52 protein-coding genes and 1 riboswitch (2 of these 53 running past the window's edge) are annotated in these 57,253 nt (G+C 68.3%); of the genes, 36 read left to right on the top strand and 16 right to left on the bottom strand.

Annotated elements, in window-relative coordinates; translation table 11 throughout:
- Positions 1-1,340: the 3' portion of a glyceraldehyde-3-phosphate dehydrogenase gene (locus tag E3T25_RS11205; RefSeq protein ID WP_134374264.1), read on the top strand. The gene continues 130 nt to the left of window position 1, outside the view; the window shows 1,340 of its 1,470 coding nt (coding positions 131-1,470); the start codon falls outside the window, past its left edge; the stop codon is at positions 1,338-1,340.
- 30 nt (positions 1,341-1,370) lie between these two features.
- Here E3T25_RS11205 and E3T25_RS11200 read toward each other — a convergent pair whose 3' ends face one another.
- Entirely contained in the window at positions 1,371-1,817 is a 447-nt protein-coding gene (locus E3T25_RS11200; RefSeq protein ID WP_104103135.1) for a nitroreductase family deazaflavin-dependent oxidoreductase, read from the bottom strand.
- A gap of 60 nt (positions 1,818-1,877) precedes the next feature.
- Entirely contained in the window at positions 1,878-2,690 is an 813-nt protein-coding gene (locus E3T25_RS11195; protein WP_104103138.1) for a metal-dependent hydrolase, read from the bottom strand.
- Positions 2,691-2,785: 95 nt separating this feature from the next.
- On the opposite strand from E3T25_RS11195, the gene E3T25_RS11190 reads away from it, so the two are divergent.
- The 5 genes from E3T25_RS11190 (at position 2,786) to dprA (ending at position 8,110) form a co-directional block, all read left to right on the top strand.
- A complete protein-coding gene (locus E3T25_RS11190; RefSeq protein WP_338145478.1) occupies positions 2,786-3,952 on the top strand; it encodes a dipeptidase in 1,167 nt (388 codons plus the stop codon).
- Positions 3,953-4,010: 58 nt separating this feature from the next.
- Positions 4,011-4,721, top strand: a complete 711-nt coding sequence (locus tag E3T25_RS11185) for an SGNH/GDSL hydrolase family protein (RefSeq protein ID WP_104103143.1) — start codon at positions 4,011-4,013, stop codon at positions 4,719-4,721.
- A gap of 241 nt (positions 4,722-4,962) precedes the next feature.
- Complete coding sequence (locus tag E3T25_RS17505) at positions 4,963-5,319, top strand: YraN family protein (RefSeq protein ID WP_104103537.1); 357 nt, start codon at positions 4,963-4,965, stop codon at positions 5,317-5,319.
- On the top strand, positions 5,319-6,854 hold the full coding sequence (locus tag E3T25_RS11175; protein ID WP_134343034.1) for a YifB family Mg chelatase-like AAA ATPase: 1,536 nt from the start codon (positions 5,319-5,321) through the stop codon (positions 6,852-6,854). The genes E3T25_RS17505 and E3T25_RS11175 overlap by 1 nt, the downstream gene beginning before the upstream one ends.
- Positions 6,851-8,110: a DNA-processing protein DprA gene (gene dprA / locus E3T25_RS11170; RefSeq protein ID WP_104103149.1), complete on the top strand. Its 1,260-nt coding sequence runs from the start codon at positions 6,851-6,853 to the stop codon at positions 8,108-8,110. The genes E3T25_RS11175 and dprA overlap by 4 nt, the downstream gene beginning before the upstream one ends.
- 110 nt (positions 8,111-8,220) lie before the next feature.
- Here the strand turns inward: dprA and E3T25_RS16805 are convergent, their stop codons facing one another.
- Both E3T25_RS16805 and E3T25_RS11160 read right to left on the bottom strand, forming a co-directional pair.
- Entirely contained in the window at positions 8,221-10,230 is a 2,010-nt protein-coding gene (locus E3T25_RS16805; protein WP_166785994.1) for a hypothetical protein, read from the bottom strand.
- Between the two features lie 126 nt (positions 10,231-10,356).
- On the bottom strand, positions 10,357-10,863 hold the full coding sequence (locus E3T25_RS11160) for a hypothetical protein (protein WP_134374262.1): 507 nt from the start codon (positions 10,861-10,863) through the stop codon (positions 10,357-10,359).
- 235 nt (positions 10,864-11,098) lie between these two features.
- Between E3T25_RS11160 and E3T25_RS11155 the strand changes: the two genes are divergently transcribed.
- Together E3T25_RS11155 and E3T25_RS11150 are read left to right on the top strand one after the other, a co-directional pair.
- Complete coding sequence (locus tag E3T25_RS11155) at positions 11,099-11,998, top strand: phosphodiesterase (protein WP_104103158.1); 900 nt, start codon at positions 11,099-11,101, stop codon at positions 11,996-11,998.
- An 11-nt stretch (positions 11,999-12,009) separates the two neighbouring features.
- Entirely contained in the window at positions 12,010-13,056 is a 1,047-nt protein-coding gene (locus tag E3T25_RS11150) for a tyrosine-type recombinase/integrase (protein WP_134343037.1), read from the top strand.
- 56 nt (positions 13,057-13,112) lie between these two features.
- Here E3T25_RS11150 and E3T25_RS11145 read toward each other — a convergent pair whose 3' ends face one another.
- Complete coding sequence (locus E3T25_RS11145; RefSeq protein ID WP_134374260.1) at positions 13,113-13,676, bottom strand: M23 family metallopeptidase; 564 nt, start codon at positions 13,674-13,676, stop codon at positions 13,113-13,115.
- Between the two features lie 323 nt (positions 13,677-13,999).
- Between E3T25_RS11145 and rpsB the strand changes: the two genes are divergently transcribed.
- From rpsB to E3T25_RS11100, 9 genes are all read left to right on the top strand, one after another.
- Complete coding sequence (gene rpsB / locus E3T25_RS11140) at positions 14,000-14,920, top strand: 30S ribosomal protein S2 (RefSeq protein ID WP_104103167.1); 921 nt, start codon at positions 14,000-14,002, stop codon at positions 14,918-14,920.
- Between the two features lie 9 nt (positions 14,921-14,929).
- Positions 14,930-15,757, top strand: a complete 828-nt coding sequence (gene tsf, locus E3T25_RS11135) for a translation elongation factor Ts (RefSeq protein ID WP_134343040.1) — start codon at positions 14,930-14,932, stop codon at positions 15,755-15,757.
- A 230-nt stretch (positions 15,758-15,987) separates the two neighbouring features.
- Positions 15,988-16,704: a UMP kinase gene (gene pyrH, locus E3T25_RS11130; RefSeq protein WP_104103173.1), complete on the top strand. Its 717-nt coding sequence runs from the start codon at positions 15,988-15,990 to the stop codon at positions 16,702-16,704.
- Positions 16,705-16,735: 31 nt separating this feature from the next.
- Entirely contained in the window at positions 16,736-17,290 is a 555-nt protein-coding gene (frr, locus tag E3T25_RS11125; protein WP_104103176.1) for a ribosome recycling factor, read from the top strand.
- A 15-nt stretch (positions 17,291-17,305) separates the two neighbouring features.
- Positions 17,306-18,301, top strand: coding sequence for a phosphatidate cytidylyltransferase (locus E3T25_RS11120; RefSeq protein WP_233194174.1), 996 nt, complete (start codon positions 17,306-17,308; stop codon positions 18,299-18,301).
- A 46-nt stretch (positions 18,302-18,347) separates the two neighbouring features.
- Positions 18,348-18,896, top strand: coding sequence for a DivIVA domain-containing protein (locus tag E3T25_RS11115; RefSeq protein ID WP_134374258.1), 549 nt, complete (start codon positions 18,348-18,350; stop codon positions 18,894-18,896).
- A gap of 140 nt (positions 18,897-19,036) precedes the next feature.
- Positions 19,037-19,639, top strand: a complete 603-nt coding sequence (locus E3T25_RS11110; RefSeq protein WP_134374256.1) for an aggregation-promoting factor C-terminal-like domain-containing protein — start codon at positions 19,037-19,039, stop codon at positions 19,637-19,639.
- A 39-nt stretch (positions 19,640-19,678) separates the two neighbouring features.
- Complete coding sequence (locus E3T25_RS11105; protein WP_134374254.1) at positions 19,679-19,975, top strand: hypothetical protein; 297 nt, start codon at positions 19,679-19,681, stop codon at positions 19,973-19,975.
- Positions 19,976-20,003: 28 nt separating this feature from the next.
- Positions 20,004-20,732 (top strand): alpha/beta hydrolase, encoded by a 729-nt coding sequence (locus E3T25_RS11100; protein WP_104103189.1) that lies wholly within the window; start codon positions 20,004-20,006, stop codon positions 20,730-20,732.
- 12 nt (positions 20,733-20,744) lie between these two features.
- Here E3T25_RS11100 and E3T25_RS11095 read toward each other — a convergent pair whose 3' ends face one another.
- Both E3T25_RS11095 and E3T25_RS11090 read right to left on the bottom strand, forming a co-directional pair.
- Complete coding sequence (locus E3T25_RS11095) at positions 20,745-21,794, bottom strand: AI-2E family transporter (protein ID WP_104103192.1); 1,050 nt, start codon at positions 21,792-21,794, stop codon at positions 20,745-20,747.
- 20 nt (positions 21,795-21,814) lie between these two features.
- Entirely contained in the window at positions 21,815-23,437 is a 1,623-nt protein-coding gene (locus E3T25_RS11090; RefSeq protein ID WP_134374252.1) for a coiled-coil domain-containing protein, read from the bottom strand.
- A gap of 251 nt (positions 23,438-23,688) precedes the next feature.
- On the opposite strand from E3T25_RS11090, the gene E3T25_RS11085 reads away from it, so the two are divergent.
- Together E3T25_RS11085 and E3T25_RS11080 are read left to right on the top strand one after the other, a co-directional pair.
- A complete protein-coding gene (locus E3T25_RS11085) occupies positions 23,689-25,491 on the top strand; it encodes a DUF8094 domain-containing protein (RefSeq protein ID WP_241980812.1) in 1,803 nt (600 codons plus the stop codon).
- Entirely contained in the window at positions 25,488-26,489 is a 1,002-nt protein-coding gene (locus tag E3T25_RS11080; protein ID WP_134374248.1) for a tetratricopeptide repeat protein, read from the top strand. Before E3T25_RS11085 ends, E3T25_RS11080 begins: the two co-directional genes overlap by 4 nt.
- Before the next feature lie 203 nt (positions 26,490-26,692).
- On the opposite strand, the gene glgB is transcribed toward E3T25_RS11080, so the two are convergent.
- Together glgB and E3T25_RS11070 are read right to left on the bottom strand one after the other, a co-directional pair.
- Complete coding sequence (glgB, locus tag E3T25_RS11075) at positions 26,693-29,038, bottom strand: 1,4-alpha-glucan branching protein GlgB (RefSeq protein WP_134374246.1); 2,346 nt, start codon at positions 29,036-29,038, stop codon at positions 26,693-26,695.
- Positions 29,035-31,110 carry a maltotransferase domain-containing protein gene (locus tag E3T25_RS11070; protein ID WP_174843938.1) on the bottom strand — a complete coding sequence of 692 codons (2,076 nt, stop codon included), beginning with the start codon at positions 31,108-31,110 and terminating at the stop codon, positions 29,035-29,037. Before E3T25_RS11070 ends, glgB begins: the two co-directional genes overlap by 4 nt.
- 80 nt (positions 31,111-31,190) lie before the next feature.
- On the opposite strand from E3T25_RS11070, the gene glgP reads away from it, so the two are divergent.
- Positions 31,191-33,764, top strand: a complete 2,574-nt coding sequence (glgP, locus tag E3T25_RS11065) for an alpha-glucan family phosphorylase (protein WP_134374244.1) — start codon at positions 31,191-31,193, stop codon at positions 33,762-33,764.
- A gap of 58 nt (positions 33,765-33,822) precedes the next feature.
- On the opposite strand, the gene ybaK is transcribed toward glgP, so the two are convergent.
- Positions 33,823-34,317, bottom strand: a complete 495-nt coding sequence (gene ybaK, locus E3T25_RS11060; RefSeq protein ID WP_198411422.1) for a Cys-tRNA(Pro) deacylase — start codon at positions 34,315-34,317, stop codon at positions 33,823-33,825.
- Between the two features lie 46 nt (positions 34,318-34,363).
- A complete protein-coding gene (gene glgX / locus E3T25_RS11055) occupies positions 34,364-36,406 on the bottom strand; it encodes a glycogen debranching protein GlgX (RefSeq protein ID WP_134374242.1) in 2,043 nt (680 codons plus the stop codon).
- A 95-nt stretch (positions 36,407-36,501) separates the two neighbouring features.
- On the opposite strand from glgX, the gene E3T25_RS11050 reads away from it, so the two are divergent.
- The 5 genes from E3T25_RS11050 (at position 36,502) to ligA (ending at position 42,018) form a co-directional block, all read left to right on the top strand.
- Positions 36,502-37,686: a cysteine desulfurase family protein gene (locus E3T25_RS11050; protein ID WP_134374240.1), complete on the top strand. Its 1,185-nt coding sequence runs from the start codon at positions 36,502-36,504 to the stop codon at positions 37,684-37,686.
- Positions 37,687-37,813: 127 nt separating this feature from the next.
- Positions 37,814-38,146, top strand: a complete 333-nt coding sequence (locus E3T25_RS11045; protein ID WP_241980811.1) for an ArsR/SmtB family transcription factor — start codon at positions 37,814-37,816, stop codon at positions 38,144-38,146.
- Positions 38,146-38,385 (top strand): hypothetical protein, encoded by a 240-nt coding sequence (locus E3T25_RS11040; protein WP_104103220.1) that lies wholly within the window; start codon positions 38,146-38,148, stop codon positions 38,383-38,385. The genes E3T25_RS11045 and E3T25_RS11040 overlap by 1 nt, the downstream gene beginning before the upstream one ends.
- 191 nt (positions 38,386-38,576) lie before the next feature.
- The gene (mnmA, locus tag E3T25_RS11035) at positions 38,577-39,746 is read left to right on the top strand and encodes a tRNA 2-thiouridine(34) synthase MnmA (RefSeq protein WP_134374238.1); all 1,170 of its coding nucleotides are present in this window, start codon (positions 38,577-38,579) and stop codon (positions 39,744-39,746) included.
- Positions 39,739-42,018 carry an NAD-dependent DNA ligase LigA gene (gene ligA / locus E3T25_RS11030; protein ID WP_134374236.1) on the top strand — a complete coding sequence of 760 codons (2,280 nt, stop codon included), beginning with the start codon at positions 39,739-39,741 and terminating at the stop codon, positions 42,016-42,018. The genes mnmA and ligA overlap by 8 nt, the downstream gene beginning before the upstream one ends.
- A 1-nt stretch (position 42,019) precedes the next feature.
- Here ligA and E3T25_RS11025 read toward each other — a convergent pair whose 3' ends face one another.
- A complete protein-coding gene (locus tag E3T25_RS11025) occupies positions 42,020-42,814 on the bottom strand; it encodes an alpha/beta fold hydrolase (RefSeq protein ID WP_134374234.1) in 795 nt (264 codons plus the stop codon).
- Positions 42,811-43,356, bottom strand: a complete 546-nt coding sequence (locus E3T25_RS11020) for a PadR family transcriptional regulator (RefSeq protein ID WP_134343098.1) — start codon at positions 43,354-43,356, stop codon at positions 42,811-42,813. The genes E3T25_RS11025 and E3T25_RS11020 overlap by 4 nt, the downstream gene beginning before the upstream one ends.
- Positions 43,357-43,654: 298 nt before the next feature.
- Here E3T25_RS11020 and E3T25_RS11015 point away from each other — a divergent pair, with 298 nt between their 5' ends.
- From E3T25_RS11015 to E3T25_RS10995, 6 genes are all read left to right on the top strand, one after another.
- Entirely contained in the window at positions 43,655-44,983 is a 1,329-nt protein-coding gene (locus E3T25_RS11015) for an alpha/beta hydrolase (RefSeq protein WP_134374232.1), read from the top strand.
- A 38-nt stretch (positions 44,984-45,021) separates the two neighbouring features.
- Positions 45,022-45,318, top strand: a complete 297-nt coding sequence (gatC, locus tag E3T25_RS11010; protein ID WP_166785093.1) for an Asp-tRNA(Asn)/Glu-tRNA(Gln) amidotransferase subunit GatC — start codon at positions 45,022-45,024, stop codon at positions 45,316-45,318.
- 3 nt (positions 45,319-45,321) lie between these two features.
- On the top strand, positions 45,322-46,896 hold the full coding sequence (gene gatA, locus E3T25_RS11005) for an Asp-tRNA(Asn)/Glu-tRNA(Gln) amidotransferase subunit GatA (protein WP_104103234.1): 1,575 nt from the start codon (positions 45,322-45,324) through the stop codon (positions 46,894-46,896).
- Positions 46,896-48,401, top strand: coding sequence for an Asp-tRNA(Asn)/Glu-tRNA(Gln) amidotransferase subunit GatB (gene gatB / locus E3T25_RS11000; RefSeq protein ID WP_104103236.1), 1,506 nt, complete (start codon positions 46,896-46,898; stop codon positions 48,399-48,401). Before gatA ends, gatB begins: the two co-directional genes overlap by 1 nt.
- The gene (locus tag E3T25_RS16800) at positions 48,401-48,715 is read left to right on the top strand and encodes a hypothetical protein (protein ID WP_134400921.1); all 315 of its coding nucleotides are present in this window, start codon (positions 48,401-48,403) and stop codon (positions 48,713-48,715) included. Before gatB ends, E3T25_RS16800 begins: the two co-directional genes overlap by 1 nt.
- 86 nt (positions 48,716-48,801) lie before the next feature.
- Complete coding sequence (locus E3T25_RS10995; protein ID WP_420898243.1) at positions 48,802-49,818, top strand: VIT1/CCC1 transporter family protein; 1,017 nt, start codon at positions 48,802-48,804, stop codon at positions 49,816-49,818.
- A 476-nt stretch (positions 49,819-50,294) separates the two neighbouring features.
- Here E3T25_RS10995 and E3T25_RS16795 read toward each other — a convergent pair whose 3' ends face one another.
- Positions 50,295-50,432: a hypothetical protein gene (locus tag E3T25_RS16795; RefSeq protein ID WP_166785092.1), complete on the bottom strand. Its 138-nt coding sequence runs from the start codon at positions 50,430-50,432 to the stop codon at positions 50,295-50,297.
- Between the two features lie 422 nt (positions 50,433-50,854).
- Between E3T25_RS16795 and E3T25_RS10985 the strand changes: the two genes are divergently transcribed.
- Positions 50,855-51,040: a hypothetical protein gene (locus E3T25_RS10985; RefSeq protein WP_241973149.1), complete on the top strand. Its 186-nt coding sequence runs from the start codon at positions 50,855-50,857 to the stop codon at positions 51,038-51,040.
- A gap of 29 nt (positions 51,041-51,069) precedes the next feature.
- On the opposite strand, the gene E3T25_RS10980 is transcribed toward E3T25_RS10985, so the two are convergent.
- Positions 51,070-51,633: a TIGR03086 family metal-binding protein gene (locus E3T25_RS10980; RefSeq protein ID WP_134374228.1), complete on the bottom strand. Its 564-nt coding sequence runs from the start codon at positions 51,631-51,633 to the stop codon at positions 51,070-51,072.
- A 197-nt stretch (positions 51,634-51,830) separates the two neighbouring features.
- On the opposite strand from E3T25_RS10980, the gene E3T25_RS10975 reads away from it, so the two are divergent.
- The gene (locus tag E3T25_RS10975) at positions 51,831-53,051 is read left to right on the top strand and encodes a DNA polymerase IV (RefSeq protein WP_134343104.1); all 1,221 of its coding nucleotides are present in this window, start codon (positions 51,831-51,833) and stop codon (positions 53,049-53,051) included.
- Positions 53,052-53,105: 54 nt separating this feature from the next.
- Positions 53,106-53,438 carry a hypothetical protein gene (locus E3T25_RS10970; protein ID WP_134374226.1) on the top strand — a complete coding sequence of 111 codons (333 nt, stop codon included), beginning with the start codon at positions 53,106-53,108 and terminating at the stop codon, positions 53,436-53,438.
- A 440-nt stretch (positions 53,439-53,878) separates the two neighbouring features.
- Here the strand turns inward: E3T25_RS10970 and nhaA are convergent, their stop codons facing one another.
- Positions 53,879-55,252 (bottom strand): Na+/H+ antiporter NhaA, encoded by a 1,374-nt coding sequence (nhaA, locus tag E3T25_RS10965; RefSeq protein WP_104103249.1) that lies wholly within the window; start codon positions 55,250-55,252, stop codon positions 53,879-53,881.
- A 360-nt stretch (positions 55,253-55,612) separates the two neighbouring features.
- Positions 55,613-55,722, top strand: a riboswitch (TPP riboswitch).
- A 37-nt stretch (positions 55,723-55,759) separates the two neighbouring features.
- Here nhaA and E3T25_RS10960 point away from each other — a divergent pair.
- A complete protein-coding gene (locus tag E3T25_RS10960) occupies positions 55,760-56,392 on the top strand; it encodes an ECF transporter S component (RefSeq protein WP_104103251.1) in 633 nt (210 codons plus the stop codon).
- A 10-nt stretch (positions 56,393-56,402) separates the two neighbouring features.
- Positions 56,403-57,253 carry the 5' portion of an ABC transporter ATP-binding protein gene (locus E3T25_RS10955; protein WP_134374224.1) on the top strand. 673 nt of this gene lie beyond the right edge of the window, so only the first 851 of its 1,524 coding nucleotides appear in the window; it begins with the start codon at positions 56,403-56,405; its stop codon lies beyond the right edge, outside the window.

Here is a 57,253-nt window from a genome sequence, read left to right as displayed (position 1 = left end):
TGGTCAACCAGTCGGTGATCGGACTGCTCAAGGCGCACCGCTTCGCGCGCCACATCGACGATGTGGAACTGCCCCTGGAGGAGACCCTGCCGCTGCTGCAGACCCTCAGCACCCTCCGGCTCGGGACCGCGTCGATCGACCTCGGCCGGCTGGCCATGACCTACAAACTCGAGGGTGCCGGGCGCGGCCGGGAGGAATTCCTCCGGGCCGAGCTGGCGGATGTCGTCGACCGGCAGGGTGACTTCGTCACCGCGGGCACGGATGTCGTGCTGTACGGCTTCGGCCGGATCGGACGTCTCCTCGCGCGCATCCTGATCGACCACGCCGGCGGGGGACAGGGTTTGCGCCTGCGGGCCATCGTGGTGCGCCGCGGGTCGGACAACGACATCGTCAAGCGGGCGAGCCTGCTGCGCCGCGACTCGGTGCACGGACCATTCGAGGGCACCATCACCGTCGACCCGGTGGGCAACACGATCCTCGCCAACGGCACGCTGATTCAGGTCATCTACTCGAGCGACCCGGCCACCGTCGACTACACCCGATACGGCATCCAGAACGCTGTCGTGGTCGACAACACGGGACGCTGGCGCGACGCCGACGGACTCCGCCAGCACCTGGCCTGCCCGGGTGTCGCCCGGGTGCTGCTCACGGCTCCGGGCAAGGGCGCGCTGAAGAACATCGTGCACGGCATCAACCACGACGCCATCACCGCGGACGACACCATCATCACGGCGGCATCCTGCACCACCAACGCGATCACGCCCGTGCTCAAGGCCGTGAACGACCGCTTCGGTATCCGGGAAGGCCATGTGGAGACGGTGCACTCGTTCACCAACGACCAGAACCTGATCGACAACTTCCATTCGGGCGACCGCCGCGGGCGCAGCGCCGCCCTGAACATGGTGATCACCGAGACAGGGGCCGCGAAGGCCGTCGCCAAGGCGCTGCCCGAGCTGGCCGGCAAGCTCACCGGCAACGCCATCCGGGTGCCCACGCCCGACGTGTCGATGGCGATCCTCAACCTCACCCTCACGCAGGGCACCACCAAGGACGAGCTCAACACCTACCTGCGCACCATGTCGCTGCACTCCGAGTTGCACAAGCAGATCGACTACATCGACTCGCCCGAGGTGGTCTCCAGCGACTTCCTCGGCTCCCGCCGGGCCGGCATCGTCGACGGCCTGGCCACCATCTGCACCGACACGAAGGCCGTGCTGTACGTCTGGTACGACAACGAATACGGGTACAGCTGCCAGGTCATCCGGGTGCTCGAGGAGATGGCGGGCGTGCATCCGCCGGTGTTCCCGAAGGTGTTGATCGAGCCGGTCGCCCTGGTCTGAGTCACCGAGCGGCGTTGGCCCGGGTTCGGGTCAGCGCGGCCGGGGCTCGCAGATCACGACCGGGATATCACGGCCGGTTTTCTGCTGGTAGCCGTCGTAGCCCCGATAGGCCGCCACGATCTGCGGCCACAGCTCGGCTTTTTCCGCGGGGGACGCGGTTCGCGCCCGCAGCTTCAGGGTGGTGCCGCGCACGGTCAGCTCGACGTCGGGGTTCGCGACCAGGTTGAGATACCACTGCGGGTGGCGGTCGTCGCCGCCCTTCGAGGCGATCAGCACGAAGCGTTGGTGCCCGTGCACGGGGGCGGTGAGCATGGTCGTGCGACGCTTGCCGCTGGAGCGGCCGATGGTGTGCAGCTCGACCGCCGGCATCGACCCGAACGAGGCGAGCAGGCGCCCGCCGGAGGCCGTCAGCACCGCGCGGTGCAGCACGCTCATCGTCTTCATCTGCAGATCCGTCAGCCGATTACGCAGTCCCATGCCTCCAGCCTACGAGGTGAACAGGGGCGACCGACGGATGTCCCGGCGTCTTCTGCCCCGCTACAGGGGCAGCGCCCCGGCAATGTCCACCAGCGCGGCCTCCAGGTTGACGCCCCAGGTCTCCAGCAGCGCGAACAGCACGCCGTAGCCCGCATAAGCGGTGACCGGGATCAGCAGCAGCCACTCCCGCAGGGAGCCGGCGTTGCCCAGCACCGGCACGGACAGGTAGCCGCCCGATGACCACAGATTCTCGAGCACCGGCACCCGGCACCACCATCTGGGCGGTTTCGGGATCCACGGCCAGAACAGGGGCAGCCCGCCGGTGGTGAGCAGGTCGCCCAGAAGGTGCACGCCGTAGCCCAGTGTGAAGCAGATCACGAACCACGAGTGCTGCTCTGGGGCGAAAACGGCGATGAAAGCCGCCACGGCGAAGCCGATTGCCCAGGCCAGCCCCCACGACTGCTTCGAGAGGCCGAGCACCTTGGCCGCAAACGCGATCGCCGCGGCGCTCATCAGGGCCGGGCCGACGCGCACCGGTTCCGTGGCCCAGACGGGCTCCCAGAGCACCAGACCGATCACGGTGGCGAGCAGCCACGCCGAGAACAGGCCGAGCAGGCTGTGCAGGCCGTGCCGGTGGCCGCCGGAGGCCCGGGAGATCCCCGTGGTGACGAGCCGGCCGAGCACGGGGACGGATTGCGAGATGGTGGCCGAGTTGTGGTCGGCGTCGGCGAGGAGGGCCGCCCCGGCGCAGAGCAGCGAGCCGGCGATCGTGCCGACGGGCGTCACAGGAAAGAGCCCGAGGCCGTGCCCGGCGGTCGCCGTGACGGCGATCCAGGCGGCGGCGCCGGTCATGGCATGGTGTGCACCCATCATGAGAGGGGGTCCTAACTGGTCCAAGTCTGATTCAGGCCGTCGGGGGCATGCCGAGCCTCGACTGGGCCGGTTCACCAGTTCCCGTTCAACTGTAGGTGGCTTCCGCTCCCCGCCCGTGCCGGCCGGCACTAGCGTGGGGGCATGAGCACACCGGTTCCGTCCGCGCCCGCCGCGGCATCCGTCGTCGTGGAGCAGGCGCTGGCCCTGGCCCCGCTGATCGACGGCCACAACGACTGGGCGTGGGAGTGCCGGCAGAGCCGCGACTACTCCGTGGAGGGTCTCGGGGGCGGTCTGTCCACCGACACCGACATCGCCAGGCTGCGGGCAGGGCAGGGCAGGTCGGAGCGCAGTTCTGGTCGGTCTACGTCAGCGACGACCTTACAGGCGCCGACGCCGTGCAGGGCACGCTTGAGCAGATCGACTGGGTCTACCGCCTCGCCGCGCGCTACCCCGACGACTTCGGCATCGCGCGCAGTGCCGCCGACGTGGAGGCCGCCCGAGCGATCGGGCGCATCGCCTCCCTGCTCGGCGCCGAGGGCGGACACAGCCTCAACGACTCCCCAGCCGCGCTGCGCATGTTCGCCCGGCTGGGCGTGCGCTACCTCACCCTCACCCACGTGCACAACACGACCTGGGCCGACTCGGGCACCGATGAACCCGAGCACGGTGGCCTCACACCCCGCGGCGTCGACTACGTGCACGAACTCAACCGGCTGGGCATGCTGGTCGACCTCTCGCACGTCTCCCCGGCCACGGCGCACGCGGCGTTGGACGCGTCCGACTCGCCCGTCATCTTCAGTCACAGCTCCTGCCGGGCCCTCAGTGACCACCCCCGCAATGTGCCCGACGACGTGCTGTGCCGACTGGCCGCCAACGGCGGGGTGCTCATGCTCACCTTCGTGCCCCAATTCCTGTCCGAGGACTACTCGGTCTGGTTCGAGGGCGACCGGGCCGGGCCGGCGCCGGTCGTGACGCTGACGGATGTCGCCGACCACGTCGAACACGCCCGCCGCGTCGCCGGAATGGCCCACATCGGCCTCGGAGGCGACTTCGACGGCACCGACGAGTTCCCTGCCGGCCTCGAAGGCGTCGACGGTTACCCGGCGCTGCTGTCCGAGTTGGCCCGGCGCGACTGGTCGGCCGCCGACCTCGCGGCTCTTGCCGGCGCCAACGTGCTGCGGGTGTTGCGCGAGACGGATGCCGCGTTCGCGGCCGCCGGACACGCGGCATCCGGCGCCTCGGTGCCCCGGTTGGTGCGCTGAGCATGCCGGGCCGGCGTGTTCCGCCAACCCTGCCGGTGCCCGGCTCCGAATCAGTGTCATGACCCCTCGACGACGCCCTGCCTTCTGGATCACCGTGTGGATCGCCGCCGCCGTGCTGCTCGCGGGGGCGGTGGCCCTGGCAATGCTCGCCCAGAGCGGCGTCCTGGGCCGCGGCCTGGGCGAGGCCGACCCGGGTCCCGCGGCCCGCGGCCCCGGCGAGACCGTGGTCGCCTTCTACGGCGACTCCTACACGCGCGGCACCGGCGGCTCGGCTGCGGACAAACGTTGGTCGACCATCGTCTCGGCAGAGCGCGACTGGACCGAGGTCAACCCGAGCCGCAACGGCCTCGGCTTCGTGAACCAGCGGCGGGGGGATGATCTGATCGACCAGGTCATCGCTGCCAGGCCGGACATCGTGATCAGCACCATGGGGCTCAACGACAACTTCTCGATGCCGTCCCGCGCCGACGAGATCGAGGCGGCGATCACCCGCGACTTCGAGACGATCCGGGCGGCCCTGCCAGAGGCGCGCCTCATCGTCGTGGAGCCGTTCTGGTACACCGAGGAGCGCCCGGACTCCGTGGAGCAGATCATCGGCTGGGTTCAGGCGGCCGCGCTCGGCGCCGACGCAGACTACATCTCCGGCGCCTCCTACTGGCTCGACGGGCACCCCGAGTGGATGGCCGACGACGGCCTGCACCCCAATGACGCCGGCTACGCAGCCCTCGCCGAGCGGATGGACGCGGCGCTCGCCGCGCTGGGGCTGTAGCTGGGGGAGTCCTGATCGATTGGTTGTGTCGCTCCCGGAACGGCAGAGCTGGTTGCACCGCGTGGACGCTGGTCAGCACAGACGGACCGCCGTGCCGGCGTCGAATTCGTTCGGGACGGTGGTGCTGAAGGCCGGGCCGGGGGTGGTCCTCCCCAGACGCGGCCGCGCCGCCGACCGCACAGCTTCTCGACCCCGCGAGTGCCGGGAGCGCCTACCCGGCACGCTGGGGGCGGAGGTGCTCGTGGCACGCAAAGACGAACTGGGCAGGCAGGGCGAGGAGTGCGCCGCCCTCTTCCTCGCCGCCGCCGGCTACCGGGTCGTGGAGCGCAACTGGCGCTGCGGGCAGGGTGAGATCGACCTGGTCGCCGAGCTCGGGGGAGAGGTCGTCTTCGTCGAGGTGAAGACGCGTTCGGGAACCCGCTTCGGGCATCCGTTCGAGGCCATCACTGTCGCCAAGCTCGCCCGGCTGCGTCGCCTCGCGGCGGCGTGGTGCGAACAGGCGGATGCCCGGCCCGCCCGCATCCGTGTCGACGCCATCGCCGTGATCATCCGTCCCGGCACCGAGCCCGTGATCGAGCACCTGACGGGCGTGTTCTGATGGGGCTCGCCCGCACGCATGCGGTGGCCCTGGCCGGGATGACCGGGGCACTGGTCGAGGTGGAGGCCGACATCTCCGGGCAGCTGCCGGGTATCATCCTGATCGGGCTGCCCGATGCGGCCCTGTCGGAGGCCACCGAGCGGGTGCGGGCTGCGGCGAAGAACTCGGGCTGTCCGCTCACCCGCAACAAGCTCACCATCAACCTCTCCCCGGCGTCGTTGCCGAAGCACGGGTCGGGCTTCGACCTGGCCATCGCGCTGGCCTGCCTCGGGGCCGACCAGGTGGTCTCGGCCGCGTCGGTGGGCCGGGTGGTGCACATCGGCGAGCTGGCCCTCGACGGACGGCTGCGGCCGACGCCGGGCATGCTCCCGGCGGTGATCGCGGCCTCCCGGCTTGGCCACGGCACGGTGATGGTGCCCGCCGGCAACGTCGATGAGGCGTCCCTCGTGCCGGGCGTGCGGGTGATCGGTGTCGCCTCCCTGCGGGACGCCGCCATCTGGCATGGCGCCGAACTCGAACCGATCCCGGTTGACCCCATCCTCGTTCCCGGCGACGCCGCGGCGGAGACGGCCGAACCCGACCTGGTCGACATCATCGGCAATGACGATGCGATCCTGGCGTTGCAGATCGCGGCGGCCGGCGGTCACCACGTCTTCATGGTGGGGCCGCCCGGCGCCGGCAAGACCATGCTGGCGGCCCGGCTGCCCGGACTGCTGCCCGACCTCGACGCTGAGGCCTCCCTCGAGGTCAGCTCCATGCGGTCGCTCAGCGGCCGCGCCGTCGGGCGCGCCCTGATCACCCGCCCGCCGCTTGAGGCCCCGCACCACACGGCGACGGCGGCGGCCATGGTCGGCGGAGGCAGCGGGCAGGTCCGGCCTGGCGCGGCGGCGCGCGCCTCGCACGGGGTGCTCTTCCTCGATGAGGCTCCCGAATTCGCCTCGGCGGTGCTCGACGCGCTCCGGCAGCCGCTGGAATCCGGGGTGATCAGCATTCACCGCGCCAACGCGGTCGCCCACTTCCCGGCCCGCTTCCAGCTGGTGATGGCGGCCAACCCGTGCCCCTGCGGGCAGTACGGCGCCCCTGACCTGGACTGCACCTGCCCGCCGAGCTCCCGGCGACGGTACTTGGCGCGCATTTCGGGACCGCTGCTGGACCGTATCGACATTCAGCTGCGGGTGCAGCGCATCACTGCCGCCCAGCTGAGGCTGGCCACCGAGACGCCCCGACTGGCGAGCGCCGTCGCCCGCGGACGGGTGATCGAGGCCCGAGCCGCCGCGGCCCAGCGCCTCGCCGGCACGCCGTGGACGCTGAACTCCGATGTGCCCGGCCCCTGGCTGCGCGGCCCCCAGGCCCGGCTGGGCAGAGCGGCCACGGCTATCCTTGACCGGGCGCTTGAACGCGGAGGCATCACCATGCGCGGATATGACCGAGTACTGCGGGTGGCCTGGTCCATCGCCGACCTCGAGGGCGTGTCCCGGCCCGGCATTGAACAGGTAGGGCAGGCCTTGTACCTGCGGAAGGGAATGACGTCATGATGCTGTTTGGGCTGGAGGAATCCACGGTGGTTGCGCTGACCGGGGGCGTGCGGGCATCCGCCGGGTCTGGCCCGACAGATGCCGCGGCCGCCGCCGATGTGTTCGCGCGCGCCGCGTGGACCGGCATCTCGGAGCCGGGCGACGGCGCCGCCGGACTGCTCGTGCAGGGGCTGGGGGCCGGGCCGGCACTCAGTGCCGTCCTCGACCTGTGGACCGGGGCCCGGCTCGCGGGCGCGCTGGCCGCAACGGGGTTGCCACTGACCGACGACCTGCAGGCCCTACTGGAGCAGGCCCTGCAACGCTGGCGGCCGCGGTTATCCTCGGCCGAGGTGATCCGTTCCCTGCAGCAGGCGGCGCGCGCGTCCGCCGGGCTCCTGGTGCCCACTGATGCACATTGGCCGAGAGGCGTCGACGACCTGGCAGTCCACGCGCCGATCGCACTCTGGTGGCGGGGCATCCCGACCGCTCTGACGGCGCTGTCCAACTCGATCGCCCTAGTGGGTGCCCGCGCGGCCACCGGCTACGGCGAGCATGTGACGATGGAGGCCTCCGCCGGGCTCGTCGACCGCGGCTTCCTCATCGTCTCCGGGGCGGCGTACGGCATTGACGGCATGGCGCACCGGGCGGCACTGGCCAGCTCGGGGCTGACCGTCGCGTTCCTCGCCGGGGGAGTGGACCGCTACTACCCGAGCGGCCACGACGCCCTGCTGAGCCGTATCGCCACGATGGGGGCGATCATTTCCGAACTGCCGTGCGGGGCCGCGCCCACCAAATGGAGGTTCCTGCAACGCAACCGGTTGATCGCCGCTGCCAGCGCGGCCACGGTCGTGCTCGAGGCCGGCTGGCGCTCGGGTTCGCTCAACACTGCCGGGCATGCCGCCGCTCTCGGCCGGCCGCTCGGGGCCGTTCCGGGCCCGGTGACCTCGCCGACGTCGGCCGGCTGCCATCGGCTGATCCGCGAGTATGACGCCGTTTGCGTCAGCACAGCCGCGGAAATGGCCGAACTGGTGGGCGAACGGATGCTGGGCCTCACCCTCGACCTGCCGCCCGCCGATGGAGACACGGCCGGGTTCGGCGGCCGCACGAGCGAGCAGGTGCGCGTGTTCGACGCTCTGAGCACGCGGGCGGCGCGCAGCGTGACCGACATCGCCCGTCGGGCCGGACTGTCGATGTCAACGGTGCAGGGGTCCCTCGGCGCCCTCGACCTGGAGGGGGTGGTTCGGGAGAAGGAGACCGGCTGGGTGCGCGGCCGGTAACGGTTCGCCGTTCACCCGACCACCCCCCTGGTCGTCCCCGTCCTTTCGGCGTACGAGCACGTCGACCGTGGCCCCGTCGTTGTCATCCATGATCACTGGAAGACTCCTGATCACTGGACGATCGTGACGATGACGGAGGCGCTCACAAGCCCCGAAGCTTCCGCCGTGAACGTGTACAGGCCCGCTTGATTGCCTTGGTAACTGACCTGGCAGCCACTGAACGTAGCAACACCGTTGAGAGAAGTCCTGGTTGTCGCCGCGCACGACAGCGTGCCGGATCTGTTGGACGGTGGACTCGCAGAGAGCGTGACGCTTACAGCGGCGTTCGCTGTGTTGCCGAAGGCATCCTGGATCGTGATTTCCGGCTGAGGCACGAAGAAGTCGTTCCTCTTATGGCTCTTCTGAGGGAATGTTCCGGTGAAAGCGAGTTTTGACGCGGCCCCGGCCGAGATCGTGGTGGTGTTGCTCGTGGCCGTGATGGGGCCTGCCACGACGGCCGTCAGTGTGTAGGCGCCGGCCTTGTCGATCCGACAACCGGTGAAGGTCGTGACGCCGGCGGTGCTGGCGGAAGCACACGCGGACAGGGTGGCCCCGACGGGTGTGTTGGTGAGGCTCAATGTCACGGCTGCGGTGCTGTTCGTGACGGTGTTGCCACCGGCATCCTGCACCGTGACAACCGGTTGGGTGGAGAAGGCACTCTGACTGATGGCGGTGCTGGTCGGGAAGGCGATGGCTAGTTTCGCTACGGAGCCGACCGATATGGTGAGGCTGCTGGACTCGGCCGTCCAGGTCCCTGAGGCCGCCGTGAGTGTGTAGCTGCCGGGTTTGTCGATCCGGCAACCGGTGAAGGCCGCGACACCGGACGCGGCCGCGAGCGGGTTGCCTGAGGTGCAGGACAGCGCGGCGCCTGCCTGGGTCGTGAGGCTGAGGCTGGTGGTGACGGTGTTTCCGAACGCATCCTGCACGGCAATGACAGGTTGGGTTGAGAACGGGGTTCCGCCGCTACTGCTATTGGCGGGCTGTGCGGTGAAGACGAGTCTCTTAGGGGGCCCGGCGGTGACGTTGATGCCGTTGCTCGTGGCGTCGGCGAGCCCGGCCGAGGTGGCGGTGAGCGTGTAGCTGCCGGCCTTGTCGATCTGGCAGCCGGCGAAGGCGGCGATGCCTGAGACGGCAGCCCGGGCGTTCGCGGCGCAGGTCAGGCTGGCCCCGGCGGGTGAGGTGAGGCCGAGGCTGATTGTTGCGGTGCTGCCGGTGATGGTGTTTCCGCCGGCGTCCTGAACGGTGACCATCGGTTGGACGGGCGCGGCGAACGTGGTCTGGCTGGTGATGGAGAAGTCAACGGCAGGTTGGGTGAAGGACAGTTTCTTCGCGGAGCCCACGGAAACGGTCAGGGCACCGGAGGCCGCGGTGAGCGTATAGGTGCCGGCCCTGTCGATGGCGCAGCCGGTGAAGACCGTGACACCGGATGCTGCCGCCAGCGGGTTGGTTGGGCACGTGAGCCTGGCGTCGGCGGGCGACCCGGTGATTGCCAGTGTGACCGGGCTGGTACTGGTGGGCACGGTGTCTCCGGCGGCATTCTGGATCGCGACGCTGGGCTGGGCAGTGAAGACGGCGCCGCTGGTCGCGTCGGACGGTTGGGCCTGGAACGCGACTTTCGTCGGATTCGAGATCGTCACGCTGCCACTGGGGGCGCTCGCCGCGGTCCAGCCGTTGTAGACGGCGGTGACCGTGTAGGTATAGTCGCCGGTCAGAACGAGCAGGTCGTCGCAAAACGCGGTGGCCACGATGATGGTCGGGCTGGTGCCGCAGGCCGGGGTCGGCGTGCCGGTGCCGGTCTTGGTGCGGGTGGCGCAGGAGCCGGTCGGCGCGGGCGTGCCGACGGATGCCGTCCAGCGCAGGCTCACGGTGCCGGCGCTCGTCGCGGGAACGAGCACGTCGGTGGGCGGAAGCAGCGTGCCGAGGGCTGCCGAGCCGGAGCCGAACCCGGGGGCGGTGTAATACGCGGAGGCGCCACCGGTTACGGACACGACCAACACGGCAAGGGTCACGGCGGCGGTGAGGCCGAAGGGTGAGGCCGAAGAATGAGAGGCGGGTGTTTCCGGATGCGGAACGGTGGGCACGGAGGGAAGTCACGTCAACCTCTCACAGCTGTCGAACGAGCATGAATGTTCAGGGACTCAGATGTTCCAAAATGAAAATCGCACAGGTGGGCAGGCTCGGAGAGAGCCTGCCCACCTGTGATCGAGCTAGTTGGACTTGAGCGTCAGCGTGACGGTGGCGCCCTTGCAGGCGTCCTGGTCGTCAGCGGTGTCAAGGAACATGAGCGTCGAGGCTCCCGTGATGGTCACATCGACGACGGCCTGGCTCCTGGGCATGCCCATCACGCGCGTGTCGGAGACGACGGACGGGGCGATCGTAAAGTTGTCGGCGAAGACACACCCCGGGGCGTCAGTGCTGCCGGTCTGGGAGATGGTTGCGACCTTGAGGCTGGACGTGCCCGCATTTTTTGCGGAGTACGTCACCGGCACGGAGGCGCCCGGGGTCAGACCGTCGGCCAGGTGGGCGCTCAGCACCAGCGAGCCGTTGGACTTGGCGTTGGCCGCCGCACCGGTGCCGGAGCCGGTCGTCGACCAGTAGGCGTACGCTCCGCCTCCGCCGACCAGGAGCATCGCGGCCGCGACGAGCGCGATGCTCCTCACCCGCAGCTGCTTGGCGGTGCCGGCGGTTGCCTCGGGTGTGGTCTTCTTGGTCATGTGATGCCCTTCTATCGATTTCGGGTCTCGACAGTCCTCATCTGTGAGGACACGTGCTGAAAGCTAGGGCGGTCTCGTGTGCGCCGTTAGGCCGGATGAGCCCACAGAACGGGGCTGCGGGCCCCCCCCCCCAATAGTGGGTTCGCGCGAATCCCACCGAAGGGTGAATTTGCGCGACGACAGGCCGACGTCGGGGGCAGGCCGTAGTCTGGGCGGCACCCACGAAAGGTGAGTCATGTCAGCCGTGCAACTGGGCCAGTACCCTCCAGCCACCCACCTCATCGCGCATATCAGCGACACCCACTTCCTCGGCGGAGGTCGAGCGCTCTACGGCGCGGTCGACACCGACACCACCGTGTACCAGGCGATGGCACAGTTGGAGCGGTCCGGTCTCCGGCCCGACGCGCTGCTCTTCACCGGTGACATCGCCGACCGCGGTGAAGCCGCTGCGTACCGCCGGGTGCGTGACATTGTCGAGGCCGCGGCCGAACGGATGGGCGCCCCCGTCATCTGGGTGATGGGGAACCACGACAAGCGCGAGGCCTTCCGCACCGAGCTGCTCCGGGAAAAAGGATCCTCGGCGCCGATCGACCGGGTATTCGACATCGGGGGAGTGCGCATCATCGCACTGGACACGAGTGTTCCGGGCTATCACCACGGCGACCTGTCCGGCGCGCAGTTAGCGTGGCTGGCCGAGGTGCTCAGCGAGCCTGCTCCGCACGGCTCCCTGCTGGCGCTTCATCATCCGCCCGTGCCCACGATGTTGCCGCTGATGTCCATCCTCGAGCTGCGGGGGCAGCCCCGACTGGCCGAGGTGGTGGCCGGCAGCGATATCCGGGCGATCCTGGGCGGACACCTGCACTACGCGACGACCGGACTCTTCGCGGGTATCCCGGTGTCGGTCGCCGCAGCGACCTGCTACACGATCGATCCGACCGCGCCGCAGGGGGCGCTCAGCGGTCTGCAGGGTGGGCAATCGATCAACCTCGTGCACGTCTACGACGACCAGATCGTGCACTCGCATGTGGCTCTCGGCGAGTTTCCGGCAGCGACCGGCTTCGACGCGGCCTTCCTCGACCGGATGGAGGCGCTTACGCCCGACGAGCGCACCGAGGCCTTCTCGCGGCAGGTCTGACCGAGGTGACTATGCCTGAGTCCGTTCGCATACCACCGCCGGTTCCCGCGCCGGTGCACCTCCTCAATGCGTCTGTCGACGACTTCGTGGTCTACCTGGCCGTTGAGCGCGGCTTCTCCGTACACACCGTGCGCGCCTACCGCACCGACCTGGCGGGACTGATCGCCTTCGCCGAAACTCGCAGCGTCATCGACCCGGCGGCGCTGAGCCTCGATCTGCTCCGCGATTGGCTGTGGGTCGGAACCCAGTCGGGGCTGGCGCGGGCGACCATTGCCCGGCGGTCGGCCTCCGCCCGCAGCTTCACGGCCTGGCTGGCACGCACCGGCGGCAGCGCAACCGACCCCGCCGTGCGGCTGCGCTCGCCGAAACCCGGCAGACCACTGCCCCGAGTGATCAACCACACCCAAATGCAGGAGCTACTCACCCACCTGGAACTTCGTGCTGCCGGTCCCGACCCGGCGGCGCTGCGCGACCTCGCGATAGTGGAACTGCTCTATGCGTCGGGGTTGCGGGTCTCGGAGCTCGTTGGCCTCGACGTCACCGACGTCGATCTGCACCGACTCACCGTGCGGGTCACCGGCAAGGGTTCCAAGGAACGCGTCGTTCCCTTCGGCGTGCCGGCCCAGCACGCGATCCTCGCCTATCTCGAACGGGGCCGCCCCCGGCTCGTTGAGACCGCAGCGCCCGCCGAGACCGCAGCCCCCGCCGGGACCGTGGGGCCCGCTGCCGAGAACCGCGCGCACGCAGCGAAAACCGCTGCCGAGAACGCCGCGACGCCGGTGAGCGCGCTGTTCCTTGGTGCGCGCCGCCAGCGCCTCGGCGTGCGGGCGGTCTACCGGCTGGTCGCCACTCTGCTCGCCGATGTGCCCGGCAACGGGCCGGCCGGCCCGCACGCCCTCCGCCACACGGCGGCCACCCACCTGCTCGACGGCGGAGCCGACCTCCGGGCCGTGCAGGAGCTGCTCGGCCACTCCAGCCTCGGCACCACCCAGATCTACACTCATGTCTCGGCCGAACGCCTCAAACAGAGCTACCGCACCGCGCACCCGCGCGCCTGACTCCCCGGCGACGGGTTCCGGGACTGCTCCGCGACTACCTCGCGGCTGCCGGCCCCTCAGCTGTCTCCTCTCAGGAGCAGTGCTGGCAGCAGCACCGCGCGAGGAACTCCGACCAGATACAGCAGTGGTGACACATAGCCACCGTTCAACCGGGCGCCAAGATGCAGGCACTGCCCAGCGCAGTGCCCGCCGTCGGCAACCTGGCCGACGGGCTGCCCTGCCGCGACCCGGTCACCGACCGCGACACTGGCCGACACCGGCTCGATGCTGGATACCAGGCCGTCGGCATGTTCGATCGAGAGTACGGGGCGGTCGACCACGACCCCGGCGAACGAGACGATACCCTCGGCCGGTGCAACCACCTCCCGGCCGGCCTCGGCCGACAGGTCCAGACCTCGATGGCCCGGCGCATACTGGGTGGCCGGCGCCAGGAAACCCCGGAGCAACGGATGCGGCGGAGCCAGCGGCCAGTGCCAGGTGCCGGAGGTGGCCGTCTCCGCGGATGTCTCCGTGACCGACGCCGCCCCGGGTAATGTCACACCCGCCGCGTCGCTCCGCACCATGGACAGGCAGGACAGCGGCAGCAGCGCGGCCGCGATGAGCAGACGGAAGGCATTCATGCCACCACCGTGCGGCCTCCGTCCCGCCCTAAACCGGCGAGGGCGGTATCCGTGACCGGATCCCGTACCAACCCGCCTGGGGAGGGACGCCCGCACGTGCCGGCGCGCGCACGGGGCACCCCCGTGGGTGCTAACCTTTGAGGAGCAGCGCTTGCGTGCTGACTACGCGTGCCCACTCGGCCTCCAGACCCACTCGGTCCTCGTTTCTTTCAGATGCGAGGCGGTTCTGTGCCGGGCACCAGGAGTGGTGATCATCCGATCACGACACAAACCGATTGGCGTTCGTCTGCATCGCAGCGCGCGCCGGACAAGGAGAACGGCTCATGGCCGTCGTAACCATCCGCCAGCTGCTCGACAGCGGCGTGCACTTCGGGCACCAGACCCGCCGTTGGAACCCGAAGATGAAGCGCTTCATCTTCACGGAGCGCTCCGGCATCTACATCATCGACCTGCAGCAGTCGCTCGGGTTTGTCGACAAGGCCTACGACTTCGTCAAGGAGACGGTTGCCCACGGCGGCACCATCCTCTTCGTCGGAACGAAGAAGCAGGCGCAGGAATCGATCGCCGAACAGGCCATCCGCGTGGGCCAGCCCTACGTCAACCAGCGCTGGCTCGGCGGCCTCCTCACCAACTTCCAGACCGTTTCCAAGCGTCTGGCCCGCATGAAAGAGCTTGAAGAGCTCGACTTCGAGGACACCGCCAAGAGCGGTTTCACGAAGAAGGAAATGCTCATCAAGAAGCGCGAGCTCGTCAAGCTGCACAAGAGCCTCGGCGGCATCCGCAACCTCACGAAGACGCCGTCGGCGCTGTGGGTTGTGGACACCAACAAGGAGCACCTCGCCATTGACGAAGCCCGCAAGCTCGGCATCCCCGTCATCGCGATCCTCGACACCAACTGCGACCCGGACGACGTCCAGTACCCGATCCCGGGCAACGACGACGCCATTCGTTCCGTCGGCCTGCTGACCCGCATCATCGCGGACGCTGCGGCCGAGGGCCTCATCCAGCGCCACGCCAAGCCGGAGGCTGAAATCGAGCCTCTCGCCGCGTGGGAAGCCGAACTCCTGGCCGCTCCTGCCGAGAACGCCCCGGCAGCTGACGAAGCCGTCGCCGTCTCCGACGAGACCGCAGAGGCCGTCGTGGCCGCGCCGGTTGCCGACGAGGAAGCCGCCGCAGCCCCAGCCGCAGAAGCCGAAGCCGCAGCCGTTGTTGCAGCCGACGCTCCCGCCGAAGAAACCAAGTAAGGACCAAGCATGGCAAGCATCAGCCTCGCAGACGTCAAAGCGCTGCGCGAGCGCCTCGGTACCGGCATGGTCGACACCAAGAACGCCCTCGTTGAAGCCGAAGGCGACATGGAAAAGGCCGTCGAAATCCTTCGAATGAAGGGTGCGAAGGGTAACGCCAAACGCGCCGATCGTTCCACCTCCGAGGGACTCGTCGCTGCCAAGGAAATCGGCAACACCGCCACCCTGATCGAACTCGCCTGCGAGACCGACTTCGTCGCCAAGGGCGATAAGTTCGTTGCACTAGCCGAGAAGGTCTTGGACGCGGTCGCCGCTGCCGCGGCCACCACGGTCGAGGAAGGCCTGGCCGCTCCGGTCGACGGTCAGACCGTCGGCCAGCTCATCGACGGCGAGGCCGCGATCATTGGCGAGAAGTTCGAACTTCGCCGCGTCGCATCCGTCGCGGGTGAGAAGTTCGCGATCTACCTGCACAAGACCAGCAAGGACCTGCCCCCGCAGGTCGGCGTTGTTCTGGGTTACTCCGGAGGTGACGCGGAGACCGCGCGCAGCGTGGCTCAGCACATCTCCTTCGCGAACCCTGAGTACCTCGCTCGCGAAGACGTTCCCTCCGACCTCGTTGAGGCCGAACGCCGGATCGTCACCGAGATCTCGAAGAACGAGGGCAAGCCGGAGGCTGCACTGCCCAAGATTGTCGAGGGTCGCGTCACCGCGTACTTCAAGCAGGTTGCACTCCTCGAACAGGATTATGCCAAGGACAACAAGCTGTCCGTCAGCAAGGTCCTGGCTGACGCCGGACTGACCGTCTCGGGCTTCGCCCGATTCAAGGTCGGCGCGTAACCGGTCGTTTGATCGTAGTGAAGGAGATCGGGTTGCAGTCGCAATCCGGTCTCCTTCTGTGTGTGGGCACCCACCAGCCCACCCAGTAGTTTTAGAACACCGCCGGAACACGGCACGGCACGGCGCAACACAACCCAACACAACACAACACAACCCAACCCAACGCAACACTGCACGGCACAGCACGGCACAGCACGGCACAGAGCATCACGAGGGAAGAAGCGCACAGAATGTCAGACACGGTCAAGAAGCGCAGGGTCCTCCTCAAACTTTCCGGCGAAGCCTTCGGGGCAGGCAGCCTGGGCGTCAATCCCGACGTCATCAGCGCCCTCGCCCGCGAGATCGCCGAGGCGGCCAAGACGGTGGAAATCGCCATCGTCGTCGGCGGCGGCAACTTCTTCCGCGGCGCCGAATTGTCCCAGCGTGGAATGGACCGCGGCCGTGCCGACTACATGGGCATGCTCGGCACCGTGATGAACGCCCTTGCCCTCCAGGACTTCCTCGAGCAGGCCGGATCCGAGACACGGGTGCAGTCCGCGATCGCGATGACCCAGGTCGCCGAGCCGTACATCCCTCGTCGCGCGGAACGCCACCTCGAAAAGGGCCGCGTGGTCATCTTCGGCGCGGGCGCCGGGCTGCCCTATTTCTCCACCGATACGGTTGCGGCCCAGCGTGCCCTGGAAATCGATGCGGACATCGTGCTCGTCGCCAAGAACGGCGTCGACGGGATTTACTCCGACGACCCGCGCACCAACCCGGACGCGCACAAGATCGACCACATCACCTACCAGGAGGCCCTGCAGCGCGGCCTCAAGGTCGTCGACTCGACGGCCTTCAGCCTCTGCATGGACAACGGAATGCCCATGCAGGTGTTCGGCATGGCCCCGCACGGCAACGTGACGGCTGCCATTCTCGGCGCCGATCTGGGAACCCTTGTCTCCAACTAAGCTTGACAACGCCATCGAAGAAGGAGTCATCGTGATCACGGATGTTCTGTCCGACGCCACCGCCCGCATGCACAAGGCCGTGGAAGCTGCCAAAGACGACTTCGCGACCGTGAGAACCGGTCGTGCGAACCCGCAGATGTTCGCCAAGATCCTGGTGAACTACTACGGCACACCGACGCCACTGGAACAGCTCGCCTCGCTGCAGAACCAGGAGGCCCGCACGCTCCTGATCGGGCCGTACGACAAGGGCGCCCTGCGAGACATTGAGCAGGCCATTCGCGACACTCCGAACCTGGGCGCCAACCTCGGAAACGACGGCAACGTCATCCGGGCCACGCTGCCGGAGCTGACCGCGGACCGCCGCAAGGAATACGTCAAGATCGTGCGCACCAAGGCCGAAGATGCCAAGGTGTCGGTGCGCAACCTGCGCCGCAAGGCCAAGGACGACCTCGACGCCCTCAAGAGTGAAGTGGGAGACGACGACGTGGCCCGCGGCGAGAAAGAACTCGAACACATCACCAAGACCCACGTGGATGCCATCGACGACGCCCTCAAGCGCAAAGAAGCAGAACTCCTCGAGATCTAAGGACGATCCAGCCTCATGACGGACGAATCAGGCGATTCCGGAGAACGCGAAGGGCTGCGCGCCAAGCGCGAGCATGGTGTCAGTCGCGCCGAGTTCAGGGCCCAGATGCAGTCGAAGAAGGCCGATCTCGAACGTCAAATGCTGGCGACCCGGGCGCAGCTGGATGCGACTCAGGAACGTATCCAGGCGCGCACCGGGCGCAACCTGATCCTGGCAACCCTGATCGGGCTCGCGCTTGGCTTGTTCATGCTGTTCAGCCTCATCTTCATCAAAGACCTGTTCATGGTCTGCGCGATCGCGTTCGTGGGCTTCACGGCCTTCGAGCTCGCTCAGGCTCTCCGTCTCGCCGGACGTAACGTGCCGCGCGTACCGGTCGTCCTGGCATCCGTGGGTGTCGTGCCTGCCGCGTTCTACCTCGGCGCGGCGGGCCAGTGGCTGGGTACGCTCGCCGGCATTGGGTTGATCGCCCTGTGGCGGCTGGCTTTTCTCGTCCGGCGCGCCCACCGCGCTCCCTCCCGGGAGGTGCTCGGCGACATCGGTGGTGGCTTCCTGATCCAGGCCTACGTCGTCTTTCTCGGCAGCTTTTCTGTGCTCCTGGTCGCCCAGCCCGACGGGCAGTGGTGGACCCTCGCCTTCCTGCTGCTGGTCATCTCAGCCGACACCGCGGCGTACGCCGCCGGCCTCAGCTTCGGCAAGCACCGCATGGTCCCCTCAATCAGCCCGAAGAAGACCTGGGAAGGGTTCGCTGGCGCCGGCGTCGCCTGTATCGGGATCGGCGTGCTGCTCGCAGTGTTCATGCTCGACCAGCCCTGGTGGTTCGGCCTCGTCTTCGGTGTGGTCATCTTGTTCAGCGCGACCTTCGGCGACCTGGCCGAATCCCTGATCAAGCGTGACCTCGGCATCAAGGACATGAGTTCCTGGCTGCCTGGTCACGGCGGTCTCCTCGACCGGTTGGATTCGATCCTGCCGTCGGCCGCAGCCGCGTACGCCCTCTACCTGATTTTCGCTTAGCGGCCTCGGTTTAGTCAGGCGCGCGGCAGTGAGGCAGAATGTTCCGGTGACCTCCACCTTCCCTCGGACCGGCAAGAAGACGCTCGGCTACAGCGCTCCGCAGGTGGAGGAGTTCCTCGCTGTCGCCCGAAAAGCGTATGACGCCACCGACGACAGCGTCGAGTTGACCGCCGAGGACATCCGTCACACTGCGTTCAGCATGCACAAGGGCGGATATTCGCCTGCGCACGTGGATGCGGCCCTCGAGCGTCTCGAAGACGCCTTCGCGACGCGCGACCGGGACCGTGCGGCGCAGGCGCAGGGCACCGAGGCGTGGCTCGCTGAGGTGCATGACCTCGCTCAGGTGCTCGTGAACCGGCTCAGCCGGAAGGACGGACACCGCTTCCACCGGGTGAGCGTTCTCAGCGTCGGCTACAGCCGGGCGGATGTCGACCGGTTCTCCCACAAGCTCGTCCGGTACTTCGAAGACGGGCTCCCCATAACGGTGGAAGATGTGCGCTGCGCCGTGTTCCGGCCCCAGCGCGGCGGTTACCGGGAAGCCCAGGTCGACGTTGTGCTGGACAGCGTCGTCGATGTGATCCTGGCCGTCCGTTGAGTTGCGCCGCGCGCCGTGTCGAGGTCAATCGGCACCGTTATCTGGCTGTTATGTCGGATTTCCGATAGGATCGGCAAATCGTGGGTAGACATTTGAACATCATTGCATCCGAACACGCCGGCAGGCCCTTCAAGGTGAGAATGAGAAGGTCCCGCTCGCGCGGGCGCGTCCCCTTCTTCGCCTTCACCGCCGCAGCGGCGTTCGTGCTCGTCTCTATCGTCGACCCGTATTCCGGCGCGACGGCGTCACCCTACTTCCAGGTTGCCGGCGACCGATTCAACGGTGAGGCAGCCCAGGAGATCCAGGTCGCTGCGGCAGCCTCGAACATCTTCACGCGTGACAGTTTCACCGTCACCGAGAAACCCGTTCCCGTTCCCGTCGCCGCTCCCGTCGCGTCCAAGTCCGCGTCGAGTTCGGCTCCATCGGCGGCCGTTCCTGACCCCGGTTCGGCGCAGGCGATCGCCGCTGATGCGGTGGCCGCCCGCGGCTGGGGCGACGATCAGTTCAACTGTCTCGTGTCGCTCTGGAACAAGGAGTCCGGCTGGCGCGTCAATGCGGAGAACAGCTCCAGCGGTGCCTACGGAATCCCGCAGTCACTGCCGGGCTCCAAGATGGCCACCGCCGGCGACGACTGGGCGACCAACCCCGCGACCCAGATCCAGTGGGGCCTCGGCTACATCTCGGGCCGCTACGGCACCCCCTGCGGCGCCTGGGCGCACTCCGGCGACGTCGGCTGGTACTAGCGCTCCTTGTGCTTCCAGGCTCGCACGTAGACTGGCTCAATGGCCCGCAGCAACCGACCCCGTGGCCGCAAGCCCAGTCCGGGAGCCGCTGATGACGGCCTTGAGCGGATGCGCGCCGGCTGGCGACGCACGGAAACCCGCCGCGACGGCCTCTGGACGGTGCAACCCGTACCGGGGCCGCAAGCCGTGAAATCGTACGTGTGCCCCGGTTGCCACCGCGAGGTTGCGCCCGGCACCGCGCACGTGGTCGCCTGGCGCGGCGACGGCGTCATGGGTGAGGCATCCGACCTTGCCGCGAGGCGCCACTGGCACTCGCACTGCTGGAAGATCAAATAACCGCCCAAGCGGCACCAGGGGAGAAACCATGACTTCGAGTGTGGAAATTCGCGGCGGCGTCGAGCTACCGGCCGTGCGCGAGCAGATCGAGCTGCACACCGCGGACGGCCTGACCTTGGTCGGCGAACTGGCCACGCCCGTGAGCCGGGCACCGGTGGCGACGCTGGTGACGCTGCATCCGCTGCCCACCCACGGCGGCTTCATGGACTCGCACATCCTGCGCAAGGCGGCCGGGCGGCTGCCGGCCTTGGCCGACCTGGCGGTGCTGCGCTTCAACACTCGCGGCACGACCTCGCCGCGCGGCACGAGTGGCGGCAGCTTCGGCGGCGGCGTCGATGAGCGCCTCGACGTTGCCGCCGCGATGGCGTTCGTCGCCGAGCGCGGGCTGCCCGATCCCTGGCTGCTCGGCTGGTCGTTCGGCACGGAGCTTGCAATCAAGTACGGCCTGGAGCACCCGATCCGGGGTGCCATCCTCTTGTCTCCGCCACTGCACCGGGCCTCTGACGCCGAGCTGGCCGCCTGGACCGGCCGGGACGCGCGGCTGGTGGCCGTCATCCCCGAGTTCGACGACTATCTCCGCCCCGAGGAGGCCCGGGAACGCTTCGCGAGCGTGCCGGACACCCGGCTCATCGCCGTGGAGGGCGGGAAGCACCTGTGGGTGGGGGAGAGTGCCACCCGCCGCGTACTCGACGAGATCGTCGCCGTGGTCAACCCGGCCGCCGCGCCTCTGCCCACGGAGTGGACTGCGTCGGCCTAGTACCCGATCGGCCTAGAGTTTGTTCTGTCGGGGGATCACGACCTGCTTGATGATCATGATGGTTGCCGCGGCGACGGGGATGGCAATCAGCGCGCCGAGGATGCCGAGCAGACTGCCGCCCGCGAGAGCGGCGACCACAACGACGGCGCCGGGAACGGACACGGCCCGGTTCATGATGTTGGGGCTGAGCAGGTAGGCCTCTACCTGCATGTAGATCAGGTAGTAGATCGCGGCGACCAACGCTGTGAACGTCGAGCTGCCGATTCCGGGGATCAGGCAGGTCAGCACGATGATGATCGACCCGGAGATCGTGCCCACGAGGGGGATCAGCGAGAACAGGAACGCGATCAGCGCGAGCAGCGCCGGGAACGGCGCGCCGATGATCGACAGGAAGGTGAAGCTGAGCACGCCGTTGCAGAGCGCCAGGGCTCCCTGGCCGATCACGAATCGGCCGACGGATGTCGTGATCTGCTCGCTGAGATCGGCGAACCGAGCCCGCTTCGAGGCTGGTACCAGCTGGTATACGGCCTGCTTGATGCTGTTCAGCGATGCCGTGAAGTACAGCGTGAGGATCAGGATGATCAGGGCGCCGAAAAGTCCGCTGACGATGGCGAGGCCGGACTGGATGATCGTGCTCGTGATGTTGGTGATGTTGCCGCCGACGAAATCGGTGACCGACTCTGTGATTTTCGACAGCGGGAGAGCCGGAAACTGCCTCTGTACATCGGCGAGAAAGGTGGAGGTGTTGATCGAAGTGACCAGGTCCGGGATGGCCTTGGAGAGGTTGGAGACCTGGTTGACGATGATCGGCACGACGGCGAAGATCACTCCGGTCAGAACCCCGATCACGGCAACAAGCACCGTGAGCATGGCTGCCCAGCGGGGAAACCTCTTCTTCTCCAGCCAGGAGATGGCCGGGTCGAGCCCGAGCGCGAGGAACAGTGCCGCACCGATGTAGGTGATGATCGTTTGCAGAGTGATCACCGACGTGATGATGAGCAGGCCGACGCCGACGCCCAGGGTGCCGATCAGTCCGACGCGAAAAGCATTCTGGATCTTCACTGATATTCCCTCGGCTGGTGTCAGCGCTCGTCGTCGTCGCTGGCGGCGACCTTTTCCGCCTGTGTGAGCAGACCGCGCAGGCTCTCGAAGTAGCCGGCCACGGCGTCACGCTCAATCCTAATCTGGGACAGACGCTCCTCCGCGTCTGCCACAAGCACGCGCGTGCGCAGTTCGGCATCGGTCGCCAGCGCGGCGGCCCGCGTCTCGGCGTCCCGCACCAGACGTTCCGCCGACTCCTCGGCAACCTTCTTCGATGCCCTGACCTCGTCGCGGGCGGAGGCGTCCAGCTGGTCGTTCAATGCGCGCAGTTCGACCGTGCGCCGGTTGGTCTCGGCAAGCTGCTTGGTGGCATCCGCGACGAACTTCTGCGTCTGGGCCACCGCCTCCTGGTGGCGCTGCAGCTGGCCCTGCTCCGCTTCGTCCCGCCGGGCCTTCAGCTCGACGTCGAGGTCGGCCCTGGTCTGATCGATCTCGCGCTTGAGCTTGGCGGCTTCGTGCTCTCCCCGCTTGCGGGTGGCCGTTAGATGGTTCTCCAGGTCGATGCGCAGCTGCTCGCTTTCGGCGGTGAAGTCGGCGCGGGTCTGCTCATTGTCCCGACCGAGGTCGGCGTGTGACTGTTCGATCTCGGCCGCGAGGCCCACGCGCGCCTTGTCGACCTCGCGGCTGAGGTCGGCGCGCTGGCGTTCGAGGTCGCGGGCTAGGTCGGTCTGGGCCTGCTCGCTTTCAACGGACAAATCGGCGCGCTGCTGCAGCGTCTCCCGTTCGATGTCGGTTTTCGCCTGCTCGATCTCGATTGCGAGAAGGTTGCGGGCCTGCTCGGTCTCGTGGGCGAGTTCGATGCGAGCCTGTTCGGTTTCCCGGGCGAGGTCTATGCGGTGCTGTTCCGTCTCGGCGGCGAGGTCGATGCGAGCCTGTTCGGTTTCCCGGGCCAGGTCGGCGCGTTGCTGGTCGAGTTCGTGGGCGACTTCGGAGCGGGTCAACTCGGTCTCGCTCGTGAGCCCGGCCGCGACCTCGCGGGCCTCGGTCGCCTCCCGCTGGGCCACCACGCGAACCTCGGCGGCCTCGCGCTCCGCTTCCGAGCGGATCGCGGCGACTTCCCGCTTCACGGTTGCGCGCAGCTCGGCGGCCTCGGTGGCCACCGCTCCGCGGATGGCCGCCGCTTCGTGCACGGCGTCCTGGGTGAGCGTGGTGGAGTCCTCGTGGGCCCGGGCGAGTAAGTCGTCGGCTTCAGCGACGGCATCATTGAGGATGCGGCCGGCCTTGACCGCGGCATCCGACAGTGCCCGTTCGGCCTGCTCCTTGCCCTCGCGGAGCAGGGTCTGCACTTCGCTTGCTGCGGAGGCGCGTAGCCGTTCGGCGTCGATGTCCGCCTGGGCGATCACCCTCGTCGACTGCTCTTCCGCCACGCGCAGGGTGTTCTCGAGCTTGGTGCCGAGGCCGGAGAACGTGGGGCTGCCGACCTCTTCGATTTCCGCGTTCAGATCGTCGATCTGGGTGGTGAGACGTTTGATTTCCTTCTTCGCCTCGGTGCCCTGGGTATTCGCCTGAATCAGGTCGCGGCGCAGTCCCTGGATGGTCTTGTCGACTTCGTCGCGGTCGTAGCCGCGGAATACCTGGGTGAAGTCTGCTTCGTCGTTCGCCACGCTGTCTCCTCAAAATGGGCCTCTGACCCCCGTTTACGGACTGACGAAGGAAGCCTCCACAATTTTAGTCTGTTCAGGAGGCACTGGCGCGTCCCAACCCGAGGGATTATTAGGTGCCTCTCAGGGGCAACCAGTATCGTAAGACGTCCTGTCTGTTGCTGATCGGGCCCGCATCCGGGTCCAACGTGCCCGTGTGCGCGATGAGCGGCCGGCGACACAGGAGGGTTGACGTGCGTTTTGTTCTTGCCATAGTGGCATTCGTCCTTGCTGCGGCAATGATTGTGCTCGGCATCGCCCAGCGGACCATTTTTCTCGATCCGGCCTCGGTGAGCCTGAGCGCATCCGTGGAGGACGCCCGCTTCGCGGTGGTCGAGCCCAGTGCTCTCAACGCCGTGCCGGGAAGCCAGACGATCACAGTCAGCGGTTCCGACACGGTTTTCCTGGCCTACGGGCGCACCGACGACGTCAAGGCGTGGCTCGGAGACGAACCGTACGTCGACATCCGCAAGGACAAGGACACGGTCGCCCTCAGCAGCACACTCATCGATCCGGCTACGGAGGCCGAATCGGCCGCCGAGTCTGAGTCCGGCTCTGCGGCGCCAGCGGACTCCGCGGCTGAGTCGGAGACGGTCACCAACCCGGAGGGCTCCGACCTGTGGCTGCAGGAGTTCACGGCTGAGAACACGCTGACCACCACTCTCAAGGTTCCCGACGGCATCTCCCTGATCGTGGCCTCCGACGGCACGGCCTCCGCGCCCACAGATGTCAGCCTGTCCTGGCCCACCGACAACTCCACACCCTGGGCAGGCCCGCTGATCGTCGGCGGCGCGGCCGTCGGCCTAATCGGCTTGATCATCTACCTCCTGGCGCTCCTGCACCTGCGCCGCTCCCGCGGTCCCCGCCGCAATCTGCCCCGCGGGCCACGGATGCCCCGGCTCCCGCGCGTGCCCCGTCCGAAGGCCATCAAGCCGAGCCAGATCAACGGATCCGGTAAGTCGATCGCTCGGTCCACGGTCGCCATGCCCCTGATCCTGGTCAGCGGTTTGGTGCTCAGCGGTTGCTCGGCCGATTTCTGGCCGGCCACGTCCGCTCCCGACGCCGCCACCAGCGGGACGCCGACTCCGACCGACACCGCCGGCCCGGCCCAGGACGTGCCGCCGCCCGCCGTGACGGTGCCGCAGCTCGAACGCATCGTGGCCGATATCGCCTCGCTGACCGCGGATGCCGATGCGAACCTCAACGCCGACATCCTCGCCACCCGGTTCACCGGCCCGGCACTGGAGAAGCGACTGGCGAACTACAAGATCCGGGGGGCCGACCCGGCCATCGCCGCGCTGCCGGCGCTGCCCACGTCACCCCTCCGGCTCACGCTGCCGCAGCAGTCCTCCACCTGGCCGCGCGTCGTCATGACGGTCCTCCAGGACGAGGCTGACACTGCCGCCGCGCCGACGGCCCTCGTGCTGCGACAGGAGTCGCCGCGGGCCGACTACCTGGTCGAATACATGATTCAGCTTGAAGCGGCCGCCACGGTTCCCAAGGTCGCCCCGGCGACCATCGGCGCCCCGATCATTGCACCCGACTCCACGTTCCTCCTGCTCTCACCCGACCAGGTCGCCGCGGCCTACGCCGACGTGCTCCAGCTGGGGGAGGCCAGCCCCTCCTACGCCCTGTTCGAGGCGGAGGGCGACAGCTTCCGCACCCAGGTCACCGAACTGAAGACCTCACGCCAGGCCGGCCTGCCCTCGACGGCGTCGATCGAATTCGGTGCGGCCGCCGGCACCGGGCGCACCGTGGCATTGGCGACCAACGACTCCGGCAGTATCGTCGCCGTGAGCCTGACCGAGACCGAGACGGTGAAACCGGTGGATGCCGGCGCGACCGTGAGCCCCGAGGGTGCCAGCAAGGCCCTCTCCGGCATCACCGCCACGGCCAAGGGCATCACCAGCACCTACGGCGACCAGCTCCTGTTCCATGTTCCGGCCGCCGGTTCGAACGAAAAAATCGTCTTCCTTGGTTTCTCCCAGGGTCTGATCTCATCAACGGAGCTTCCATGAGTGTTGTCCCCCCGTCCCTGTCCGGCATGAACCTGCGCGGAGCCGTCGACCTGTCTACGCTGGTGAACCGTCCACCGGCGCCGGCCGCGGGCGCACCGCCGGTGCCGGGCGCACCGCCGGCGCCGGGCGTGCCCGGTACACCCGCGGCGGGTCCGGTCGCGGTACCCAGCCTCGTGCTCGAGGGCACGGATGCGAATTTCGGCGAAATACTGGAACTCTCGATGAGTGTTCCGGTCATCGTGGACCTCTGGGCCGAATGGTGTGAGCCGTGCAAGCAGCTCACGCCGATCCTGGAAAAGCTCGTCCTGGAATACGCCGGCCAGTTCGTGCTGGCCAAGGTCGACGTGGACTCGAACCCGCAGCTCACCCAGGCCTTCCAGGCGCAATCGATCCCGACCGTGGCCGCCGTGATCGGCGGTCAGCCGGTGCAGCTGTTCAGTGGCGCACTGCCTGAGGGCCAGGTGCGCGAGGTTCTGCACCGGGTCTTCGAGCTCGCGGCGCAGCACGGCGTCACCGCCATTGCCGCCGCCCCGGAGGCCTCCGGCGACGCCGAAGCGGAGGCGCCGGCCTCCGGAGAACCCGAGCTGCCGCCGCTGCACCAAGAGGCCTACGACGCCATCGACCGCGGAGACTATGACGCGGCGATCGCTCTCTACAAGACCGCGCTGGCGCGGGACCCCCGGGACCAGATGGCCGTCGCCGGCCTGGCCCAGGTGAGCCTCCTGGCCCGGTTGCACGGCAAGACCATGGCCGAGATCCGCTCAGCCGCCGCGGCCGCGCCCGACGACCTGCTAACGCAGCTCGCGGTCGCCGACCTCGACCTCTCCGGCGGTCACATCGAGGATGCCTTCGATCGGCTGCTCGCCCTCTTTCCCGCGCAGGAGCCGGCCGGCCGCAACCTGATCCGCGAGCGCATCCTGGAGATGTTCGAGGTCATCGGCCAAGACGACCCGCGGGTGCCGCCCACCCGCTCCCGCCTCACCGCGCTGCTGTACTAGATGACGGCGTCGAACCAATTCGACGGAGATTTTGGTCTAGAACCGTTTTTTAGTGGTGTCTAGCGCTGATTTCGGCAAAATCTCCGTCGAATTCGTTTGGAATGGAGTCGCTCAGGCCCACGCGTCCGAAGTGGCAAAAAAATGGCCCCGTCGGCGTTTCGACGGGGCCATTTCCGCGCTCTCGCGAACTGGGGCGAAGCGGGTCAGCGTTGCAGGCGCAGCCAGAGACCGGCCAGCGGGGGCAAGGTCACCACAGCGGATGCCGGGCGTCCGGCCCACGGCACGTCGAGCGCGGTCACGGCACCCAGGTTTCCGACCCCCGAGCCGCCGAAGTCCGCGGCATCCGTGTTCAGAATCTCTTCCCACACCCCGGCGAACGGCAGGCCGACCTGGTAACCGTTGTGCGGCGCCCCGGAGAAGTTGAACAGGCAGGCAATGGGGTTGCCGTCGGTGTCCCAGCGCAGGAACGAGACCACGTTCTGGGCGGCCGCGCCGCCCTCGAGCAGCTCGAAGCCGCTCGGGTCGTTGTCCTTAGCCCAAAGGCTCGGGTTCGACCGATACACCCGGTTCAGTTGACCGACAAGCGTGAACAGGCCGCGGTGAGCCGGCTGGTCGAGGGTCCACCAGTCCAGGCCGCGCTCTTCGCTCCACTCGGAGCGCTGCCCGAATTCCTGGCCCATGAACAGAAGTTGCTTGCCGGGGTGCGCCCACATGAAGGCGAGGTAGGCGCGCACGTTGGCGAGCTGCTGCCAGGAGTCACCGGGCATCTTCGCGACCAGCGAGCCCTTGCCGTGCACGACCTCGTCGTGGCTGATCGGCAACAGGAAATTCTCGCTGAACGCGTAGACGAATGAGAACGTGATCTGGTTGTGGTGGTGCGCCCGGTACATCGGGTCGACCTGCATGTACTCCAGCGTGTCGTGCATCCAGCCCATGTTCCATTTGAAACCGAACCCGAGACCACCGGCACTGGTCCGCGCCGTGACCCCACCCCAGTTAGTGGACTCCTCGGCGATCATGACCGCTCCGGGATTGCGCTTGTAGGCGGTGGCCGTGATCTCCTGCAACAGGCTGATCGCTTCGAGGTTCTCGTTGCCGCCGTGGATGTTCGGCTCCCACTGACCGTCTTCGCGGGAGTAGTCCAGGTAGAGCATCGAGGCCACGGCGTCGACCCTCAGCCCGTCGATGTGGAACTCCTCGAGCCAGTAGAGGGCGTTCGCGACCAGAAAGTTGCGAACCTGCTTCTGGCCGAAGTCGAAGACGTAGGTGCCCCAGTCCATCTGCTCGCCGCGGCGACGGTCGGGATGCTCATACAGCGCTTCGCCGTCGAAGCGGGCCAGCGCAAAGTCGTCCTTCGGGAAGTGCCCGGGCACCCAGTCCATCAAGACGCCGATGCCGGCCTGGTGCAGCCGGTCGATCAGGTAGCGCAGGTCGTCGGGGTGGCCGAACCGGCTCGTCGGCGCGTAGTAGCCGGTGACCTGGTAGCCCCACGAGCCGCCGAACGGATGCTCGGTGAGCGGCATGAACTCCACGTGCGTGAACGCCAGTTCGTTCAGATAGTCGATCAGCTGGTCGGCGAGGTCGCGGTAGCTCAGCCCCGGACGCCACGACCCGACGTGCATCTCGTAGATGCTCATGGCCCGGTTGTGGGGGTCGGTGGCCGAACGGTCGGTGAGCCAGCGGGCATCCGCCCACTCGTAGCTGGTCTCACCGATGATGGAGGCCGTCTTGGGTGGGATCTCGGTGTAGCGGGCCATCGGGTCGGCCTTACGCACCCAGTCGCCCGAGCGGGTCATCAGCTCGAACTTGTAGTTGGAGCCGGCGGTCAGCCCGGGCACGAACAACTCCCAGACCCCGGTGCTGCCCATGTTGCGCATGGCGTGCAGCGTGCCGGTCCAGGCGTTGAAGTCGCCGATCACGCGGACGGCCCGGGCATGCGGGGCCCACACGGCGAAGGATGTGCCAGACGTGGTGCCGAGCGGGCCCGCGTTCGGCCGGTAGTGGGCGCCGAGAACATCCCACAGGCGTTCGTGTCGACCCTCGCCGAGAAGGTGCAGGTCGAGCTCGCCGAGGGTGGGCAGGTAGCGATAGGGGTCATCGACGATCCAGGTGGGGGCGTCGCTGTAGCGGGCCTCCAGCAGGAAGTCCTGAAGGCCGAGAGTGCTCACGCCCTGCCAGATACCGTGGCCCAGGTGAGCCAGCTCCACATGCGCGCCCGTGGGCAGCACGGCGAAGACCTCGGTCGCGAGCGGGCGGAGGGCACGGATGACGGTGAGCGGGTCCGCGATACCGGCCTGCTCGATCAGGTGCTGGCCGAGGACCTCGTGCGGGTTGTAGTAGCTGCCGGTGGAGACGGCCTGGAGGACGTGGTCGGCGATGACCGGCAGCTCGAACGGCGCGGGGGAGTGCAGCGCTCCGGCAGGCTTCGGCACGCTCGCCTTGACGGTTCCCTGAGGCTGGGCGGCGCCCGCCTTGTCCAGGGTCTTCTTGTCAGCGGTCTTCTTGTCTGCGGCCCTTTTGGCCGCCGGACCTCCCTGTGCGTGCTTCATTGAGCTGGTCCTTTCACGTGCAGGATGTGCACCGGTTCGGTGAATGCGTTGAGGCGCACGAAGTTGTCGGCCGACCAGGTCCAGATGGCACCGGTGATCAGGTCCTCGACCTCGAACACGGAGCCGTACGGCAGACCGAACCGGGCGACGTCGAGGTGCACGACGGTTTGGCGCACGGAGTGGGGGTCGACGTTGGCGACGATGATCAACGCGTCCGAGTGCCCGCTGCCTGTGAACGGCGCGTCGAGGAATTTGCTGTAGACGAGGATCCCCTCGTCTTCGCTCTCGTGGAGATCGAGGTTGCGCAGCTGCCCGAGGGCCGGGTGCTCGGCGCGGATGCGGTTGAGGAGGGTGAGGTAGGGCGCCAGGGACGCGCCGGCCGCTTCGGCGCCCGCGAAGTCACGCGGCCGGTACTGGTACTTCTCGTTGTCGATGTTCTCCTCGGCGCCGGGCCGGGCCACGCACTCAAACAGGTCGAAGCCCGTGTACACGCCCCAGGTCGGCGCCGCGGTGGCCGCGAGGGCCGCCCGGATCTTGAACGCCGCCGGGCCGCCGAACTGCAGATACTCGGAGAGGATGTCGGGAGTGTTCACGAACAGGTTCGGTCGCAGGAAGTCGGCGGTCTCGTGGGCGAGGCCATCGAAGAATTCCGCGAGTTCCTGCTTCGTGTTGCGCCAGGTGAAGTAGGTGTACGACTGCTGGAACCCCACCTTGCCCAGGCCCTGCAGCAGGGCCGGCCGGGTGAAGGCCTCGGCGAGGAAGAAGACATCGGGGAATTCGGCGTTGATCTCGAAAATCAGCCACTCCCAGAAATCGAGCGGCTTCGTGTGCGGGTTGTCGATCCGGAAGATATTGACGCCCACTCCGATCCAGTACCGCACGATCCGCAGCACCTCGGCGCGGATACCCAGAGGGTCGTTGTCGAAGTTGACCGGGTAGATGTCCTGATACTTCTTCGGCGGGTTCTCGGCGTAGGCGATGGACCCGTCGGGCAGCGTGGTGAACCACTCCGGGTGCTCGGTGACCCAGGGGTGGTCGGGCGACGCCTGCAGGGCCAGGTCGAGCGCGACCTCGAGGCCGTTCTCGCGAGCGACCGCAAGAAAGAACTGGAAGTCGGCGACGGTGCCGAGGTCCGGGTGGATGGCGTCGTGGCCGCCGTCCGCCGACCCGATCGCCCAGGGCGAGCCGGGGTCGTTCGGTCCGGCGTTGAGGGTGTTGTTGGGTCCCTTGCGGAAAGCCAGGCCGATCGGGTGGATCGGCGGCAGGTAGAGCACGTTGAAGCCCATCGCGGCGACGGCCGGAAGCCGGTTAGCCGCGGTGCGGAAGGTGCCGCTCTGCCAGGAGCCGTCGGCGCGCTTCACGGCGCCCTCCGACCGAGGGAAGAACTCGTACCAGGAGCCGACGCCGGCTCGGGTGCGTTCGACCAGCACGGTCCGGGATTCCGAGACCGATTCGAGGCTAGCCATCGGGCGCACGGCGGCCGCGGCAGCCAGCTTCGGGCTGCTGAGCACATCGAAGCGGGCGGCGACGGACTTGGCCGGGTCGACGAGGGACTTCGCGGCCGCGGTGAACGTGCGCCGCTCGTTCAGAGGGCGGGTCTTGACGGCGCTCTCTCGGATGAGCAGCTCAGAGCCGATCAGGAACATGAGTTCCACATCGACCTCGGCGGGGATCTTCAGCGAGGCGTTGTGCCGCCAGGTGGCCCAGTCGTCGGCGTAGGCGCGCACGCGGTAGGTCCAGCGGCCCTGGGTTCCGAGGGTGACGAGCGTCTCCCAGCGGTCGGTGCCGGGGGAGTTCAGGGACATCGGATGCTGCGACTCGGTTCCATCGGGAGCGGTCAGCAGCAGCATGACGCCGATGAGGTCGTGTCCCTCCCTGAACGCGGTCGCGGCGAACGGAACCGCTTCGCCCACGAACGCCTTCGCGGGCCAGAGGTCGTCGTTCAACTGAGGGGACAGATCGAGGATCGGGATACGGCCGATCCGGGGTTCTGCCGGGTCTGTCGTCTGGACTTCCTGAACGGCGCCGAGGGTTTCAGGAGCCGCGCCTGTGCGTTTTACTGTCTTAGCCACCTACTGACCGTAGCGCGGATTGGGGGTGTAATGCTGCCTCTATTCACCCGCCGGACACGCCCCGCGCCTAGGCTGAGGATGTGAAAGCGATCCGCAAATTTACCGTCCGAACCGTGCTGCCCGAGTCGCTCGCCGCGCTCGACGAGCTTGCCGGCAACCTGCGCTGGTCCTGGCATGAGCCGACCCGCCAGTTGTTCGAGCACATCGCCCCTAAATTGTGGCGTGAGAGCGGTACCGACCCGGTCGCGTTGCTGGGGGCCGTCGACACGGCCCGCCTCGAAGCCCTCGCCCAGGACAACGACTACGTGGCGTGGGCGAACGCCACCCGCGACGAACTGCGCGAGTACCTCGAGAAGCCCCGCTGGTACCAGGGGCTCGAGGGCGACAAGCCGGCATCCATCGCCTATTTCTCCCCGGAGTTCGGCATCGCCGCCGCGTTGCCGCAGTACTCGGGCGGCCTCGGCATCCTCGCCGGCGATCACCTGAAAAGCGCCTCGGACCTTGGCGTGCCGCTGGTCGGTGTTGGCCTGTTCTACCGTGCCGGGTACTTCAGCCAGGCCATCTCACCCGACGGCTGGCAGCTGGAGAGCTACCCGCTGCTCGACCCCGACGGCCTGCCGCTGTCGGTGCTGCGCCGGGCCGACGGCTCGCCCGTGCAGGTCTCCCTCGCACTTCCCGACGACCGGACCCTGCACGCGCGGGTCTGGCAGGCGATGGTCGGTCGCATCCGGCTCTTGATGCTCGACACCGACATCCCCGAGAACACCGACGACCTGCGACTGGTCACCGACCGCCTTTACGGCGGCGGCGGCGAACACCGTCTGCTGCAGGAGCTGCTGCTCGGCATCGGCGGCGCGCGCGCCGTGAAGAAGTGGAGCAGCCTCAACGGCCAGGCCGACCCTGAGGTGTTCCACACCAACGAGGGTCACGCCGGTTTTCTCGGCCTCGAGCGCATCTCCAGCCTGATTGGCGAGGGGCTCAGTTTTTCGGAGGCGCTGCAGGTGGCCCGGGCCGGAACGGTGTTCACGACCCACACGCCGGTCGCCGCCGGCATCGACCGGTTCGAGCGCAGCCTGGTGCGGCGCTACTTCGAGACCGACCTGCTTCCGGGCGTCGCCGTCGACGACCTCCTCGCCCTCGGCGCGGAGAACTTCCAGGATGGCAACCCGGACGTCTTCAACATGGCCCTGATGGGCCTGCGACTGGGGCAGCGCGCCAACGGCGTCTCGAAGCTGCACGGCGAGGTCAGCCGGGTGATGTTCAAGGGTCTATGGCCAGGTTTCGACGCCGACGACGTGCCGATCGTCTCGATCACGAACGGTGTGCACGCCCCCACCTGGACCGACCCGGCCCTTCTCGCGCTCGCGCAGAGCCGTCTGGGCACCAGCGACACGTCCGACGCCGATTGGGCGTCGCCCGCCGTGTCCGACACGGACCTGTGGCAGGTGCGCGGCCAGATGCGCCTGCAGTTCGTCGAGGACGCCCGCCGACGGATCGCCGCGGCCTGGGAGGGCCAGAACCCGGGCGGCATCGTGCCGTCCTGGATCGGGCGGGTCTTCGACCCGAACGTTCTCACGATCGGGTTCGCCCGCCGCGTGCCGACCTATAAACGTCTGACCCTGATGCTGCACGACCCCGAGCGGTTGCGCGCGCTGCTGCTGCACTCCGAACACCCGATCCAAATCGTAATCGCAGGCAAATCGCATCCGGCCGACGAGGAGGGCAAGCGCCTGATCCAGAGGATCGTGCAGTTCGCGGCCGACCCGGCGCTGCGCACCAAGATCGCGTTCCTGCCCGACTACAACATCGGTATGGCCCAGCTGATGTACCCAGGCACGGATGTCTGGCTCAACAATCCGCTGCGCCCGCTCGAGGCGTGCGGCACGTCCGGCATGAAGGCGGCCCTCAACGGCGCCCTCAACCTGTCGATCCTCGACGGCTGGTGGCCGGAATACTACGACGGCAACAACGGTTGGGCGATCCCCACCGCTGACGCCGCCGGTGACGCGGCCGAACGTGACCGGCTCGAGGCGGACGCGCTGTACGAGCTGATCGAGCACCAGGTCGCACCGAAGTTCTACGACCGCAACGCCGACGGAGTGCCCGAACGCTGGGTCTCCTCGATTCGGCAGACGCTTGCGAAGCTCTCACCGGAACTCAACGCCGGTCGGATGGTGCGCCAGTACGTGCAGGAGCTGTACCGGCCTGCCGGCACAGCCGCGGCCCGCCTGTCCGAGAACAACTACCGGGCCGCCCGGGAATTGGCCGCCTGGAAGGGGCGGATCGTCTCGGCCTGGCCCGGCGTCGCCGTGACCCACGTCGAATCCGGCGGCGTCGCCCCGGTGCCGCAGGTCGGCGACGAACTGCACCTCCGCGCACACGTGCAGCTGAACGGTCTTGCGCCCGAGGACGTCACCGTCGAGGTCGTCTACGGCAAGAGCCTCACCAATGACGACCTGAGTGACGTCAATACCCTGCCGCTCAATACTGAACCGTTGGGGACCGGTGCGACGGATGCCAGTACGCCGACGCTCTTCACCGGCACGATAGAACTCGACCGTGGTGGCGCATTCGGCTACACGGTGCGGGTCGTGCCGCACAACGCGCTTCTGGTGAGCCCCGCCGAGATGGGTCTGATCGCCGTCGCCGGCTAGCGCTGACCGGCCTCACGAAAAAGCACCTTCGTTCCGACGGAGGTGTTTTTTCGTGCGGTTACGGGCGCGCGATCGCCGCGAAGACCGCGGAGGCGGCCCGGGCCAGATCGGCCGGCGTCAGCTCGATGTCGAAACCGCGGCGCCCGCCGGAGACGAAGACGGTGTCGAACGTCAGGGCGCTCTCGTCGACCACGGTCGTGAGCCGGCTCTTCTGGCCGATCGGGCTGATACCGCCCACCACGTAGCCGGTCTTGCGCTCGGCGAGCGACGGGTCTGCCATCACGGCCCTCTTTGCACCCACGGCGGTGGCCAAAGCCTTGAGGTCGAGCTGGCCGGTGACCGGCACGACGCCGACGACCAGCCGGCCGTCGACATCCGTCAGTAGAGTCTTGAACACCCGGCCGGCGGCGACGTCGAGTTTCTCCGCCGCTTCCAGGCCGAAACTCGTCGACGACGCCTCGTGCGGGTAGGCGTGCGGGGTGAACGGGATGCCGGCGCGCACCAGCGCTACCGTCGCCGGAGTACCGGCGCTTCCCTCCACCCGTTTGGCCACGGTCAGCGGCCCCCGGTCCGGTTGCCCATGGTCCGGTTGCCCACGCTCAGTGCGCCCGGAGCAGCTGCATCGAGGCGGCCGGTACGAGGAACCGGTCGCCGGGGGCGTGCTCGATGACGGCGTCGCTCAGGTCGTCGTGGCTGGAATCCCAGAGCAGCGAGTACGAGGTGACGCCCGTGTGCAGGGGCAGCGTCACCGTCACCTCCTCCTCACGGCCCTGCACGATCAGCAGGATACGGTTGAAATCCTCGTGCTCCGGGGTGCTCGCCGCCAGGTACTGCAGAGTGCGCTCACCGGACGAGTGCCAGTCGTCCTCGGACATGGACCGGCCCTCCGCGTTGTACCAATTCATTTCGCTGGCGCTGAGGGTCGTCTCACCGGGGCGTCCGAACCGTACCGGGCGCAGCGCCGGGTTCTCGCGGCGCAGCTGGAGCAGGCGCCGGGTCACCCGGTGCAGGTCCTCCTGCCAGTCGTCGAGGTCCCAGTTCAACCAGGTGAGCTCACTGTCGTGGCAGTAGGCGTTGTTGTTGCCGCGCTGGCTGCGACCGAATTCGTCGCCCGCGGTGATCATCGGCACGCCGGCCGACAGCAGCAGGGTCGCGAGCAGGTTGCGCATGGCCTTGCGCCGGGCGGTCAGGATGTCCCGGTCCCGGGTCGGACCCTCCGCGCCGTGATTGAACGAGTTGTTGGAGTCGGTGCCGTCGCGGTTCGACTCCCCGTTGCCGACGTTGTGCTTGACGTTGTAAGAGGTCAAATCGGCCATCGTGAAACCGTCGTGGGCCGTGATGAAGTTGAGCGAGGCGAGCGGGCCGCGCTCCCGGGAGAAGGTGTTCGCGGAACCTGCGAGGCGGGTCGCAAAGCGCCCGATCCCGCTCCCGGCGTGCCCGTCGCGGGCGGCCGCCAGGTCGGTCAGCCAGAACGACCGCATGCGGTCGCGGTAGCGGTCGTTCCACTCGGTCCAGCCGTCCGGGAAATTGCCGGTCTGCCAGCCGCCCATCCCGATGTCCCAGGGCTCGGCGATCAGCTTGACCGTCGAGAGTTCCGGGTCGGCCGTGATCGAGGCGAGCAGCGGGCTGTCCGCCTGGAAGTCGACGTTCTCGTCCCGGGCGAGCGTGGCGGACAGGTCGAAGCGGAAACCGTCGATCTGCACCTCGTTCGCCCAGTAGCGCAGCGAGTCGAGCACGAGTCGGCGGGGAACGTCGTGGGAGAAGTTCAGGGTGTTGCCGCAACCCGTGACGTCGATGTATCCGCCGGCGCTGTTCTGCCGGTAGTAGGCGGCGTTGTCGATGCCGCGGAGGCTGCTGACGGGGCCGTTCGGGCCCTCCTCGGCGGTGTGGTTGTAGACCACGTCGAGGATGACCTCGAGGCCGGCCTCGTGCAGGAGCTTGACCATGCCCTTGAATTCCCGGAGCACCGCTTCGGGACCGGCGGCCTGGGACTTCTGGGTGGCGTAGTCGGCGTGCGGTGAAAAGAAGTTGAAGGTGTTGTAACCCCAATAATTACTCAGACCCTGCTTTATCAGGCGCTGCTCGGACACGAACGCCTGCACCGGCAACAGTTCGACGCTGGTCACGCCGAGGTTCTTCAGGTAGCCGATGGTCGACTCGTGGGCAAGGCCCGCATAGGTGCCGCGGAGGTTCGCCGGCACCGAGGGGCTGAGGTTGGTGAGGCCGCGAACGTGGGCCTCGTAGACCACGGTGTGGTCCAGGGCGATCCTCGGTTTGACCGAACCGGCCCAGTCGAAATCGCCGTCGACTACGGAAGACTGCCACTGGTCGGGGCCGACCCGCACGAGTCCCCGGGAATAGGGTTCGATCAGTGTCTTCTCGGGGTGGAAGGAGTTGCGGGGGGCGGTGGGACCAGAGACGCGGATGCCGTAGCGGCGTCCGGGGGAGAGGGTTCGGGAGTGTCCGGACCAGACGCCGTGCTCATCCTTGACCATGGGCACGGTCTTGATGATCCAGTGGGGGTCGGTGGCGTCGAAGATGCACAGGTCGATGGCGTCGGCGGTCTCCGACCACACGCGGAGTTCGCCGCCGTGGGTCGTGACTCGCACGCCGAGGCTGCGCAGGGGATCAGGCGGGGTCATGCGTTCTAGAGTAATGAGTACAGAAGCCGTGATTTACCACCAGGAGACCCGCCGGTGGGACCTGGCGAAACTCGAGCGAGCGCGAAAGGAGCGAGATGGCGATCTATCTGGACCATGCGGCAACCACCCCCATGCTGCCCGAAGCCATTGACGCCTACGTTCGGGCGATGCGGGTGGTGGGCAATCCCGCCTCCGTTCACAGCCAGGGTCAGAACGCAAAACGGATGCTCGAGGAGGCCCGCGAGCAGGTCGCTGCCAGCCTCGGCTGCGACCCGATCGAGGTAGTCTTCACCGGCGGCGGCACCGAGGCGATCAACCTCGGCATCAAGGGGCTGTTCTGGGCCAGGCAGCCGCGCACCCGCATCCTCGTTCCCGGAGGCGAGCACCACGCCACCATGGACACGGTCGAGTGGCTCGATCGGCACGAGGGAGCCGTAGTCGAGTGGCTGCCGCTGGACGCCGTCGGCCGGATCGACCTGGCAGCGGTTGCCCAATCCATCGCCGCGAACCCCGACGACATCGCCCTGATCACCTGTCTCAGCGCCAACAACGAGGTCGGAACCCTGCAGCCGGTCGCCGAGGTGGCCGCGCTCGCCGCGGCGCACGGCATCCCGGTGCACGTCGACGCGGTGGCGGCGTACGGCCACGTTCCGATCGATTTCCACGCCCTCAGCCGGGCCGGCGTGGCCGCGCTCAGCGTCTCGGCACACAAGATCGGCGGCCCGGTGGGGATCGGGGCGCTCGCCCTCTCGCGCCGGGCCACGGTCGAGCCGCTGCTGCACGGCGGCGGGCAGCAGCGTCAGGTACGCAGCGGCACCCAGGACGTCGCGGCGGCCGTGGCGTTCGCGGTCGCGGCAAACGCCCTGCACGACCTTCCGGCGGAGAACGCGCGGATCTCCGCGCTGCGCGAGCGACTCGTCGTCGGCGTCTCTTCGGCCGTACCCTCCGTTGTGGTGAACGGCGACCCGGACCCGCAAAACCATCTGCCGGGCACCGCGCATTTCAGCTTCCCGGGCTGCGAGGGTGACTCGCTCCTGTTTCTGCTCGACGTGGCGGGTATCTCGGTGTCCACGGGATCTGCCTGCCAGGCGGGCGTGGCCGAGCCCTCCCACGTGCTGCGCGCCATGGGCCGCAGCGAAGTGGAGGCGCGCGGCGCCCTGCGGATCACCCTCGGCCGCACCAACACCGAGGCCGACGTCGACGCTCTGCTCGCCGCCCTCCCGGCCGCCCACGTCCGGGCGGCCCGGGCCGGCCTGGCCGACCGGATGCCGGGCCGCTGAGCCGCGCCGCGGCATCCGTGCTCTGCTGCACGTCGTCGCTCCTCACCCGCGGCGCAGCTGCCGCGCGGCTGACGTGGCGGTGCTGGACGGCTTGGGCCTACACGTGTAAGGTATTTTTTGCAGGTAGATGGATGTCGAGGGGAGCGTGGGCACGATGACGCTCGACGAGGACATCGCCCGGCTGTCCGCCCTCGCCAACCCGCACCGGTTCCGCATCATCGCCCTGCTGGCGGAGGAGTCCCTCCATGTGAGTGAGCTCGCCCGCCGGCTGGGGATGTCCCGGGCCCTGCTGTACATGCACCTGCAACGACTCGAATCGGCCGGTTACGTGACCGGGCACCTCGAACTCTCCGACGACGGCAAGGCCCTGAAATTTTTCGAGGTCGTTTCGTTCGAGGTCACCACCAACGTCGCACGCATCGTTGCGGCGGTCGCAGCCGACACAGAAAGCACACATTGATGGACAACATTCCCTGGTTCGCCTGGATCGCCATTGTCGGCATTATCGCCGGCGTCACATCGAGCATCGTGGCGGCCGTGCTGCGGTCGCGCGAGAAGCAGGCGGAGTTCGCCGAAGCGGCGGACCTGCGCGGCCTCGTCGAGCAGAGCACCGCGAGCAACCAGGCCGTGCTCGACCGGCTCGCCCTGCTGGAGCTTCGCCTCGCCTCGATTGAGCGAACCCTGACCGATATCCCCTGACACTGGCCCTGGCCCTGGCTGGTGCCGCGGGCGTCTGTCGTCGCTTGTCCCGGCCCATCGTTTCGTTGCGCGGGGGCTGCGCCGCTGCGCGCCTGGCACGCCACGCGCGCAGCGACGCAGTTGCCGCGCTGGGGCTGCGCGAGGGCTGCGCGAGGGCTGCGCGGGGGCGCTCACCCGATTACACTCGTCAAGTGAAGGTTTTGGCAGCAATGAGCGGTGGGGTGGACTCCGCCGTCGCCGCAGCCCGCATGGTCGAGGCGGGACACGAGGTGGTCGGGGTGCACCTGGCCCTCAGCCGGATGCCCGGAACCCTGCGCACCGGCAGCCGCGGCTGCTGCACGGTCGAGGACTCGATGGATGCCCAGCGGGCGGCCAACATCATCGGCATCCCGTACTACGTCTGGGACTTCTCCGAGCGGTTCAAGCTCGACGTGGTCGACGATTTCATCGCCGAATACGCCGCTGGCCGCACCCCGAACCCCTGCATGCGCTGCAACGAGCGCATCAAGTTCGCCGCCCTGCTCGAAAAGGCCCTCGACCTGGGCTTCGATGCCGTCGCCACCGGTCACTACGCCACGATCGTGACGGATGCCGACGGCAACCGCGAGCTGCACCGCGCCAGCGCCTGGGCCAAGGACCAGTCCTATGTGCTCGGCGTGCTCACGCAGGACCAACTGGCGCACTCGATGTTCCCGCTCGGCGCGACGCCGTCCAAGGCTGAGGTGCGAGCGGAGGCCGCGGCGCGCGGTTTCTCGGTGGCGAACAAGCCCGACTCCTACGACATCTGCTTCATCCCCGACGGCGACACCCGAGGCTGGCTGGCCGAGCGCGTGCCGCCGGCGACCGGGGACATCCTCGACCGGGACGGCAACACCCTCGGCACGCACGACGGGGCGGCCGCGTTCACCGTCGGGCAGCGCAAGGGGCTGCAGATCGGCACCCCGGCCGCCGACGGCAAGCCCCGGTTCGTGCTCGAGGTGCGCCCGATCTCCAACACCGTCATCGTCGGGCCGAAAGAGGCGCTCGCGATCAAGAAGATCGCCGGCACGAAGTTCACCTGGTGCGGCGTGGCCCCCGCGCACCCGGAGATCGCCTTCGACTGCGACGTGCAGATCCGCGCCCACGCCGACCCGGTTCCCGCCGTGGCCCAGGTCGTTCCGCTCAAGGCCGGCTCGTCCGCCGAGACCAGCGCGAGCCGCGGGAGCGGCGCCACCACCGAGCTCGTGATCATCCCGGCCGAGCCGCTCACCGGCGTCGCGCCCGGGCAGACCGCCGTCGTCTACCTCGGCACCCGCGTGCTCGGGCAGTGCACCATCGATCGCACGGTTAGTGCCGTCAGTGCGGTCGCCGTCGATGCATAGCCCGGCGCCCGACCCGGCGGCAGACGCGCCCCTGCACGTCGCCGCGGCCGAGGTCTCCGACCTGACCCAGCGCATCCTGGAAGCCCGGGACGCGTACTACGACCGCAACGAGGCCGTCATCACCGACGCGGAGTACGACGCGTTGGTGCACCGCCTCGCCGAGCTCGAGCGGGAATTCCCCGAGCTGGCCAGTCAGGACAGCCCCACCCAGACCGTGGGCGGCCGCGCCGAGACCAGCCTGTTCGATCCGGTGCAGCATGCCGAACGCATGCTCAGCCTCGACAACGTCTTCTCGCTCGACGAATTCGGCCTCTGGGCCGCGAAGGTCGAACGGGACGCCGGGCGACCCGTGCACTACCTCTGCGAGCTCAAAATCGACGGACTCGCGATCAACCTGCGCTACGAGCAGGGGGTGCTGGTCAGCGCCGCCACCCGCGGCGACGGGGTGGTCGGCGAGGACGTCAGTGAGAACGTCGCCATGGTGCCCGGCATTCCGAGAAAACTGCGGGGCACCGGGCATCCGCCCCTGATGGAAGTGCGCGGTGAGGTGTTCTTCCCGGTCGCCGAATTCCTCGAGCTCAACGCGCAGCAGGTCGCCGCCGGCGAACGCGTCTTCGCGAATCCGCGCAACGCGGCGGCCGGCTCCCTGCGCCAGAAGGCCGAGGGTAAGGCCGCGGAACCGCTGCGCCTGATGCGGGCCAGGCTCGGCCGGCTCCGGATGCTGGTGCACGGCATCGGCGCGTGGTCCACCCCGCCGGTCGCGTCCCAATCCGGGGTCTACGAGCTGTTGCAGGGCTGGGGTCTGCCTACCAGCAGCTACTACCGGGTGGAACCCTCCGCGGCTCTCGCGGCGGACTTCGTCGCGTACTACGGCGAGCACCGCGCCAGCGTCGACCACGAGATCGACGGCATCGTGATCAAGGTCGACGAGCTGGCCCTGCACGCCGAACTCGGTGCCACCAGCCGGGCGCCGCGCTGGGCGATCGCCTACAAGTACCCGCCCGAGCAGGTCAACACCAGGCTGCTCGACATCGTCGTCAGCGTCGGCCGGACCGGCCGGGCCACGCCGTTCGCCGTCATGAAGAAGGTGCGGGTCGCCGGTTCCGAGGTACGCCAGGCCACCCTGCACAACCAGGACGTGGTCCAAGCCAAGGGCATCCTGATCGGCGACATCGTCGTGCTGCGCAAGGCCGGCGACGTCATCCCCGAGGTGCTCGGCCCGGTGGTCGAGCTGCGCGACGGCACCGAGCGAGCCTTCGTCATGCCGGTGAACTGCCCGGAGTGCGGCACGCCGCTCGCCCCGGCCAAGGAGGGCGACATCGACCTCCGCTGCCCGAACGCGCGCAGCTGCCCGGCTCAGGTGCGCGGCCGGGTCGAGCACATCGGCTCCCGCGGCGCCCTCGACATCGAGGTGCTCGGCGAGGTGGCCGCCGCCGCTCTCACCCAGCCCACCCGTCCGGTGGAGCCGCCCCTGCCCACCGAGGCCGGCCTTTTCGACCTCACCCTCGACGACCTGCTGCCGATCGAGGTCATCGTGCGGGACGCCGAGACCGGGCTGGCCAAGGAAGAGGATGACGGCTCCGTGCGGCTGCGCACGCCGTTCCGGCGCAACCCCACGGCCGCCGAGAAGAAGAAGGGCGTCGAGGGACCGCAGCCGTCGTCGAGTGCGCAGAAGCTCCTGCGCGAGATCGAGCTGGCGAAGACCAAGCCGCTGTGGCGGCTTCTGGTGGCCCTCAACATCCGTCACGTCGGGCCGGTGGCGGCGCGCGCCCTGGCCGGCCACTTCGGTTCTCTCGAGCTGATCCGGGCCGCGTCCCGCGAGGAGCTCGCCAAGGTCGACGGGGTGGGCGGCATCATCGCCGACGCCATCATCGCGTGGTTCGAGGTGGACTGGCACCAGGGCATCGTGGAGCAGTGGACGGTGGCCGGCGTTCAGTTCCGCATATCGGAACACCCCGGTCCGGGAGCCGCTGCGGCGGCCGGGGGAGTGCTGGCCGGGCTCACGGTGGTGGCCACCGGCTCGATCGAGGGCTACACCCGGGAAGAGGCGCAGGAGGCGATCATTTCCGCCGGGGGCAAATCCGCCGGGAGCGTGTCGAAGAATACCGACTTCGTGGCCGCCGGTCCGGGCGCGGGGTCGAAGCTGGCCAAGGCGGAGGCGCTCGGCCTGCGGATCCTCGACGCCGCAGAATTCCACCTGCTGGTCACGAGCGGCCCGGAGTCCCTGGCCGAGACGACGGCCGACGCCGACGCCGACACTGACCCGGTTTGATTCAACGGCTCTTCTCACCCGGCACCTCTGACGCGTCGACCCAACCGAGCACCATCCGGGTGAACAGGTCCACATCCTCGATGCTCCAGACATGGTGCATGCCGGGTGCGGTCCAGGCGCGAGTCTGCGGCAAATGGGCGAGCAGCGCGGGAAAGCTGTCCCGGACGAGGCGGGACTCCCGTTCGCCCGCCACCGCCAGCAGGGGGCCGCGGTAGTCCTGCAGCCTCTCCGGGACGCCGCCGCGGTTCACCTCGGCGAAGACGCGCCGGGCGTTGTCGGTTCGGAGGCTCAGTCCGTGTTCCACGAACAGGTCGACCGCGTCGGCGGGCAAGCCGAAAGCCTTCGCCTGGGCCCGCCAGTACCAGGGGCGGTCCCAGAGCCGCAGTTGCATCGTGCTCAGGAACCGGGCCGTGCCGTGCACCCCGGTGAGCGGCACGCCGGACACCAGGCAGGAGTGCAGCAGTCCCGGGTGCCGGGCCATGACGTGCGTGGCCACGAGGCCGCCCAGGGACAGCCCCACCAGATGGGCCCGGCCGCCGCGCGCGTGAGCGGCGATGATGCCGGCCACATCGTCGGCGGTCTGACCGAGGGAAAGCCAGTCCTCTCCGGCCCGGGCGCCGAAACCGGGCAGGTCGGGGGTGAGCAGATGCCGGTCGGGCATTCCCTCCACCTGCGGTCTCCAGGACCACGACGCGACGCTGCCGCCGTGCAGGAACATGATCGTGTCGGTCCCCGTGGTGTCAACGCCGTGCTGCAGGGGATAGCGGAATTTCAGGCGCTGGCGGGGACGGCTCATCCGAGGGCCTCCTTCGTCTCGACCAGCCACGCGAGTTCCGCCTCGGCGTGGAGGATTCCGTTCCGCAGCGTTGCGAAGCGCAGCCTGCGTCCGAGGTCGTCCGGGGCACGATCGTCGGGCTCGCGGTGGGCCTGCTCCTGCTCGGCGACGGAACGCAGTGCGGCCAGCATCGCGGTGGCCTGGCCGCGCCGCGCCCGCATCAGTGCCCGGGTAGCCGGCACCCCCAGGGTGCCGACGAAGAACAGCCGCATCAGGAACGCGTCGTGCGAGGTTTCGGGTTCCAGCGGCGCCCGCAGCCAGTCGCCCAGGGCCGTCCGGCCGGCCGAGGTGATGTGGTGCTCGCGCCGGTCGGGGCGTCCCTCCTGCGGAATGACCTCGACGTCGGCGAGACCGTCGGAGACCAGTGCCGCCAGCGTGCGGTAGATCTGGGATTGGTCGGCGGACCAGAAATGGGCGACGGATGCCTCGATGCTCTTTTTGAGGTCGTATCCCGTCATCGGTGCGAGGTCCAGGATCCCGAGCAGGGCGATTTTCAACGACATGTTTATATGGGATCACACCTATATAGGTTTATGCAAGTATCAACTTTGGCGCGATTGACCCTCGATCGGGGGTCTCCCAGACCCACTGTGGGGGCACGGCCGCACCATCCGTTTCAGTAGTCTGGAGACGCAATGCTTGTCTGTTAGGGGCCGGGTTGTTTTGCTACTCGGTGTTCGTGAGGGGACGTGCCCAGGTTTGCTGTTAGAAGCGGCGGTTCTAACGCTCTCCCTGGCTCTCAATGGAGTCAGTGAGACCTCTGGCGCGCACGCTCTCAGCACCACAGTCCAGGGCCAGCCGGTGCCGAACCGGGGCGCCGAACCCGCCGCGGCGGAACCGTTGTGGCTGAACCTGTCGGCGCGCACCGGCACCTCGGTCGCGGTGCCCGGCGCCGGCGACCCGCGGGTGTCCGCGCAGCCGATCGCATCCGTGCCGAAGTCCGCCACGGTCGCCACCGTCGAATCCGTGCGGGGACTGACCGGAGCCAACCTGCTGGCCGGGCTGTCCACCCTCTCCGTGGCCGACATGGCCGCGTTCGTGGAGCAGTCCCCCGGCCAGGTCGACGCCCTGTTGACGGCGCCGCCCGCAGCCTCCGCGGTGGCCGGCCTCTGGACGGAACTCGGCGCCTCCGAGCGGTCGTCGCTGCTGGCTGCCGCACCCAAGCTCGTGGGCAACCTGGAGGGTGTCCCCTTCCGGGAGCGGGGCAGGGCCAACGCCCGCTACCTCACGCAGAGCCTGGCCGACGTCACCCAGCGGCTGGCCGACGCGACCGACGACAGCGAGCGCACGCTGCTCAACCGAGAACTCGCCGTCCTGACCCAGGTCAAGGCGGCACTGAGCACCCCCGACGGCGCCCCGCGCCGTTCCTTGATCCTCCTCGACCCCGCAGGCGGCGGGCGTGCCGCGATCGCTCTCGGCAACCCGGACACCGCCGCATTCGTCACCTATCTGGTACCCGGCATGAACTACACCGTCGAGCAGCAGATCGTCAACTGGGCCGACACCGCAGACGCCGTGTACACGGAACAGATCGCGGTGCTGCGCGGGGGGGCGCCGTCCGGGCACGCCCTGACCGGCGGCATCCGCGCCGCCGGCGTCGCCACGATCGCCTGGATCGGCTACGAGGCCCCCACGGTGTTCACCGTGGGCGGGACGGGCCTCGCGGAGGTCGGCGCCGACTTCCTGGAGCAGTCGGCTCTGGGCATCGCGGCCGACCGAGGCACGCGTCGGCCCTTCGTTTCGGTGCTCGCGCACTCGTACGGGTCGACCGTGGCGCTCACGGCGCTGGCCCGCGGCACGTTCGGGGTGGACGCCCTGGTGCTGGTGGGGTCCCCGGGCAGCCAGGTGCAGTCCGTCGCCAGCCTGAGCGTCGCGCCGGGCAGTGTCTATGTGGGCAGCGCCGACTGGGACCCGACCGTGAACAGCGCTTTCTTCGGCAGCGATCCCGGTGCGGAGTCGTACGGCGCGAACACCCTCGGCGTGTCCGGCGGGAACGATCGGATCACCGGCTCCTGGCTGAACGGATCGGTCGGCCACAACGCCTACTTCGACGTTGGAAGCGAGTCCCTGCACAACATGGCGTTGATCGGAACCGGCAACGCGGATCTTGTCACCGACGGCTCCGAATAGAATTGGGGAATCCACCCTCGACGATCGTACGGAGCAACATGTCTGAAATCACGGCCGAGCAGGTTGCCCATTTGGCCAACCTTGCCCGGATCGACCTCAGCTCGGAGGAGATCGCCCGCCTCACGACTGAACTCGGTCAGATCGTTGACTCGGTCGCGAAGGTAGCCGAAGTGGCCACGCCGGATGTGCCGGCGACGAGCCACCCGATGCCGCTGACCAATGTCTTCCGCGCCGACACGGTGGTCCCCTCGCTCACGGTCAAACAGGCGCTCTCCGGGGCTCCCGACCGGGACGGCGACAAGTTCCGCGTGCCCGCAATCCTGGACGAGGAGTAATCCATGACCAACGTGATCAAGCTGTCCGCCGCCGACCTCTCGGGTCTGCTTGTCGAACGGTCCATCAGCTCCGTCGAGGTGACCCAGGCTCACCTGGACCAGATCGCGGCCGTCGACACCGGTGTGCACGCGTTCCTCCACGTGGCCGGCGAGGCCGCGCTCGCCGCCGCAGCCCGCGTCGACGCCCGGCGTGCCGCCGGCGAGGTGCTCGGGCCGCTCGCCGGGGTTCCGATCGCCATCAAGGACGTGCTCGCCACCATCGACATGCCCTCGACCGCCGGTTCCAAGATCCTCGAGGGCTGGATCCCCCCGTACGACGCCACCGTGGTCAGGCGCGTGCGCGACGCCGGGCTGATTTTGCTCGGCAAGACCAACATGGACGAGTTCGCGATGGGCTCGTCGACCGAATTCTCCGCCTACGGCCCGACGCACAACCCGTGGGACTACGACCGGATCCCCGGCGGCTCCGGCGGTGGCTCCGCGGCCGCGGTCAGCTCCTTCGAGGCGCCGCTGGCGCTCGGCAGCGACACCGGCGGCTCGATCCGCCAGCCGGCCGCCGTCACCGGCTCGGTCGGCGTCAAGCCCACCTACGGCGGTGTGTCCCGCTACGGCTCGATCGCTCTCGCATCCTCGCTCGATCAGGTCGGCCCGGTGACCCGCACGGTGCTCGACGCCGCCCTGCTGCACGACGTGATCGGCGGGCACGACCCGCTCGACTCGACGTCGCTCACGGACACCTGGCCCTCGATGGCGGCCGCCGCACGCGCCGGCCTCGCTGACGGGGCGCTCACGGGGGTGCGGGTCGGCGTGATCAAGGAGCTGAGCGGCGACGGATTTCAGGCCGGAGTTGCGCAGCGCTTCACCGAGACCCTCACGTTGCTTTCCGCGGCGGGCGCCGAGATCGTCGAGATTTCCGCCCCCAGCTTCGAGTATGCGATCGCTGCCTACTATCTGATCCTCCCGGCGGAAGCGTCGAGCAACCTGGCGCGCTTCGACTCGGTGCGCTTCGGCATCCGGGTCAACCCGGAAGACGGCCCGCTGACCAGCGAACGGGTCATGGCGGCCACGCGCGACGCCGGCTTCGGCCCCGAGGTCAAGCGCCGCATCATTCTCGGCACCTACGCCCTCAGTGCCGGCTACTACGACGCCTACTACGGCAGTGCGCAGAAGGTGCGCACGCTGATCCAGCGCGACTTCGACGCGGCCTTCTCGAAGGTTGACGTGCTGGTGTCGCCGAGTGCGCCGACCACCGCGTTCAAGTTCGGCGAGAAGATGGCCGACCCGATGGCCATGTACCTCAACGACGTCACCACGATCCCGGCCAACCTTGCCGGGGTCCCCGGCATGAGCCTGCCGATGGGACTCGCGCCCGAGGACGGCCTGCCGGTCGGCCTTCAGATCATGGCGCCCGCGAAAATGGATGCTCGTCTCTACAGCTTCGGAGCCGCCGTCGAGGCGCTGCTCGAAGCATCCTGGGGGCACACCCTCCTCAGCCGGGCGCCGGAACTGGCGCGGAGAGAAATGTTCGCCGGCACAGCCACAAGCACAGCGTTCACGAGCACAGAGGGAGCCGTCTGATGAAGAAGGCCGAACTGATGGACTACGACAAGGCCCTGGAGCTGTTCGAGCCGGTGCTCGGCTTTGAGGTGCACGTCGAGCTCAACACCAAAACAAAGATGTTCTGCGGCTGCGCGAACGAATTCGGCCAGGGTGCCAACACCAACACCTGCCCCACCTGCCTGGGTCTGCCCGGAGGGCTGCCGCAGGTGAACGCGAAGGCCATCGAATCGAGCATCCGTTTAGGGCTCGCCCTCGGCTGTGAGATCGCGGAGTACTCGCGGTTCGCCCGCAAGAACTACTTCTATCCGGACACCGCGAAGAACTTCCAGACTTCGCAGTACGACGAGCCGATCGCGTTCAACGGTCAGCTCACGATCGAACTCGAAAGCGGACGCCTGGTCACGGTCGACATCGAGCGCGCCCACATGGAGGACGACGCCGGCAAGCTCACCCACGTGGGTGGGGCGACCGGTCGCATCCAGGGTGCCGACTACTCGCTGGTCGACTACAACCGCGGCGGAGTGCCGCTGGTCGAGATCGTCACCCAGATGATCGAGGGCGGTGAGGCGGACTCACCCGAGATCGGCCGCACCTACGTTGCCGCCATCCGCGAGATCGTGAAAGCGCTCGGCGTCTCCAACGCCCGGATGGAAGAGGGCAACGTGCGTTGCGACGCGAACGTGTCCCTGCGCCCGCGCGGCTCGAATGTGCTCGGTACGCGCACCGAGACCAAGAACGTGAACTCGCTGCGTTCGGTCGAGCGGGCCGTGCGGTACGAGATCCAGCGTCAGGCGGCCCTGCTGCACGCCGGTGGAACCATCACTCAGGAGACCCGGCACTGGCATGAGGACACCGGCATCACTTCGGCCGGCCGGCCCAAGTCCGACGCCGACGACTACCGGTACTTCCCGGAGCCCGACCTCGTTCCCGTGGCCCCGTCGCGGGAATGGGTGGAAGAACTCCGTGCCACCCTGCCGGAGCCTCCGGCCGCCCGCCGCAAGCGGCTTCAGGCCGAATGGGGCTTCGCCAACCTCGAATTTCAGGATGTCGTCAACTCCGACCTCCTCGACGTCGTCGAGGCAACCATCGCAGCCGGCGCCGCAGCCCAGGCCGCCCGCAAGTGGTGGACCGGCGAGGTTGCCCGCCTTGCGAACGCCTCCGGTGTGTCCGCCGACTCGCTTGTGCAGCCGGCGCAGGTCGCCGCACTGATCGAACTCGTCGTGGCCGGAACGCTCACCGACCGCCTGGCCCGGCAGGTGCTCGAGGGCGTCATCGGCGGCGAGGGCACTCCGCTCGAGGTCGTCGAGTCCCGCGGTCTCGCGGTCGTCTCGGACGATGGCGCGCTGATCGCGGCGATCGATGAGGCTCTGGCCGCCCAGCCCGATGTTCTGGCCAAGATCCGCGACGGCAAGGTTCAGGCGGCCGGAGCCGTGATCGGCGCCGTTATGAAGGCCATGCGCGGACAAGCGGATGCCGCGCGCGTGCGCGAGCTCGTGCTCGAGCGTGCCGGAGCGGCCGAGTAATGGGCCTCGGGAACACGCGCCAACCTGCCGCCGACGGGTACCCCGGTTCCCAGCCGGGTGCCCTCGGTGTGGGAGCGCAGGTCGTGGTGCGCTTGGACCGTGGTCGGTATCCGGACGCCGACGCCGAAGACCCGAGCGGAGTGATTGTGGCGGCCGGAGAACTCCAGGGCGCGGCCCTGTACGCCCCCGTTTCCGGACGGGAAACCGTATGGATCGTGGAATTCGACGAACCCTTCTACGGTCTCGACGGTTCTGGCCCGCACGCGTCGGCTCGGGTGGCGCAGAGCTCGCTCGAAGCCGCCCCCGAGGCGTAACCGTCGTGGAGCAGAAGCGCCCGGCCACCGCGCGGGACATCCGTCGCTGGCGCCGCTACCTGGCAGACGAACGGGCCGAAGCGACGGTGTACCGCGACCTCGCCGGACGCCGTAGCGGCGAGGAGCGCGAGATCCTGCTGGCTCTGGCCGACGCCGAGGGGCGCCACGAACAGCACTGGCGGCACCTTCTCGGTGACCAGGTCGGAGCCCCACACCGGGGCGCGATCCGCACCCGTTTCCTGGGGTTCCTGGCCCGCAGGTTCGGATCGGTTTTCGTGCTTGCCCTCGCCCAGCGTGCCGAGGCCCGCTCCCCGTATGACGCCGATGCCGACGCCACAGACACCATGGCCGCCGACGAGCGCATCCACGAGGAGGTCGTGCGTGGGCTGGCCGCTCGCGGCCGGCAGCGGCTGGCTGGCACGTTCAGAGCCGCGGTCTTCGGGATCAACGACGGCCTCGTCAGCAACCTGGCCCTGGTGCTGGGCATCGGCGCCACCGGAGTGCCCGCCGCCACGATCCTCTTCACCGGTATCGCCGGTCTTCTCGCCGGGGCACTCTCGATGGGTGCCGGCGAATATGTTTCGGTACGGTCCCAGCGTGAGCTGCTCGAAGCCTCAACGCCGAATCCGGCCTCCCGGACTGTGCTGGCCCATCTCGATTTGGCTGCGAACGAACTGACCCTGGTCTATCGCGCGCAGGGGATGCCCCCGGAGAAAGCGGAGATCCATGCACGCGAGGTTCTGCGCACGGTGGCCATCGCGACCGGCCCGGTCGACGTCAAGAAGACCGGCGGCCTGGCTCCGGCGGTCGACGAGCACGAAGCCATCGGCACGGGAATCGGAGCGGCCACGTCGAGCTTCTGCTTCTTCGCCTCCGGGGCGATCCTGCCGGTGCTGCCGTATCTGTTCGGCCTCGACGGGATCACCGCGGTCATCGCGGCAGCCGTGCTCGTGGGGCTCGCCCTGCTGGCCACTGGCGCCATCGTCGGGCTGCTCTCGGGCGGGCCGCCCTGGCGGCGCGCCATCCGTCAGCTCATCATCGGTTTCGGTGCCGCCGGCGTCACCTATCTGCTGGGTCTTCTCTTCGGAACCTCGATCGCCTAACGCTGCTCCCGAGCCGCCGTGCTTGAGGTGGCCGCAATTCCGCTCAGAACGGCGCCGGTTGCTTCGTGTGCGCCTGCCGCACGGTCGGCTCCTATTCGGCCCTTTTTCCGGTGCACGGATGTTCGTGGCCGGTTCGCTGAGGAGGGTGCGCCCGGTCGGTGAGGTCCACTGCAGGGTTCTGCCGGGCAGGGGCACGAAGCTCCACCGGGTCTCGGACTGCTCGCTATATATGGGCTTCATGAGGGAGACGTTACGGGTACCCACTGACATTCGATGCCCCAGGTCGGCGACCGTCAGCGCCCTGTGGATAACCCGATCAAACTCATATTGCGGAGGAGGAGTGGTGCTCGCTGCGGGGCCTGCTTCGGGCATCCGTGATGGGGCGCGCCACCCGCATCCGTCCTCACGGTATTACGGAGATTTTTGGGGAAACGCCGGTCTGGGCGGCGTGTTGCGACAATCTCCGAAGTAAGTGACTACGGCCGCGACGGGTGCTCCGGGCTGGGCGGCAACGAGAGCGCCTGCGACTTCACGGTGAACCCCGACCAGTGCGAGATCTCCCACGCCGGCGACGAGGAGTACGCGGCGTAGATCTGGTACTGGTCCACTCCCATTGAGGACTGCCTCGACGGCCGCACCGATGTGAAGTGCACCGACTACTCCGACTGGACGACCGCCTGGCAGGAGATCAAGGGTTAGCGCGGCATCCCCATCCGGCCGAGCCGAATCGGAGGAATCATGACGGGTGACACGGCGACGCCGGGGCAACGGATGCCGGTGCCGCCGCACCGGGACACGCTCGCCCGGCGGGATTCGATCACGCTGAGCCGGCATCCGCGGCTTCGCCTGACGCTGATGCTGTCCACCCCTCTGCTCTGGCTCGGCCTGATCTACATCGTCGCCCTCGTTGCCCTCGTTGCCCTCGCCGCCCCGCTGATCACCTCTCTGTGGACGGTCGACAGCTTCACGGGCACCACCACACGGTCCTGGACGCTCGATAACATCATCACCGTGCTCCGGTTCGCTCTACCAGACGGTGACGACCTTCACCGCGGGGGCGGGCATCAAGACCCTGCCGATCTGGATTCTGGACAACCTGTTTCGCCCCAGCCAGGCACCGATCGTCAACGTCATCGCCGTGGTGCTGGTGCTGGTGCTGGTGTCGATCGTTTCGATCTACATCGCCCAACGCATTACCGGCTCGGAAAAGGAGAGCCGTTAGCCCCACGCCTGGCAGGTGCAGCCCGCGGGCTACGGCCGGCGCGGATCCCGGCCGGTCAGGGCGAGCAGCCGCGTCTGCAGCGGCGCGTTCTCGTCGGATGGTATCGGGGAGGCGAAGAGGCCGCTGGCCTCGAGGGTGTCCCGCTGGGGCTCGAAAACCGTCCAGACCGCCTCGATCAGGGCCGGGTCGAGGGACTCTTCGGCGGCCGTTGCCCGCGCCAAGTCCCAGGAATGGATCGTGACGTCGGAGACCTGCTCGCGCAGGTAGTCGGATGCCGCCACCGTGTCATACGACAGGGTCACCGGTGCGTCGGCCGGGGTCGTTGCCCAGGCTGCGGCCGCCAGCGCCGAATAGATGGCCCATTCCTTCGCGAGGTCCGGGCCCAGCGGGGTGAGTGAGCGCCGGGCGTCGAGCACCGAAAGGCCGCGCAGCAGCGCGGGGACCCACTGCTGTTCCAGCACCACGTGGCGGACCAACTCGGTCACGGTCCACTCGGTGTCCGGTGTGGCGGCGGCCCAGTCGGTGATCATGTCGACGCGGGCCCCGAACTCCTCGGCGGCCTTTTTCTGCAGCGCAAGCCAGTCATGCGTCATGGGACTCCCTCGGTAGAACGGGTGGAACGGATGCCCCTGCAACGCTACAACCGGCATCAGTCACCGTGCATTCCGTCACCGTGCATTCCGCCCCGGCGCTGTTTACGTTCTCCCGTCGCGGAATCGGTCGCGGCCTGTCGCCGGTCCGGGCTAGGGTCTCTCCATGAGCAGGCAGGACGCATGAGCAGGCAGGACGCATGAGCAGGCAGGACGGCAGCGATCGCACGGTCTCGACAGGCGCGGTCGACGACAGCACCGCGACCCTGCTCCACATCGACCTGGACGCGTTCTTCGCGTCAGTCGAACTTCTCGATCACCCCGAACTGGTGCACCGCCCGGTGATCGTGGGGCACCGGTCCGGGCGCTCGGTGGTCACGGCGGCGAACTACGTGGCCCGGCGCTACGGCGTCAATTCGGCCATGCCCATGGCGCTCGCCCTGCGGCGCTGCCCGGAGGCGGTGGTGCTCGAACCGCACATGGGGCGGTACAAGGAATACTCCGACCGGGTGATGCGCATCTTCGAAGAGTTCACGCCGCTGGTCGAGCAGCTGGGCATCGACGAGGCCTTCCTCGACGTGGCGGGTGCCCGGCGCCTGCACGGCACCCCGGCCGAGATCGGCGCGAAGATCCGGGCCCGGGTCAAGGCCGAAACCGGGCTCACCTGCTCGGTCGGCGCGGCGAGCACGAAGTTCGTCGCCAAGATGGCGTCGGGCCGGGCGAAACCCGACGGCCTGCTCGTGATCCCCGCCGACGAGACCCTCGCATTCCTGCATCCGTTGCCCGTCGGCACCCTGTGGGGGGTCGGCGCCACGACCGAGCAGGCGCTTCTCGGGCAGGGCCTGCGTCAGATCGGTGACCTCGCCCGCACCCCGCTCGCGGTGCTGCAGAAGTGCGTGGGCGACGCGTCGGGCCGCAAGCTGCACGAGCTTGCCTGGGGGAGGGACCCTCGGGTGGTCACGGTGGAGCACGAGGAGAAAAGTGTCGGCCACGAGGTCACCTTCGAATACGACGTGACGGATGTCGCCCGGCTCCGTAGCGAACTGCTGCGGCAGTCCGTTGCGGTGGCTGCCCGGCTGCGCCGCGCAGGCCTCGTCGGCCGCTGCGTGGTGCTCAAGGTGCGCTACACCGACTTCAGCACCGTCACCCGCTCCCGCACCCTGTCGGAACCGACCAGCGTCGGACGCCGGATCTACGAGGAGGTGGCTGCCAGCTTCGAGGCTCTGGCGGCCTCCGGCATCCGGGTGCGCCTCATCGGCGTGCGCGTTGAGCAGCTCAGCGGTGGCGACGGCACTGGCACCGGTCTCTGGGACCCCGACGACGACTGGCGGGGAGCCGAACGGGCCGTGGACTCGGTCACCGCAAGGTTCGGGCGCGGCACGGTGCGCCCGGCGTCGCTGCTGGATCCGGACACACCCTGATCAGGCCCACTCTGATCAGGCAACCGCAAACCAGACAGGGGGTAGCCTGAATCCATGACTAGCCTTCCAGAGAAGTTCGCAGATATCTCTCGTACCGCCGGCGTCAGGTCGGCCTACGGTGATCCGGTCCAGGTGGACGGCGTCACCCTGATTCCCGTTGCTCTCGTCTACTACGGCTTCGGCGGTGGCGAGGGTGACTCCGCCGCCACCGGCAGCGGGTCCGGCGGCGGGGGCGGCGGGGCATCCCTGCCGATCGGCGCCTACGTCAAATCGGGCACGACGGTGCGCTTCGAGCCCAACGTCATCTCGTTGCTCGCGGTCGGCATCCCGTTCCTCTGGGTGGCCGGCAAGGCGATCTCCCGCGTCGTCCGCGCCCTCAAACGCTAGCAGCGAAGGCTCCCAGCCGCCCGGTCGCCCCGCCACTCCGACTGAGGATGTCGGGCTGCTGACTGCGCTCCGGCGCTAGCAGTGCCCGCCGGCCAGCTCGATGAGTGAGTCTCCATGGCCGAGGTTGAGGGGGGTTCGCGGATCGCGGGCTCCGTTGCGCTTGTTCCCGATTCCGACGCGCGTTTTCCCGCGGACAGCGACGCGGTGGATGAACGTAGGCTCTAACCGCCGCGTCTTTCGAGTCCGCGGACCTGCGGCACATCCGTCCCGAACGAATTCGACGGAGATTGTGCCCTGAACAGCGCATTTGGGCTCAAAAACGGGTGTTGATCGATGAATCTCCGTCGAATTGGTTCGGTGCCGGGCACGGCGTTCCGCCCGTGACGACCAGCAGACACTCCGGCTGAGGGAGTTGGGCGGCTGGGTGCGCTCCGGCCCTGTCAGTGCCCGCCGAACCGCTCGTCGCGAGCCGGATCGGCCCCGAACACGTCTGGGACGCCGTCGTTGTCGGCGTCGAGCGCCTCTTTGGCGGCGATGCGCCCGTAGTGCCGGTTGCGGCTCCGCAGCACCACGGTCGCGAGTAGTGCCGCCAGCAGCGAACCGGTCAGGATAGCCACCTTGGCGTGTTCGTCGTGCGGACTACCCTGCCCGAAAGCCAGCTCGCTGATCAGCAGCGACACCGTGAAGCCGACACCGGCGAGCATGGCGACGCCGATCACATCCACCCAGGCCAGGTCCGGGTCAAGGGCGCCCCGGGTGGTCTTGGTGACCAGCCAGGTGGCGAGCATGATGCCAACCGGCTTGCCCACCACCAGGGCTACGACGATTCCGATCGCGACCGGGTCGGTGAGGGCCGTTGTCAGGCCTGACACGCCGCCGATCGTGACCCCGGCGGAGAAGAACGCGAACACCGGCACGGCGAAACCGGCCGAGAGCGGGCGGATGCGGTGCTCGAGGTTCTGCGCCAGGCCCGGGCCGGCGTCGGGTCCGCCGCCACGTCGGCTGCGCAGCACGGGCACGGCGAAGCCGAGCAGCACTCCGGCCACCGTGGCGTGGATGCCGGAGCCGTGCACGAGAACCCAGGTGGCGAGGCCGAGCGGCAGCAGAACGGCGCCCGCGGCCCACCTGGTGGTGCCGAACAGATAGGAGTGCGTATGCGCCAGAAAGGCGAAGAGGCTCAGCGGCACGATGGCGAGCAGCAGCAGAACAGGCTGGAGGTCGCCGGAATAGAAGAAGGCGATGATGGCGATGGCGAGCAGGTCGTCGACCACGGCCAGGGTCAGCAGGAAGATGCGCAGAGCGCTGGGCAGTTTGGAGCCGATCACGGCGAGCACGGCCACGGCGAAAGCGATGTCGGTGGCGGTGGGGATGGCCCAGCCTCGTAACATTTCCGGCCCCGAGCTGAACACGATGGCGGTGAAGATCACAGCCGGAACGATGACGCCGCCGACGGCCGCGGCGACCGGGACGACCGCGCGGCTGAAGGTGCGCAGATCGCCGGCGACGAACTCACGCTTGAGTTCGAGCCCGGCAATGAAGAAGAAGATCGCCAGGAGTCCGTCGGCGGCCCACGCGCCGAGGCTCAGATTGAGGTGCCACGGCTCGTAGCCGATCTGAAAGTCCCGCACCGCATAGTAGAAATCGGAGGCCCCGGTGTTGGCCAGGGTCAGCGCGAGAACCGTCGCCACCAGCAGGAGAGCGCCGCCCACGGTCTCTTTGCGCAGGATCGTCGAGACGTGCAGGTACTCGGGATAGCTGCTGCGGCGAAAGACGTTAAGTTTCGGGGTGGGAGGAAGAGGTGATGGTTTCGGCATGGACGAGCCTCAGTCAATCAGGATTTTGTGGCACACGGACATTGCTGTCGACCAGACTTCCCGACACACCACGTCGAGCGTACCGCGTTCGGGCGGTCAACGCCGCCCGCGCCAGCTACACCGCCAGCGTCCCAGCCGCTGGCGGGAGCCCGGCCCTTCCCGCCAGCTGCGGGGGATGTGCCAGGGTCCGCGCACGGGTAGCCCGCGTCGCATCCGTCGTCGCCGCAAAATGAAGTGGCGCAGCAACAGAAGCAACAGCCCGGCGAGGATCAGGGGAACGGTGAACGTCATTCGCGCCCGACAGTGATGCGGGGGCGAGGCGAGGACTCCATCCCGCGAGTCTAGGCCGAGGTCTATACTTGAATCGAACACGGGAGTCCGGTCAACCGGGCTGAGAGGAAGCTTCTGAAGCTTCGACCGTCGAACCTGATCTGGATCATGCCAGCGCAGGGAGGCAAATTTTCTCGTTCCCGTGCCCTGGAACCATCTACGGAAAGGGCACGACCAGTGCACGCTACAACAACTCTTCTCACCTCCACCACGTCCCGCCAGCCGCGTAACTTCCGGTGGCGGGTCGTCGACATCGTCATCGCCAGTGTCATCGGCGTGGCCAGCGGGCTCATCTTCGTCGTCTGGAACCAGGCGTACAACCCGCTCAGCGGCCTGCTCACCCCGCTGCTGCCGGGCCTGCAGGCTCTCCTGGGCGGCGGATGGCTGTTCGCCGGCGTGCTCGGCGGCCTCATCATCCGCAAACCCGGCGCCGCGCTCTACACCGAGCTGCTGGCGGCGGTCGTGTCGACTCTGGTCGGCGGCACCGCCTGGGGAGCCACCATCCTGGTCTCCGGCCTGGTGCAGGGTCTCGGCGCGGAGCTGGTCTTCGCGCTGTTCTTCTACGCCAACTACCGCCTCGTCGTGGCCCTGCTCGCCGGCGCGGGTGCCGGCCTTGCCCTCGCCGTCAACGACCTGTTGCTCTGGTACCCCGGATCGGCCGTTCCCTTCATCACCATCTACACCGCCTCCTCGATCGTCTCCGGCATTGTCGTGGCCGGACTGCTGTCCTGGCTGGCCATGCGTGGCCTCGCCCGCACCGGGGCACTGTCGCGGTTCGCCGCCGGGCGATCGAACCGCACCCAGGTCTAGGGGGACGGCGATGACACCGGCAGCAGCGGCATCCGTCTCGGGAGCGTCCGTCGTGGCCCGCGGCTGGGGATGGCGGCATGCCGGGCGGCGGGGCTGGGCCGTCAACGGCCTCGACCTGAGAATCGAGCCGGGCGAGCGCGTGCTGCTGCTCGGCGCCTCCGGGGCCGGCAAATCCACTCTGCTGCACGCCCTCGCCGGGGTTCTCGGCGGCGACGAGGAGGGCGAGCAGCGCGGTCAGCTGCTTGTAAACGGCGCCGAGCCGACCGCAGCGCGCGGCCAGGCCGGGCTGCTCCTGCAGGACCCTGACTCCCAGGTGATCCTGGCGCGGGTGGGCGACGACGTCGCCTTCGGCTGCGAGAACCTGGGGGTGCCCCGCGAAGAGATCTGGCGCCGGGTGAGCGACGCCCTGGACATGGTCGGCCTGAACCTGCCGCTCAGCCATCCGACGTCGTCGCTGTCGGGTGGACAGAAGCAGCGCCTCGCCCTCGCTGGGGTGCTGGCGATGCGGCCGGGGCTGCTGCTGCTCGACGAACCCACAGCGAATCTCGACCCTGGAGGCGTGCTGGATGTGCGCGATTCCGTTGCCCGCGTGCTCGAGAACTCCGCGGCGACGTTCATCGTGATCGAACATCGGGTCGCCGTCTGGCAGAACTTTGTGAACCGGGTGATCGTGCTCGACGCGGCCGGGGGAGTGCTGGCCGACGGCCATCCCGACGACGTGCTGACCAGGCAGGGGGAACGGCTCGCGGCCGCGGGTGTCTGGGTGCCCGGGCGGGGCAACGGCCTGACTGCATCGCGGCGCGAGACCAGCTCGGCGTCGGCGCCCGGCTCGGTCCCTCTGCTCCGCACGCCCGGCCTCGC

It is taken from the genome of Cryobacterium sandaracinum (genome assembly GCF_004403415.1).
Classification (GTDB): domain Bacteria; phylum Actinomycetota; class Actinomycetes; order Actinomycetales; family Microbacteriaceae; genus Cryobacterium; species Cryobacterium sandaracinum.
The sequence above is the reverse complement of the archived record's forward strand: the minus strand, read 5'-3'. Positions and strand labels throughout refer to the sequence as shown.

Bases quoted from the DNA above. Each gene is read 5' to 3' on its own strand.
- E3T25_RS11195 (WP_104103138.1), bottom strand. From the start codon at position 2,690: ATGATGGGTGCACACCATGCCATGACCGGCGCCGCCGCCTGGATCGCC.
- gatC (WP_166785093.1), top strand. From the start codon at position 45,022: ATGTCTGAAATCACGGCCGAGCAGGTTGCCCATTTGGCCAACCTTGCC.
- dprA (WP_104103149.1), top strand. From the start codon at position 6,851: ATGATGCTGTTTGGGCTGGAGGAATCCACGGTGGTTGCGCTGACCGGG.
- E3T25_RS11120 (WP_233194174.1), top strand. From the start codon at position 17,306: ATGACGGACGAATCAGGCGATTCCGGAGAACGCGAAGGGCTGCGCGCC.
- E3T25_RS11175 (WP_134343034.1), top strand. From the start codon at position 5,319: ATGGGGCTCGCCCGCACGCATGCGGTGGCCCTGGCCGGGATGACCGGG.
- E3T25_RS11100 (WP_104103189.1), top strand. From the start codon at position 20,004: ATGACTTCGAGTGTGGAAATTCGCGGCGGCGTCGAGCTACCGGCCGTG.
- nhaA (WP_104103249.1), bottom strand. From the start codon at position 55,252: ATGCCGAAACCATCACCTCTTCCTCCCACCCCGAAACTTAACGTCTTT.
- E3T25_RS16800 (WP_134400921.1), top strand. From the start codon at position 48,401: ATGGGCCTCGGGAACACGCGCCAACCTGCCGCCGACGGGTACCCCGGT.
- E3T25_RS16795 (WP_166785092.1), bottom strand. From the start codon at position 50,432: ATGGGAGTGGACCAGTACCAGATCTACGCCGCGTACTCCTCGTCGCCG.
- E3T25_RS11200 (WP_104103135.1), bottom strand. From the start codon at position 1,817: ATGGGACTGCGTAATCGGCTGACGGATCTGCAGATGAAGACGATGAGC.
- ligA (WP_134374236.1), top strand. From the start codon at position 39,739: ATGCATAGCCCGGCGCCCGACCCGGCGGCAGACGCGCCCCTGCACGTC.
- E3T25_RS11160 (WP_134374262.1), bottom strand. From the start codon at position 10,863: ATGACCAAGAAGACCACACCCGAGGCAACCGCCGGCACCGCCAAGCAG.
- E3T25_RS11110 (WP_134374256.1), top strand. From the start codon at position 19,037: ATGAGAAGGTCCCGCTCGCGCGGGCGCGTCCCCTTCTTCGCCTTCACC.
- gatA (WP_104103234.1), top strand. From the start codon at position 45,322: ATGACCAACGTGATCAAGCTGTCCGCCGCCGACCTCTCGGGTCTGCTT.
- E3T25_RS11050 (WP_134374240.1), top strand. From the start codon at position 36,502: ATGGCGATCTATCTGGACCATGCGGCAACCACCCCCATGCTGCCCGAA.
- E3T25_RS10970 (WP_134374226.1), top strand. From the start codon at position 53,106: ATGACTAGCCTTCCAGAGAAGTTCGCAGATATCTCTCGTACCGCCGGC.
- glgX (WP_134374242.1), bottom strand. From the start codon at position 36,406: ATGACCCCGCCTGATCCCCTGCGCAGCCTCGGCGTGCGAGTCACGACC.
- rpsB (WP_104103167.1), top strand. From the start codon at position 14,000: ATGGCCGTCGTAACCATCCGCCAGCTGCTCGACAGCGGCGTGCACTTC.
- E3T25_RS11020 (WP_134343098.1), bottom strand. From the start codon at position 43,356: ATGTCGTTGAAAATCGCCCTGCTCGGGATCCTGGACCTCGCACCGATG.
- E3T25_RS11145 (WP_134374260.1), bottom strand. From the start codon at position 13,676: ATGAATGCCTTCCGTCTGCTCATCGCGGCCGCGCTGCTGCCGCTGTCC.
- gatB (WP_104103236.1), top strand. From the start codon at position 46,896: ATGAAGAAGGCCGAACTGATGGACTACGACAAGGCCCTGGAGCTGTTC.
- E3T25_RS10975 (WP_134343104.1), top strand. From the start codon at position 51,831: ATGAGCAGGCAGGACGGCAGCGATCGCACGGTCTCGACAGGCGCGGTC.
- E3T25_RS11185 (WP_104103143.1), top strand. From the start codon at position 4,011: ATGACCCCTCGACGACGCCCTGCCTTCTGGATCACCGTGTGGATCGCC.
- pyrH (WP_104103173.1), top strand. From the start codon at position 15,988: ATGTCAGACACGGTCAAGAAGCGCAGGGTCCTCCTCAAACTTTCCGGC.
- E3T25_RS11150 (WP_134343037.1), top strand. From the start codon at position 12,010: ATGCCTGAGTCCGTTCGCATACCACCGCCGGTTCCCGCGCCGGTGCAC.
- tsf (WP_134343040.1), top strand. From the start codon at position 14,930: ATGGCAAGCATCAGCCTCGCAGACGTCAAAGCGCTGCGCGAGCGCCTC.
- E3T25_RS11105 (WP_134374254.1), top strand. From the start codon at position 19,679: ATGGCCCGCAGCAACCGACCCCGTGGCCGCAAGCCCAGTCCGGGAGCC.
- E3T25_RS11080 (WP_134374248.1), top strand. From the start codon at position 25,488: ATGAGTGTTGTCCCCCCGTCCCTGTCCGGCATGAACCTGCGCGGAGCC.
- E3T25_RS11045 (WP_241980811.1), top strand. From the start codon at position 37,814: ATGGATGTCGAGGGGAGCGTGGGCACGATGACGCTCGACGAGGACATC.
- E3T25_RS11040 (WP_104103220.1), top strand. From the start codon at position 38,146: ATGGACAACATTCCCTGGTTCGCCTGGATCGCCATTGTCGGCATTATC.
- glgB (WP_134374246.1), bottom strand. From the start codon at position 29,038: ATGAAGCACGCACAGGGAGGTCCGGCGGCCAAAAGGGCCGCAGACAAG.
- E3T25_RS11155 (WP_104103158.1), top strand. From the start codon at position 11,099: ATGTCAGCCGTGCAACTGGGCCAGTACCCTCCAGCCACCCACCTCATC.
- E3T25_RS11025 (WP_134374234.1), bottom strand. From the start codon at position 42,814: ATGAGCCGTCCCCGCCAGCGCCTGAAATTCCGCTATCCCCTGCAGCAC.
- E3T25_RS10980 (WP_134374228.1), bottom strand. From the start codon at position 51,633: ATGACGCATGACTGGCTTGCGCTGCAGAAAAAGGCCGCCGAGGAGTTC.